General features: G+C 52.9%; 43 protein-coding genes and 5 pseudogenes. 30 read left to right on the forward strand and 18 right to left on the reverse strand.

Annotation, left to right across the window (positions count from 1 at the left end; translation table 11 throughout):
* Positions 1-25: 25 nt before the first annotated feature.
* Complete coding sequence (locus AWJ19_RS35745; protein ID WP_198536526.1) at positions 26-181, reverse strand: hypothetical protein; 156 nt, start codon at positions 179-181, stop codon at positions 26-28.
* Between the two features lie 207 nt (positions 182-388).
* Here AWJ19_RS35745 and AWJ19_RS08940 point away from each other — a divergent pair, with 207 nt between their 5' ends.
* The 6 genes from AWJ19_RS08940 (at position 389) to AWJ19_RS08965 (ending at position 8,589) form a co-directional block, all read left to right on the forward strand.
* A complete protein-coding gene (locus AWJ19_RS08940; protein ID WP_128083547.1) occupies positions 389-1,063 on the forward strand; it encodes a hypothetical protein in 675 nt (224 codons plus the stop codon).
* Between the two features lie 132 nt (positions 1,064-1,195).
* On the forward strand, positions 1,196-1,498 hold the full coding sequence (locus tag AWJ19_RS08945) for a hypothetical protein (RefSeq protein ID WP_068723045.1): 303 nt from the start codon (positions 1,196-1,198) through the stop codon (positions 1,496-1,498).
* A complete protein-coding gene (locus AWJ19_RS08950; RefSeq protein ID WP_068723047.1) occupies positions 1,498-3,264 on the forward strand; it encodes an ABC transporter ATP-binding protein in 1,767 nt (588 codons plus the stop codon). The genes AWJ19_RS08945 and AWJ19_RS08950 overlap by 1 nt, the downstream gene beginning before the upstream one ends.
* Positions 3,233-5,095 carry an ABC transporter ATP-binding protein gene (locus AWJ19_RS08955; RefSeq protein ID WP_068723049.1) on the forward strand — a complete coding sequence of 621 codons (1,863 nt, stop codon included), beginning with the start codon at positions 3,233-3,235 and terminating at the stop codon, positions 5,093-5,095. The genes AWJ19_RS08950 and AWJ19_RS08955 overlap by 32 nt, the downstream gene beginning before the upstream one ends.
* Before the next feature lie 237 nt (positions 5,096-5,332).
* Positions 5,333-6,847, forward strand: a complete 1,515-nt coding sequence (locus AWJ19_RS08960; protein WP_068723051.1) for a response regulator — start codon at positions 5,333-5,335, stop codon at positions 6,845-6,847.
* Positions 6,844-8,589 (forward strand): sensor histidine kinase, encoded by a 1,746-nt coding sequence (locus AWJ19_RS08965; RefSeq protein WP_068723053.1) that lies wholly within the window; start codon positions 6,844-6,846, stop codon positions 8,587-8,589. The genes AWJ19_RS08960 and AWJ19_RS08965 overlap by 4 nt, the downstream gene beginning before the upstream one ends.
* 110 nt (positions 8,590-8,699) lie before the next feature.
* Here AWJ19_RS08965 and AWJ19_RS08970 read toward each other — a convergent pair whose 3' ends face one another.
* From AWJ19_RS08970 to AWJ19_RS08990, 5 genes are all read right to left on the reverse strand, one after another.
* Complete coding sequence (locus AWJ19_RS08970; protein WP_068723055.1) at positions 8,700-9,464, reverse strand: SUMF1/EgtB/PvdO family nonheme iron enzyme; 765 nt, start codon at positions 9,462-9,464, stop codon at positions 8,700-8,702.
* A 44-nt stretch (positions 9,465-9,508) separates the two neighbouring features.
* Complete coding sequence (locus AWJ19_RS08975) at positions 9,509-9,865, reverse strand: hypothetical protein (protein WP_068723057.1); 357 nt, start codon at positions 9,863-9,865, stop codon at positions 9,509-9,511.
* Between the two features lie 232 nt (positions 9,866-10,097).
* Positions 10,098-10,337, reverse strand: a complete 240-nt coding sequence (locus AWJ19_RS08980; RefSeq protein WP_128083541.1) for a hypothetical protein — start codon at positions 10,335-10,337, stop codon at positions 10,098-10,100.
* A gap of 93 nt (positions 10,338-10,430) precedes the next feature.
* The gene (locus AWJ19_RS08985) at positions 10,431-10,760 is read right to left on the reverse strand and encodes an HIT domain-containing protein (RefSeq protein WP_068723062.1); all 330 of its coding nucleotides are present in this window, start codon (positions 10,758-10,760) and stop codon (positions 10,431-10,433) included.
* Positions 10,761-11,075: 315 nt separating this feature from the next.
* Positions 11,076-12,164, reverse strand: coding sequence for a low temperature requirement protein A (locus AWJ19_RS08990; RefSeq protein ID WP_068723064.1), 1,089 nt, complete (start codon positions 12,162-12,164; stop codon positions 11,076-11,078).
* A gap of 247 nt (positions 12,165-12,411) precedes the next feature.
* On the opposite strand from AWJ19_RS08990, the gene AWJ19_RS08995 reads away from it, so the two are divergent.
* The 9 genes and pseudogenes from AWJ19_RS08995 (at position 12,412) to AWJ19_RS09030 (ending at position 20,946) form a co-directional block, all read left to right on the forward strand.
* Entirely contained in the window at positions 12,412-13,389 is a 978-nt protein-coding gene (locus AWJ19_RS08995; RefSeq protein ID WP_082707786.1) for an ABC transporter permease subunit, read from the forward strand.
* 20 nt (positions 13,390-13,409) lie between these two features.
* Positions 13,410-14,327 carry a carbohydrate ABC transporter permease gene (locus AWJ19_RS09000; RefSeq protein ID WP_241781665.1) on the forward strand — a complete coding sequence of 306 codons (918 nt, stop codon included), beginning with the start codon at positions 13,410-13,412 and terminating at the stop codon, positions 14,325-14,327.
* A 106-nt stretch (positions 14,328-14,433) separates the two neighbouring features.
* Positions 14,434-16,014 carry a DUF3502 domain-containing protein gene (locus AWJ19_RS09005; protein ID WP_068723066.1) on the forward strand — a complete coding sequence of 527 codons (1,581 nt, stop codon included), beginning with the start codon at positions 14,434-14,436 and terminating at the stop codon, positions 16,012-16,014.
* 84 nt (positions 16,015-16,098) lie between these two features.
* Entirely contained in the window at positions 16,099-17,538 is a 1,440-nt protein-coding gene (locus tag AWJ19_RS09010; protein WP_068723068.1) for a glycosyl hydrolase family 28 protein, read from the forward strand.
* The gene (locus AWJ19_RS35165; protein ID WP_157889973.1) at positions 17,528-17,692 is read left to right on the forward strand and encodes a hypothetical protein; all 165 of its coding nucleotides are present in this window, start codon (positions 17,528-17,530) and stop codon (positions 17,690-17,692) included. Before AWJ19_RS09010 ends, AWJ19_RS35165 begins: the two co-directional genes overlap by 11 nt.
* A 260-nt stretch (positions 17,693-17,952) precedes the next feature.
* Positions 17,953-18,617: pseudogene (locus tag AWJ19_RS09015) on the forward strand (amino acid ABC transporter permease).
* Complete coding sequence (locus AWJ19_RS09020) at positions 18,598-19,275, forward strand: amino acid ABC transporter permease (RefSeq protein WP_068723069.1); 678 nt, start codon at positions 18,598-18,600, stop codon at positions 19,273-19,275. Before AWJ19_RS09015 ends, AWJ19_RS09020 begins: the two are co-directional and overlap by 20 nt.
* Before the next feature lie 20 nt (positions 19,276-19,295).
* A pseudogene (locus AWJ19_RS09025) lies at positions 19,296-20,049 on the forward strand (amino acid ABC transporter ATP-binding protein).
* A gap of 18 nt (positions 20,050-20,067) precedes the next feature.
* On the forward strand, positions 20,068-20,946 hold the full coding sequence (locus tag AWJ19_RS09030; RefSeq protein WP_068723071.1) for a cysteine ABC transporter substrate-binding protein: 879 nt from the start codon (positions 20,068-20,070) through the stop codon (positions 20,944-20,946).
* Positions 20,947-21,090: 144 nt separating this feature from the next.
* Here the strand turns inward: AWJ19_RS09030 and AWJ19_RS09035 are convergent, their stop codons facing one another.
* The 3 genes from AWJ19_RS09035 to AWJ19_RS09045 form a co-directional block, all read right to left on the reverse strand.
* The gene (locus tag AWJ19_RS09035) at positions 21,091-21,468 is read right to left on the reverse strand and encodes a LysR family transcriptional regulator substrate-binding protein (protein ID WP_068723073.1); all 378 of its coding nucleotides are present in this window, start codon (positions 21,466-21,468) and stop codon (positions 21,091-21,093) included.
* A gap of 335 nt (positions 21,469-21,803) precedes the next feature.
* Positions 21,804-23,453, reverse strand: coding sequence for a helix-turn-helix domain-containing protein (locus tag AWJ19_RS09040; protein ID WP_068723076.1), 1,650 nt, complete (start codon positions 23,451-23,453; stop codon positions 21,804-21,806).
* Between the two features lie 32 nt (positions 23,454-23,485).
* Positions 23,486-25,213: a histidine kinase gene (locus AWJ19_RS09045; protein ID WP_068723078.1), complete on the reverse strand. Its 1,728-nt coding sequence runs from the start codon at positions 25,211-25,213 to the stop codon at positions 23,486-23,488.
* A gap of 357 nt (positions 25,214-25,570) precedes the next feature.
* On the opposite strand from AWJ19_RS09045, the gene AWJ19_RS09050 reads away from it, so the two are divergent.
* The 5 genes and pseudogenes from AWJ19_RS09050 to AWJ19_RS37565 all read left to right on the forward strand — a co-directional run bounded on the left by AWJ19_RS09050 (position 25,571) and on the right by AWJ19_RS37565 (position 35,646).
* Positions 25,571-26,920: a sugar ABC transporter substrate-binding protein gene (locus AWJ19_RS09050; RefSeq protein ID WP_068723080.1), complete on the forward strand. Its 1,350-nt coding sequence runs from the start codon at positions 25,571-25,573 to the stop codon at positions 26,918-26,920.
* A gap of 69 nt (positions 26,921-26,989) precedes the next feature.
* The gene (locus AWJ19_RS09055; RefSeq protein WP_068723082.1) at positions 26,990-27,928 is read left to right on the forward strand and encodes a sugar ABC transporter permease; all 939 of its coding nucleotides are present in this window, start codon (positions 26,990-26,992) and stop codon (positions 27,926-27,928) included.
* 15 nt (positions 27,929-27,943) lie between these two features.
* Entirely contained in the window at positions 27,944-28,783 is an 840-nt protein-coding gene (locus AWJ19_RS09060) for a carbohydrate ABC transporter permease (protein WP_082707787.1), read from the forward strand.
* A 1,248-nt stretch (positions 28,784-30,031) separates the two neighbouring features.
* A pseudogene (locus AWJ19_RS37560) lies at positions 30,032-32,934 on the forward strand (Ig-like domain-containing protein); the annotation flags it as partial.
* A 414-nt stretch (positions 32,935-33,348) separates the two neighbouring features.
* Entirely contained in the window at positions 33,349-35,646 is a 2,298-nt protein-coding gene (locus AWJ19_RS37565; protein ID WP_347231096.1) for an S-layer homology domain-containing protein, read from the forward strand.
* An 839-nt stretch (positions 35,647-36,485) separates the two neighbouring features.
* Here AWJ19_RS37565 and AWJ19_RS09070 read toward each other — a convergent pair.
* Positions 36,486-37,238 (reverse strand): AraC family ligand binding domain-containing protein, encoded by a 753-nt coding sequence (locus tag AWJ19_RS09070; protein WP_068723083.1) that lies wholly within the window; start codon positions 37,236-37,238, stop codon positions 36,486-36,488.
* Positions 37,239-37,362: 124 nt separating this feature from the next.
* On the opposite strand from AWJ19_RS09070, the gene AWJ19_RS09075 reads away from it, so the two are divergent.
* From AWJ19_RS09075 to AWJ19_RS09090, 5 genes are read left to right on the forward strand one after another with little or no spacing between them, the layout of a single operon-like run.
* On the forward strand, positions 37,363-38,508 hold the full coding sequence (locus AWJ19_RS09075; RefSeq protein ID WP_068723085.1) for a DUF2264 domain-containing protein: 1,146 nt from the start codon (positions 37,363-37,365) through the stop codon (positions 38,506-38,508).
* Between the two features lie 45 nt (positions 38,509-38,553).
* On the forward strand, positions 38,554-39,957 hold the full coding sequence (locus AWJ19_RS09080) for a hypothetical protein (RefSeq protein WP_241781666.1): 1,404 nt from the start codon (positions 38,554-38,556) through the stop codon (positions 39,955-39,957).
* Positions 39,900-40,367 (forward strand): hypothetical protein, encoded by a 468-nt coding sequence (locus AWJ19_RS36415; RefSeq protein WP_241781667.1) that lies wholly within the window; start codon positions 39,900-39,902, stop codon positions 40,365-40,367. The genes AWJ19_RS09080 and AWJ19_RS36415 overlap by 58 nt, the downstream gene beginning before the upstream one ends.
* Before the next feature lie 38 nt (positions 40,368-40,405).
* Positions 40,406-41,542 carry a glycoside hydrolase family 88 protein gene (locus AWJ19_RS09085; RefSeq protein WP_068723087.1) on the forward strand — a complete coding sequence of 379 codons (1,137 nt, stop codon included), beginning with the start codon at positions 40,406-40,408 and terminating at the stop codon, positions 41,540-41,542.
* A gap of 11 nt (positions 41,543-41,553) precedes the next feature.
* Complete coding sequence (locus AWJ19_RS09090) at positions 41,554-43,431, forward strand: DUF2264 domain-containing protein (protein ID WP_068723089.1); 1,878 nt, start codon at positions 41,554-41,556, stop codon at positions 43,429-43,431.
* Positions 43,432-43,550: 119 nt separating this feature from the next.
* Here AWJ19_RS09090 and AWJ19_RS09095 read toward each other — a convergent pair whose 3' ends face one another.
* The 3 genes from AWJ19_RS09095 to AWJ19_RS09105 form a co-directional block, all read right to left on the reverse strand.
* Positions 43,551-44,411, reverse strand: a complete 861-nt coding sequence (locus tag AWJ19_RS09095; protein ID WP_068723091.1) for a hypothetical protein — start codon at positions 44,409-44,411, stop codon at positions 43,551-43,553.
* A gap of 356 nt (positions 44,412-44,767) precedes the next feature.
* Positions 44,768-45,136 carry a VOC family protein gene (locus AWJ19_RS09100; RefSeq protein ID WP_068723092.1) on the reverse strand — a complete coding sequence of 123 codons (369 nt, stop codon included), beginning with the start codon at positions 45,134-45,136 and terminating at the stop codon, positions 44,768-44,770.
* A gap of 88 nt (positions 45,137-45,224) precedes the next feature.
* Complete coding sequence (locus tag AWJ19_RS09105; RefSeq protein WP_068723095.1) at positions 45,225-46,175, reverse strand: YafY family protein; 951 nt, start codon at positions 46,173-46,175, stop codon at positions 45,225-45,227.
* Between the two features lie 271 nt (positions 46,176-46,446).
* On the opposite strand from AWJ19_RS09105, the gene AWJ19_RS35170 reads away from it, so the two are divergent.
* Both AWJ19_RS35170 and AWJ19_RS09110 read left to right on the forward strand, forming a co-directional pair.
* Positions 46,447-46,617: a hypothetical protein gene (locus AWJ19_RS35170; protein ID WP_157889974.1), complete on the forward strand. Its 171-nt coding sequence runs from the start codon at positions 46,447-46,449 to the stop codon at positions 46,615-46,617.
* Positions 46,618-47,051: 434 nt separating this feature from the next.
* A complete protein-coding gene (locus AWJ19_RS09110; protein WP_068723097.1) occupies positions 47,052-49,040 on the forward strand; it encodes a Na+/H+ antiporter in 1,989 nt (662 codons plus the stop codon).
* A gap of 131 nt (positions 49,041-49,171) precedes the next feature.
* On the opposite strand, the gene AWJ19_RS09115 is transcribed toward AWJ19_RS09110, so the two are convergent.
* Positions 49,172-50,494: a sugar phosphate nucleotidyltransferase gene (locus AWJ19_RS09115; protein WP_068723098.1), complete on the reverse strand. Its 1,323-nt coding sequence runs from the start codon at positions 50,492-50,494 to the stop codon at positions 49,172-49,174.
* 13 nt (positions 50,495-50,507) lie between these two features.
* Positions 50,508-51,323: a DUF6492 family protein gene (locus tag AWJ19_RS09120; RefSeq protein WP_068723099.1), complete on the reverse strand. Its 816-nt coding sequence runs from the start codon at positions 51,321-51,323 to the stop codon at positions 50,508-50,510.
* A 211-nt stretch (positions 51,324-51,534) separates the two neighbouring features.
* Between AWJ19_RS09120 and AWJ19_RS09125 the strand changes: the two are divergent.
* Positions 51,535-52,289: pseudogene (locus AWJ19_RS09125) on the forward strand (YheC/YheD family protein).
* A 57-nt stretch (positions 52,290-52,346) separates the two neighbouring features.
* Here AWJ19_RS09125 and AWJ19_RS09130 read toward each other — a convergent pair.
* Positions 52,347-53,875, reverse strand: a pseudogene (locus tag AWJ19_RS09130) (DHA2 family efflux MFS transporter permease subunit).
* A gap of 237 nt (positions 53,876-54,112) precedes the next feature.
* Between AWJ19_RS09130 and AWJ19_RS09135 the strand changes: the two are divergent.
* A complete protein-coding gene (locus AWJ19_RS09135) occupies positions 54,113-54,676 on the forward strand; it encodes a TetR/AcrR family transcriptional regulator (protein ID WP_068723100.1) in 564 nt (187 codons plus the stop codon).
* Positions 54,677-54,703: 27 nt separating this feature from the next.
* On the opposite strand, the gene AWJ19_RS09140 is transcribed toward AWJ19_RS09135, so the two are convergent.
* Complete coding sequence (locus AWJ19_RS09140; protein WP_068723101.1) at positions 54,704-55,672, reverse strand: bile acid:sodium symporter family protein; 969 nt, start codon at positions 55,670-55,672, stop codon at positions 54,704-54,706.
* Positions 55,673-55,823: 151 nt separating this feature from the next.
* On the opposite strand from AWJ19_RS09140, the gene AWJ19_RS09145 reads away from it, so the two are divergent.
* On the forward strand, positions 55,824-56,897 hold the full coding sequence (locus tag AWJ19_RS09145) for an LCP family protein (RefSeq protein WP_082707789.1): 1,074 nt from the start codon (positions 55,824-55,826) through the stop codon (positions 56,895-56,897).
* A gap of 100 nt (positions 56,898-56,997) precedes the next feature.
* On the opposite strand, the gene AWJ19_RS09150 is transcribed toward AWJ19_RS09145, so the two are convergent.
* Positions 56,998-57,549, reverse strand: a complete 552-nt coding sequence (locus AWJ19_RS09150) for a hypothetical protein (protein WP_068723102.1) — start codon at positions 57,547-57,549, stop codon at positions 56,998-57,000.
* Positions 57,550-57,671: the final 122 nt, after the last annotated feature.

The following is a 57,671-nucleotide window of genomic DNA, read 5'->3' on the forward strand; positions in this document are numbered from 1 at the left end:
ACGTTTTTCCAACTAAAAGACGTAACTATCGGAAAATGCCCAAACTAAATGGCAAAAATCCAACTAGTTGTATTGAACCAGCACCAGCACCAGCACCAGCAACCAGCACCAGCACCAGCACCCGCACCAGCACCAGCACCAGCACCAGCACCAGCATCAGAACCAGCATCAGCACCAGCACCAGAACGACACCGCCAGCACCAGAAAGCATCCAAGTAGTGACAGCAGCAGAGGGAAAGCATCTGCTCAATCTACATAGATACGTTGGAGGGGACTCATGAAGCCTATTAAATGGTTATTGATATCAGCGGCAGCTCTAGCTGCTCTAATGGTAACTTCCTGCAGCAGCGGATACTCCGAATCCGAAAAAAAGCAAAAGGCCTCCGAAATGAAAGAGTACCTGGAAGAGAAGTATTCTGAAGCTTTTATGATAGAAAATGTTGAGGAGCTGCGTTATCACCGGGTAGGCGCTCTTACAAGCGGAGAGGTTGCCGGAGTCCAGGCGGTCGCTTACCCTGCCGGGAATCCGGAGACGGAGTTCAGGGTGGAGTATTGGGAGAAAGAAAATGTCATTGAAGACGGCTATATCAATCTGATCATGTCCGATAAGCTCGCTGAGCTGGTCCAACAAAAAGTTCAGTCAATCTGGAAGGCGCCGGCCAAGCTGGATGTCGTCTATTTTGAAGGACCGTTCGGCTCGCTCCCGGACAGCAGCTATACACCCGGCTCGGAAGTGAAGGATTACCCGTATGCAGCAGGCATCAATGTATTCATGTCGCATGAAGGCGAACTGGATAAGCAAGTACAGGCCGCGCGGATCAAGCAGCTGAATCAGGAGCTGAAGGAATATGGCATAGCGGATTTCCTCAGCGCTGTCTTTTTTATGAACAACGGGGACTTTAGCAATATAGAGGCGACACTTCAGGATATAGACGAGAAGAAAGATAATGAGTATAACCTCTACAGCTTTTGCAGGCCTAAAGCGGATTGCTGGGTTTCCGGGGGGCAGGGGGACGAGACGGTAGAGGAACTGATCGGGGATTTTTCGCTTGGAAAAGAGTAATGTAGACGCGGCTGCTGTCTCCACCTGTGGAGGCGCAGCCTTTTTTGTCATCTTGATTGACAATTCACAGCAATGTGTATACATTTGTATACAATAGTGTTGTTAATGAATCGTAAAAGGAGTGGCCAAAGAATGAAAGAACAGTGGGAACACGGCGGGCATGGTGACCGGGGCTGTGAAGGCCGGCATAAAGGCAGGCATCATTACGGAGCCAAGACGTTCCGCCGCGGGCGGGCGCTGGAGTTTTTGAATGTGCTTGAGGTAAAAAGGGCAACGCTGAAGCAGCAGGTGGAAGCGCCGGAGTACCAGGAGATCAAGCCGGTGCTGCTCGGTGAGCTTAAGGCGGTCGAAATGGTGATTGACGAGTATACCCGGCATTTTGAGCTGCGCCGCAAGGAAGCGGATGAGCCTCAGACGCCAGAAGGGGATCAATGATGTGGGAATTGAGACGTTATTTGAAGCCGTATGTAAAATTTATGATTCTGGCTCCGCTGTTCATGATGATGGAGGTCTTTTTTGATCTGCTTCAGCCTACGCTGGCTGCACATATCGTTGATAACGGCATTGTGAGCCGCAACTTTAGCGTTATTGAGCAGACCGGTTTTCTGATGCTGGGCGTTGCTCTGCTGGGGCTGGCTACCGGCGTACTGTGCAACTTTTTTGCCAGCCGGGCCTCGCAGAATTTTGGCGCCGATATCCGTGAAGCGCTGTTCACGAAGGTGCAGACCTTTTCCTTTGAAAATGTCGATGCCTTCAAGTCCGGCTCGCTGATGACCCGGATGACCAGCGATGTCGTGCAGGTGCAGAATCTGGTGCAGATGGGCTTGCAGGGTCTCGTCCGCTCCCCCAGCCTGCTGATCGGCAGTGTGGTTATGGCGCTGATTATCAACCGTCAGCTCGGGCTTATTCTGCTGGGCACGCTGATTGTCCTGATTGCTGTAGTCGCGCTGCTGATCCGTTTTTCTACTCCGATCTTCTCGGCGGTGCAGGGGAAGCTGGATGCCGTTAATACACGGATTCAGGAAAATCTGGCGGGGATCCGGGTCGTCAAAGCTTTTGTACGCGCCGGCTATGAAACAGGGCGGTTCCGCGAGGTCAACGGAGAGTATACCCGGGTATCGATCCGGGCGGCCCGCTTTATTGCACTGAATTCGCCGATCGTCACGCTGATTATGAACGCCTGCCTTGTAACCGTGCTGCTATATGGCGGGAACCAGGTATCGTTCGGCTCGGTGAAGGCAGGCGATCTGGTCGCTTTTGTCAACTATGTAGTCCAGGTATTATCGTCCCTGCTCATGGTCAGCAGTCTGCTGATGAATGTATCACAGGCCAAGGTGTCCGCTGACCGGATCCAGGAGGTGCTTGCTGCGCAGCCGCATATCCGGGATGCTGAAGCAAAAAGCGGATTGTCTCTGCCGGGCCGCAAGGTCAAGCTGGAGAATGTATCGTTCTCCTATAACGGCTCTTCCGATCCGAAGGATCTGGTACTGCAAGGGATCAATATCGAAGCTGAGCGCGGCGAGACCGTGGCCATAATCGGGGCAACCGGCTCCGGCAAAACCACGCTCGTCCAGCTGATTCCCCGGCTGTATGACGTTACGTCAGGTTCCATTCAGCTGGACGGACAGGATATCCGTGAGCTTCCGCTGCTGGAGCTGCGTCGGCGGATCGGGATGATCCTGCAGGAATCCTTCCTGTTCACCGGCACGATCCGCGACAATATCGCCTTCGGCAAGCCCGGTGCAGCCCAGGCCGAAGTGGAAGCTGCGGCACGAATCGCCCAGGCGCATGATTTTATCAGCAGGCTGCCGGAAGGCTATGATACGAAGCTCGGACAGAAGGGGGTCAATCTGTCCGGCGGGCAAAAGCAGCGGCTGTCCATTGCCCGGGCGCTGCTCGTTAAGCCGCCGGTGCTGATCATGGATGACAGCATGAGCGCCCTGGATGCCCGGACGGAGCGGCAGCTGCGGGATGCGCTGAAGGATATTACGGCAGAGGCCGTGACCTTCCTGATCGCCCAGAAAATATCGTCCGTCACGGAAGCGGACACGATCATCGTACTCGATGACGGGGAGATCGCAGGCAGCGGCTCCCATGAGGAATTATTGCAGAACTGCAAGGTATATCAGGAGATTTACCGGTCGCAGTTCGGCTCAGAGGAGGTGCCTTATGTCAGCGAACCCGCCGTCCAGTCCGTCTAACCAGGGCAAAATACCGCAAAAATTCGACCAGATGGGCTTCCGCCAGGGTCCGGGACATATGCACGGAGGCGTACCCAAAATAAGATCTAAGGATACCTTAGGCACACTCCGGCGGATATGGGGCTACCTGAAGCAGGAGAGCCGGGCGCTCACCTGGGTTATTATGAGTACCGTACTGATTACTGCTCTTTCGCTTGCGGGTCCCTATCTGATCGGCAAGCTGTTCGATAACTATATCGTGCCCGGCCGGTTTGAAGGAATGTTCCGCATGGGCATGATCCTTCTGGGCGTATATGCCCTGAGCGCGTTCTTCACCTGGGTTCAGCAATATACGGCCTCGAGCCTGTCCCAGAACACGGTCCGCAATATGCGGCAGGATCTGTTCGAGCAGTATCAGCGGCTGCCGGTATCGTTCTTCGACCAGCGCACCCACGGCGAGCTGATGAGCCGGGCCGTCAACGATATTGCCAACGTCTCCAATACGCTGAATCAGACCGTTGTCCAGCTGATTGCCAGCGTGCTGATGCTGGCCGGCTGTCTGGTTATGATGCTCAGTCTGAGCGTGTGGATGACGCTGATTACCATTCTGACCGTCCCGCTTATTACGTTTATTGTTAAAAAAATCTCCGTCCATACCCGCCGCTACTTCTCGGAGCAGCAGCAGCATCTCGGAGAGGTGAACGGCTTCGTCCAGGAGAATATCTCCGGCCTGAAGGTCGTCAAGGTGTTCGGCCGTGAGGAGGAGGCGGTCCGCGAATTCCGGCAGATCAATGAACGGCTGCGGGCCGTCGGAGTGAAGGCGCAGACCCTCTCCGGCTCCATGGGCCCGATGATGAACGCTATGCGCAACCTGACCTTCCTTGTTATCGCGGTGTCGGGCGGTATTTTTGCTTACCATGAAATGATCACGATCGGTATTATTGTCAGCTTCCTCAATTATTCCAACCAGTTCAGCCAGCCGCTGAACCAGCTCGCCAACCAGTACAATCTGTTCCAGTCGGCGGTTGCCGGGGCAGAGCGCGTGTTTGAGGTGCTGGACCTGGAGCCGGAAATGGCCCGGGAGCAGGAAGACACAGCAACCCGGCGTATCAGGGGAGAGGTGGTATTCGAGCAGGTGGGCTTCAGTTACAAGCCTGAGGTACCGGTGCTGAAAAACCTTTCCCTGCACGCCGAGCCCGGCCAGATGCTGGCGCTGGTTGGCCCGACCGGAGCAGGCAAAACAACCATTATCAATCTGCTGACCCGCTTCTATAAAATCCAGTCCGGCCGGATTCTGATAGACGGTGAGAATATCAGTGATCTGGATAACCCAACCCTCCGGTCACAGATCGGTCTTGTGCTGCAGGATGCCTATGTCTTCTCGGGGACGATCCGGGACAACATCCGCTACGGCCGGATGGAAGCTACGGATCAGGAGGTAGAGGAAGCTGCCAGGCTCGCAAATGCCGATGTCTTCATCCGGAAGCTGCCCGCCGGCTACGATACGTATCTGAACGCCGAAGGCGGCAACCTGAGCCAGGGGCAGCGGCAGCTGCTGACCATTGCCCGTGCCGTGCTGTCCAATCCGTCCATCCTGATACTGGATGAGGCGACCAGCAACGTGGATACGCGCACAGAGCTGCATATCCAGGAGGCGATGCGGAAGCTGATGCAGGGCCGGACCAGCTTTGTCATTGCCCACCGGCTGAGCACGATCCGTGAGGCCGACGCCATTCTGGTGATCCAGGACGGACGGATCAGCGAGCGCGGAACCCATGAGGAGCTGATGGACCGCCGGGGCTTTTATTATGAGATGTACCAGAACCAGTTTGTGTCGGGGACGGCAAGCTAAAGACGGCTCTATAGTGAGCAGCCATTCTTCTTCAGGGAGGAGGGGCTGCTCTTTTTCTAAATAAAATCTTAGCTCAACCGGCATAGTAAAATAACAAGATTTCTGGTAATTTTGCAGGTCGTTACAGACCGCAGCTAATTAATGTGCTTATACATAAATAAATTGTAGTACACTAGAATTGCTATACAAGCGCTTACAAGATTCACTTGAAATTCTCGGGTTAAGGAGCACATTCCGATGCGGATGCTAATTGCAGATGATGATGATTATACAAGAGAAGGCCTGATGGATGCGGTGGAATGGAGCCAGTACGGCATTGAGGAGATTATCGAAGCCAGAGACGGGGCACAGGCGCTGCGGCTGGCTGCACAGCATAAGCCGGAAATCGTGCTGACGGATATCCGGATGCCGAAGCTGAACGGAATTGCTTTTGCCGAAAAGCTGGGGGAGCAGTGTCCGGATTGCAAGCTGCTGTTCATGAGCGGGTATCTGGATGTGGAATATCTGAAAAGCGCCATCCGGCTGGCCGCAGTCGATTATATAGAGAAGCCGGTCAAAATTCCTGACCTGAAGGAGGCCATCGCAAAAACAGTCGAGTCCGTGCAGAAGAGCAGGCGGCTGACCGATGAGCTTAGCATCAAAAAGAACCTGCAGCAGCAAAAGCTGGCACAGCTGCTGATTGAAGGGACAGCCGGCCGCGAAGCGGTTCAGAAGCAATGTGAGGAGGCCGGATTTCCGGTGAACGCCGGATATGTATGTGTGATTGTGTCTAGTGGCGGGCAGGCTGGCGGTGAGCCGGAGCTGCTGGAGGAGCTGCATGCCTTCTGGCACAGGCAGGGGGTGCAGGCCGTCGGTAATGTTACCGGCAGAGGAGAGCTTGGATTCGTGCTTCCGCTGAACCGGGTGAAGCTGGAGCGGGTCCATGCGCTGGCGAAGCAGCTGCTTGTAAGCCATAATAGCCTCCGTATTGCAACAGGCAGCAAGGTGCTGGATATGTTTGAGGTAAGCCAGAGCTATGTCGATGCCCATACAGCGCTGAACTGCTTTTTCTATGAGCCGGAGTCCCGTTTCAGTCTGTATTCGGAACCTGCGGTTATATCAGCCGGGATCAGCCCGCAGCTGTTTGTGGACTTCTATATGCTGATGAAAAGCCAGCCGCGCGAGCTGACCGGATGGATTGAAGCGCTATGTGACCGTCTGATGTCGGAGGACCGTCCTCCGCGTGAGCAGGTCTATTCGTTATTCTCCTCTATGGGGAAGGCGATGCTGCAGGAGAAAGGGGCGCTGCTTGCCGGGCTGGACGGGATCTATGAGATGAAGGATATTGACACCCGGTTATCTGCGTTCTATACGTTAATAGAGCTTAAGGAGTATATATTGACCATCTGTAGCAGCTATTGTGCCGAAAAAGCCAAGGAAGCCGAGTACTCGCATACGGTAATCAGCGTGATGGATTATGTAGCTGCCCATGTGAGCAAGGCGGAGCTGGATCTGCCGGAAATCGGACAGCATATGTTTATGTCCTCCGCTCATCTGAATGTGCTGTTCAAGCAGGAGACAGGGATGACGATTACCCAATATATCAGGGATTACCGGATTGAGCTGGCCAAGAAGCTGATCATGAATGAGCATTATAAAATGAACGCAATTTCCGAGCTGTGCGGCTTTGCCAGCCCGAGCTATTTTGCCAAGGTATTCAGGCTCTGTACCTCCGTCACGCCGGTTGAATACAGGAAGCTCAAGCTGCGATGAGGATCACTGTGCCGTTCCGCAATCTGTCCATCCGCAAAAAGCTGATCCTGCTGTTCATCATGGTCGGGATTATCCCGCTGATCATTACCTTTTTTGTATCCCAGCATGAAATCCGCAAATACGCGCTGGACCGGCAGAGCTATGCCAACAATCAGACGTATGAGCAGACCCTGTCCGTGCTGACCAGCCGGATGTCGCATATTGAAGAGATATCCTCCATGATTGTGATCAATAAAAAGATTACGTCCATCTTCTCGCTGAAGCCCGAGAGGCTTGAAATCTGGCAGCAGCTCTCGATGTTCGAGGAAATTACCTCCTATACACAAATTTTGGAGTCGGACTCGCAGTTCAGCAATATTATGTATTTTATCAACGACGGATTCGTAACCGCCGGCAAAACCTCGCTGTACCGGCCGCTCAACCAGGTTCAGGGACAAAAGTGGACCGAGTCCTTTCTGGCTGCGAAGGGAAAGTCTACTTGGCTGATCTTCGAGGACAAATTCAACTTTTTGACCCCGAAGAAGTACCTGACGCTGGGCCGGGCGTTGTGGAATGAGAATGATTATATGGAATCCGTCGGTTTCGTGATGATCAACATTGACCTGGAGGAGATCACCGGAGCACTGCGGCAGTCGGTTCCCGGGCAGCTGGTCTACGTGGAAACGGCAGACGGGGAGCTTGTTGCCAGCAGCGGGACTGAGGAAGAGCTCGCGAAGATGCGCCTGCCGGGCAAGCTGAACAGCGGCCCAAGCTATTCAGAGATTCATCTGGAGAGCGGGACTTACCTGGCCCGCGGCAACCAGATTGATTCGACCGGCCTGTACCTGATATCGGTGATTCCGTCCAGTGCCGCCATGTCGATTATCCAGAAGATCCGTGTCCAGATGCTGGGCATCTATGCCGTGATCGGGCTGCTGATCTTTGTGTTTATTTTCCCGATTACAAGGTCGATTACACAGCGTATCTTCCTGCTGATGAACAAGATGAGCCAGGTGCGGCAGGGGAGGCTGAACACGCTGGACCTGGAGCCGCGCACGGATGAGCTGGGCCATCTTATCTCCAGTTACAACTATATGATCAACAGTGTGCAGGAGCTGATGGAGGAGCAGTTCAGGCTGGGGCAGGAGAAGAAGGGGGCAGAGCTGAAGGCGCTGCAGTCCCAGATCAATCCGCATTTTCTGTATAACACGCTGGATATGGTGAACTGGATGGCCCAGAAGGATGAGGTGGACAATATCCAGCGGGTAATTCACGCCCTGTCGGATTATTACAAACTTGTGCTGAATAAAGGCAAGGATTTTGTGAGCGTGGGTGACGAGGTCAGGCTGTGCAGCATCTATATGGACATCCAGAAGAACCGGTACAAAGACAGGATTAAGCTTGAGATCAGTGTAGAGGACGACGCGCTAAGCTGCATGCTGCCCAAGATTACCCTGCAGCCGCTGGTGGAAAATGCGATTGTGCACGGCATTATGGAAACGGAGGAGCGCAGGGGGACGATCCGGATTACAGGGCGGATTGAACAGGACAGGCTGCGGATTACCGTTGAAGACGACGGGGCCGGCCTAAGCGAACGGGAGGAGCGGCATTCGGGCTACCAGGGAAGCGGGTACGGGGTTGAGAATATCAGCAAGCGCCTTAGCCTGTTTTTTGGCGGTGAAGCCCGGGAGATAACGTTCATAAGTGCAGCGGGCAAAGGGACCAGTGTAATAATTGACGTTCCCGTTATGCGAGCTCTGTGAAATAGAGTAGTAGAGTTATCAATTTAACGAAGCAGCGGCATCTCAAGACTCAGTGACAAAATCTTAGGCTGCCGCTGTTGTTGTTCAACTAACTCCTGTTAATCAGTTTCTCAAACGTGTGTAAGGGCAATTCTAAAGCCAAGATCATCGATCTTGAAATCGGGCATGCTTTTCCTTCTACTCGTAGAACCGCAGTTGTTCTGGGCTTCAGCCCAGCTGCCTCCCCGGAAGACTCTATAGTTCCCATATCGTTCCTTATCATATAAATCCCAACACCATTCCCATACGTTCCCGATCATATCAAAAAGCCCCCATGGGTTAGGAAGCAGCTGACCCACTGGATGAACCGATCCACCGGAGTTTTCTTGATACCATGCAATTTGCTCAATTCGTTCATACCGGTATCCTGCGGTTCCCGCTTTGCAGGCATACTGCCATTCTGCGTCTGATAGTAATCGGAAGCCATTCGCTGTCTTTTTAAAAATCGTATTCTCACTCTCATTGGTGATTGTATAACATTCGGTTCTGCCAAGCATTCTGGACAACTGATTACAAAAGGAAATGGAATCTATCCACGAAACCTCCGCCATTGGCAGGTTATTCATAATCGGCTCTGTTTCTTTTTCATGCATGACAAAATGATACAACTGCTGTGTTACCGGATACTTCATTACATGGAAAGGTTCGATTGTTGCAGTCCATGTTACAGCCTTTTTATTGCTTCCAGGGTTTGATAGCGTGTAATCAGAACTTAACCATTTATCCGTGTTAACATAATCACGTAATTCTATGGTTCCTCCCTGTACGGGTACCATCAATTTCATTAACTCTTTTTCAAAAGCTGTTCTGTCACTTCCATACTTTTGATTTGTCATGATAACCCACTCTCGATACAGTTGTAAAATTTAACATGTGGTACTTATCGTTTCACTCTTTCGGAAATATTTTTACTTATTTCTTCAGGATTTTCAACACCTATGATCAACTTTGATATTTTGAACTTACCAACTTTAAAGCTATTCAAATCTAAATGAAGAGTTTCAAGCTCATTTTCAAAAAAGTGAAGTTGATACCGACCATTGGATCTAAATAGCCCATTTCTCATTTCTCCTAATAAAGCACCATATAGTTTAAAAGCATTTGGTATCGGTCTACCTGTTGTTATTCCTGTGATTGAAGAGTATGGAATTTGCAACCCTTTATCTAATTTTAAAAAGGGTGAGTTTTCAAAGTCGATATTTACGTAGGATTCCATTAGTTGAATTTTACGTTCCATATTTTAATTCCCCCATATTCAAATAATCCATTTATTTCATAACAAATAATTACATATAACACCACAAATACCTCCTTTCTTCATAAAAAATCTAAACTGCCCGTTAGATGAACAAAAGCAACCGATCGAAGTGATAGTTGCTTTCGTAATTACATTGGGCTATCGTTTCACGTTAGCTTAATAAGCACGCCTTCTTTTATTACACAATATCTTCGTACTGCACATCAGCATGTCATCTTCTGCCATAAATTTTATTGTGGAGTTTCGTTATTTTCTTCCGATCTTCATCTGAAATCCAAGTGCCATCGGAAGCTTCATCCGCATTTACGTACATGCCCCAAATCATGCTGAACGCATCTTTATCGTCTTGTGTAACGGTAATTCTCCGTTGCTTTGGCCTATGTCGTGCAATGATTTCGGACGCAATTCTGGACGCTTCCTCAATTTCTTCATGAGTCATACGCTTCCCCACTGTCTCACCCTTTCTTACGTCATATGCGTCAAATGCGACACATATCTTGTTCAACTAAACTGCCCGTTAGTTTAGTAAGCAAGACAAATAAGATTAGCGTAATGCTTCACCGAAGGTTATATGGAAATGAAGATGTTTTGAGTCTTGGTACTTCCCCAAATTAGTTGACACCCTGCAAGCTCCATACGCAGACTGCACTTGAGATGAAACCTTTTTAATAACGTCCATCAACTCAATTAAGAGCTCATTGTCACTTTGTTCCAGTGTAAGAAGAGATGAGATATGCTTCTTCGGAATCGTAACAATGTGGACGGGATAAAAAGGGCGAGTATGATGATATGCAAGAACGTTATCAGTCTCAAAGACTTTTTGTACATCAGTACGACCACTTAATACCTCATCGCAATAAAAATCCTCAGTCAATACTATCCCTCCAAAAAATAGTTATCAAAAATTGGAATTCGTTATATTTTGTCAGTATCCTGCCCGTTACCAGAACAAAGCGTTAATTATGTTATTGATTTGTTTGAGTAAACAACGAATCCGGTTCTTTTAACCATTGAATGTATGTTGATTCTACTTTTACGCGGGTATTAATAAGGAGCATTCCTTACAACTCATTAATAGATGAAAATCTCTCTTTCACATATTCATTTCTTCAAAAATGCCAATAAACAGGCTGTGCCCGTAAGATCCTTCTTTCAGATCTCACGGGCACAGCCTGTTTCTTATGCGGTTTTAGGTCGTGATCTTGGCATAGACGGCGAAGAACAGCGCCATTTCGCCCATCATCACTACATTAGGAACGTGGAACACCAGATTAACAATGTAAAAGCCGATCAAAATCCCCAGCAGCAGGGACAGATGCGTAATACCCAGCCGGTGCTGCTTGTGCCTGTAGACATGGAAGACGAGTGTCGTCGAGGCAAAGTAGAGTACGGCAGACCCGAAGAACAAATTCAGCATCATCCCGTAATGCAGTTCATTTAGGAACAGAAGCTGAATCGAGGCGGCAATCATAGACAGAGAGAGGAAGATGAACAAATGGCCATAGATGATCGTCTGTCCGGCGGTCTGTACATGCTTATTCACTTTCTTCTCCAGATTGTCGTAATACTGCCACCACATCGCGATAATGAGCACAAAAGTCAATGCTGCAAAGGTCACCGACTGCGGGGTCCAGGAGCTGGAATTCAGTACGGCGAGTATGCTGACCACAGATTCGCCGAGCAGGATCAGCGCGAAGAGCGAGAAGCGCTCCAGCAGATGATGAGTGTTCGTCGGGGTCTTGAGCAGGATCTTTCTGCCGGTCAGCGGAAGGATAATATCAAGGGCAATTCCGGCGTACAGCACGGCATAGCGCACCCAGGAATCAAAGAACAGGGAACAGGCGGAGATGGCCAGTCCGATCCAAAAGCGGGTCCCGAAATAATGGGCAGTGGCCCGCAAATGTCCTTCCTCCCTGGCATGCGCATAATGGTATTGCACGGCAGTCATCGCCCGCAGTCCGATGTAGCCGATCAGGAAGGAAAGATAGGTGGAATCGAAGTCAACGTTCAGGCTGGCTGTCATAATCAGTACAAAAAATAACTGGATAATCAGAAAAATCCGGTGAGGAACGCTATCCTGCCCAAAGCGGTTAACAAATAAGGTCTGTCCCACCCAGGCCCACCAGATCGGGATGAAGATCAGTACAAATTTGCCCAGCGTCTCCAGGGAAAGGGTCTCGTCCTCTACGTGCAGCAGCACATGGCTGGCTTTAGCCACCGCGGCGACAAAGAGCAGATCATAGAACAGCTCCAGCCAGGTTACTTTCTTCTCGGTCATGTGCATTAGGCCTCCTTAGCCGTCCGGATGATTTCCGGCTTGCCGTTTGTTTTTCCCTATCATAATGGCTTTCTCTTGGTTACCGCAAGACTGGCTGACAACAAGCCTGGTAATCAGTGTGTTAGATGAACCAAGGGATGGACCGAGCGGCCAAACTGCATCCTTTTTTGCAAGGAATCTTGGTTATTTGCGATATTTCCCGTGCCGGCGCGGCGGTAGAATTAGGGATGAAGGGAGAAGTGATTGCATGAACCAGGTATCACCGGCTGCTTCGAAAGTGCTTAATAAGAAAGCGCTTAAACGCAAAGCTAAGCCATTCGCGGACTTTCGAGCGCACAAAACCTATTATTTTATGCTCATCCCGCTGTTCGCCTATTTTATAGCCTTTAACTACCTGCCGCTTGCCGGGCTGTACAATGCTTTTACCAATTATGATTTCAGCAAAGGCCTCCTGAGCCCGTTCGTCGGCCTGCAGAATTTCGAGTTTCTGTTCAAGGGCGGGGCGGACTCGACCATCTGGAAGCTGACGCGCAATACCATCCTCTACAACGTAGCTTTTATTATCCTGAGTAATGTGTGCCAGATCGGGATGGCTGTGCTGCTCAAGGAGATTGCGTTCAAACGGTTCGTCAAAACCTCGCAGACGCTGATGTTCATGCCTTATTTTGTCTCGATGGTTATTATCGGGTCTATCATCTATAACCTGTTCAATTTCAACTATGGCGTACTCAACAATATGTTCACTTCGCTGGGCATGGAAAAATTTGATTTTTACCGCACCCCCTGGGTCTGGCCGATCATCATTGTTGTCGTTGAGATCTGGAAGAGCCTGGGCTATGGAACGGTCATTTATCTGGCTTCCATTATGGGGATCGACGAGAGCATTTATGAAGCGGCTTATGTGGATGGAGCTTCCAAATGGCAGCGCATCCGCTATGTGACCCTTCCGCTGCTCAAGCCTACTGTCATTATTCTGCTGCTGTTCGCGGTCGGCGGAATCCTGAAGGGACAATTCGACCTTTTCTGGAATATCGTCGGCAATAACGGGCTGCTGCTGAACGCAACGGACATCATCGATACTTATGTATACCGTTCACTGACCGTTAACTTCAGCATTAATCTGGGAACGGCTGCGGGCCTGTATCAATCCGTATTCGGGCTGCTGCTGATCCTGACTGTCAATGCCATTGTCCGGAAGGTCGACCGGGAGAATTCTCTATTTTAAAGAAAGGGTTGTGATAAAACGTGAGTTCTGCGGCAATTGGTAAAACCGGCAGTAAAATCCGCAAGGATACCGGTACAAAATTATTTGACGTTATTGCCATCTTCGTAGTATCCATCGGCGCATTGCTCTGCGTGATACCGTTTATTATAATGCTCTCCGGCTCCTTGAGCACTGAGTCTGAGGTTGTACGGAGCGGTTATTCGATTATACCCAAAGGCTTCACGCTGGAGGCCTACCGGGTTGTCTTCACTTCACTGGGCAATACGATCGGCAGAGCCTATATGGTTACGATCTATGTAACGGCGGTTGGGACCTTTCTCGGCCTGCTCTGTACCTCTATGGGGGGATATGTGCTTTCCCGCCCGGATTTTAAGCACAGGGATAAGGTGTCATTCTTCGTCTACTTCACGACGCTGTTCAGCGGCGGGCTGATTCCTACCTATCTCGTTGTAGCCAATGTGCTGCAGCTGAATCACTCACTCTGGTCTGTTATTCTCGGCGGCCTGATGTCCGCGTTCAACGTATTCCTGTTCCGTAACTTCATCAAGGGGATTCCCGATGCGCTGATGGAATCAGCGAGAATTGACGGAGCCGGGGATTTCCGGATCTACTGGCAGATCATCATTCCGCTCACCAAGCCGGCCATGGCGACCATCGGGCTGTTCACCGCACTGGGCTACTGGAATAACTGGTTTACCTACAGCCTCTATCTGATCACGGATAAGGATAAATGGGGGCTGCAGTACCTGCTCTACCGGATGCTGTCCAGAGTAACGGATGCGGTCAAGGGCTCAGATGTCCTGATTATCCAGCAGCTGCCCAGTGAAACGATGAAGCTGGCTACGGCGATGCTGGTTACCGGCCCGGTTCTGCTGTTCTATCCGTTTGTGCAGCGCTATTTTGTCAGCGGCCTGGTAGTGGGAAGTGTGAAGGGGTAAAAAAGGGCGGTCTAATCGGCTGCCAGATCCGGTTTGAAGCGGAGAGGACGTATTTACTGTTTTCTCCGCTGAACATATACTTGTTCTAATAATGGAGGGGTTAAGCTTGAAAAAAAAGCAAATCACAAAGACAATGCTCGTCACATCCATGGCCTTATTGCTGGGCCTGTCTACAGCTTGCTCAAATTCGAATTCGGGCAGCGGCAACAGCGGAAGCGAGCCTGCCAAGACCGGTAACACGGCAGCAACGGATGCACCGAAGGAAATCGTCGAATTGAAAGCGATTACGATGGGGAACGAGCCGAAAAGCGGGCTGGATAACTTTTATAAAGAGCTGGACGCTCTGACGGAAAAGGATCTCGGTATCCGGGTCCGGTTCGACTATATCCCGTGGGGCGATGAGAAGAACCAGATCAGCCGGGCGATTGCAGCCAAGGAATATGATCTTTACGTCGGCGGTGCGTGGTCTGATTTTGCCAACTTTGCCACCAAGAATGCTTTCGCCGATCTGACGCCGCTTCTGGAAGAAACGCCCGATCTGGTGGAGCACTACAAGGGTTCGCTCGACCGCGTAAAAATCGACGGTAAGGTATTTGGTATTCCGCAATATAACAAGCCGGGCGGGGGCGGGGAAGGCATGCTGTACCGTGAGGATCTGCGCCAGAAATGGGGTCTTCCGGAGATCAAAAACCTGGAAACAGCTGAGCAATATCTCTACAAAGCTAAGGAGGAATATCCGTCTACCCCGATGCTGAACGATAAACGTTTTGGCACTAATATTTACTCCCAGCTGATTGCGAGCAAGTACTACACGGTTGCCGCCGATTATGCTGTAGCTTCCTATGAGGATCCTTACAAAATTATCAGCATCTACGATACGCCTGAATATAAAGAGGCCGTAGCCAAGGCCAAGCAATGGTATGACGACGGGATCGTCGATCACGACGTGCTTGCCGCACAGGGCAATGCCACTGCCGAAACACTTGAACTGATGAAGGTGGACCAGAAGCCGCTTGAATTCAATAACCACCTTGGTGCAGTCAGTAACAACTATATTAACCAGCTTAAAGATGCGCTCCCGGATTCAACCTATGGCTGGTATGACTTTTTAATGGATAATGATGCTCCGGCCTTCTTGCCAAGAATGTCGCCAAGCACCATTACGATGATTTCTGTAGGCGCCAATACCCAATATGCCCTGCAGGCACTCAAATTTATTGAAAAAGGGCATACCGACCAGACTTACTACAATTTACTGGCTTATGGTGTAGAGGGCGAAAATTACAAGGTTGATGCTGACGGCTATATCCTGTATGAGGGCATTCCAACCGATAATATCAAGCCTGCCTGGACGGGGCTGTATGACGGTTATCAGGCGCTTCAGGTCAATTATCCGGGAGAATGGAAGGCCATCTTCGATAACATTCAGGCCGAAGGCGCCAAGCGTGCAGAAGCCGGCGGGACCGATCCGTACGAAGGCTTCAGCTTTGACACCAGCTCGCTTGCAACGGAGCTGTCCAATCTGGAGACGGTAAAAACCCAATATATCCAGCCGCTCAGCGTAGGGATGTCCAACGACATCGACGGCGATCTGGCTAAAGTGCAGAAGCAGCTGAAGGATGCCGGCTTCGATACTTATCTGGCTGAATTGCAGAAGCAGGTGGATGCGTTCAAGGCATCCAAATAACAAGCAGCGCAAGCCGCCCGGCAGGGAATCTCTGCCGGGCGGCTTTGGAAATAGAATCTGAACGAAACGAAAGATGGTGTGAACATGGATAAACTTGTTGTCTATACTGCCCCGCCGGGTGTACCCGGCAAGGAGGATTTCGCAGTGTATGTGCGGACTCCCGGGGAAGCCTGGCAGCAGCTGTTTGTGTATGAGGTCAAGGTGGATATGCACAATGTGCGCTGTGCTTCAATGGCCTATTTTGATATGAGCGGGAAAGTGGAGGTAAGGGTAGAAAGCCTGAGTCAGCCGATCCATGAGGCGGTAATCCGTCCGCTGTCAACGGACCTCCCAATCGGGCATACCGATCGGGAATTGACCTTTATGCTGGACCGGCCGCAGAAGCTGTCGATCGAAATCAACGGGGAACGGTTCAGCAATCTGCACCTGTTCGCGAACCCCTGTGAGTCGGATGCACCGGACCCGCAGCAGAATAACGTTCTCCTGCTGCAGCCGGCCATCCACCGGACAGAGGATATCTTCCGTTTGATGGCGGAAGCTGAGGGAACAGACGGGCGGGTGCGGGATACGCTGTATTTTGCACCGGGCATGCATTATATCGAGGAGACGCTGTTAAGGATTCCATCCGGGATAACCGTCTATATTGCCGGCGGCGCCGTTGTGGCAGGCTCCTTCGTCTGCGATCACGTCCGCGATGTGTCCATACGCGGCAGAGGGATCATCCGGCTGTCTGACTTTCACCGCTTCTCGGCTTTTCGCGGCATCCGGATCAGGTTCTCGGAGCAAATCTCGGTTGAAGGCATTATTACGCTGGACCCGCCTCATTACAGCATTTATCTGGGCAGGTCGCGGCAGGTGTCCGTCCGTAATTTCAAATCCTTCAGCACCCGGGGCTGGTCGGACGGGATTGATATGATGGCCTGCTCGGATATTACGATCGAGGATGTTTTTCTGCGTACCTCGGATGACTGCATCGCGATCTACGGCTCACGCTGGGACTATTACGGGAACAGCAGCGGCATCCGGGTGCGTAATTCCATCCTCTGGGCGGATGTCGCCCATCCGCTGATGATCGGTACCCACGGTGACCATCACGGGGACGGAGACATTATTGAAGATATCGTGTTCGAGAACATCGATATTCTGGAGCATCATGAGCCGCAGACGAATTACATGGGGGCCATGGCCATCAATGCCGGTGACATGAATATCGTGCGTAATGTGACTTACCGGAACATCCGGGTTGAGCCCTTTGAGCTTGGCCGTCTGATCGACCTGAGAGTGATGTGGAACAAGGACTATAATCCTGCCCCCGGACGCCGGATTGAGCATATCCGTTTTGAGGATGTTTCGTATAACGGAAGTAATGCGCGCCCGATCCAGATCTTCGGCTATGATGATGAACGGACCGTCCAGGATGTGAGCTTCAAGAGCCTTAAGGTAAACGGGCGGGTGCTTCTGCAGCCGGAGCAGGGAGTTCTTGAAGTGAATGAGTATGCGCGGGGGATTTCGTTTGAGGAGTAAGCGGCGGCTGTGTTTTACCGGTACCATCGGGCTGCATGCAAATGTCGTCCTGCAGGGCGGTGAGGCAGCTACGAAAGCCGCCGCTCCTCGGTTCAGGCCGCCCGGCTGGATGGCTTTCGAGCCGGACAAGCTCAACTACGCCAGACTTATTTGACGGATGAGGAGTATGCGGAACGAATCGTGCTGCTGCAACAATATTTATAACTTCAACCAATTAACCGTCAGCACCTCTACCCTGAGGCAGCTGGCGTTATTTTTGCTGTAATCCTTAGTTAGTTACTTGGATTAGTGTGAAATTAATCATATCACCTTATGTCAGCTCCGATATAAAATCACCCTAGTAAACTGATAACATTGGTTGTCATTTAGCTGTTAGATTGAGGGCTTTATTTTGGCAGACGGAAGGTTGTGCAGATGAATTTAGACTGGGAGTTTATTATGGAAAGCCTGCCCTTGTACGGGGATGCCATGTGGCTGACGGTGAAGCTGGCGTTAATCGCGATTGCGCTGTCGCTGGTGCTCGGGCTTGTGTTTAGTCTGGTGCTGTTTTATAAGGTTAAAGGGCTTAGAAGCATTATTCTGGCTTACATCGAATTGTCGAGAAATACGCCGCTGCTGGTGCAGCTGTTCTTCCTGTATTACGGCTTGCCGAAGGTGGGCATTCACATGAGCGAGTTCCAGTGTGCGGTGGTCGGGATGACTTTTCTCGGAGGCAGTTACATGACAGAAGCGTTCAGAAGCGGGATCGAGGCGGTCGGCCGGACACAGCTGGAATCGGGTCTCAGCATCGGACTGAGCAAGGTGCAGCTGGCAAGATACGTGATACTTCCACAGGCGCTGGCCATCAGCATTCCTTCTTTGGGAGCGAACGCGATTTTTCTGCTGAAGGAAACGTCCATTGTCGGGGCGATCGCCTGATGGACCTGATGAATGTCGCCAAGGATCTGATTGGCATGCATTACAAAACCGCCGAATCCCTGCTGCTGCTGGTGCTGGCTTACCTGATTCTGGTGCTGCCGCTGTCGCTTCTGCTCAGTTGGGTGGAAAGGAAGGTGCGGCATGCCGAATTCGGGAATTGAGGTGCTGTTTGAAGGCTCGAACTTCGAGCGTCTGCTCGGGGGACTGCTGGTTACGATTGAAATTTCGTTTGTGTCGATTATCGCCGGGAGTGTGCTGGGGGTGTTGATGGGCCTGCTGCGGACGGTAAATTCCAGGCCTTTGCGGCTTGTTCTGAGGCTGTATCTGGAAGCCTTCCGGATTATTCCGATCCTGGTCTGGCTGTATGTGGTGCATTTCAGCTTTTCGCCTATGCTGCACATTGATATCAGCGGAGAGGCTACTGCGATCCTGGTCTTCAGTCTCTGGGGGGCGGCGGAAATCGGCGATATTGTGCGCGGCGCGCTGGAATCGATGCCTAAGCATCAGGTGGAATCGGGGCAGGCGCTGGGCTTAAGCAGAGGACAGCTGTACCGGCATATTCTGATTCCGCAGGCGGTGCGGCGGATGCTGCCTGGCTCAATCAATCTGGCTACCCGGATGGTGAAGACAACGTCGCTGGTTGTGCTGATCGGTGTTATCGAGGTGGTAAAGATCGGACAGCAAATTATTGAGCTGGGCGTAATCAAAGCGCCGAACGCCTCTTTCTGGGTGTACGGGTTCATCTTTATCCTGTATTTCCTTGTCTGTTACCCGCTGTCCAGACTATCCAGGAGGTTTGAGCACAAATGGCAAAATTAGCGGAGAAAGGAATGGCGGATATGACGAAGACAGGTGAGCTGCTGCTGGAGGTACAGGGTGTCCGTAAGACATTCGGCGACCGGCAGGTGCTAAGCGGTATAAATCTGCAGGTGGAGCGCGGGGAGGTCATTGTCATTCTCGGGCCTTCCGGCTGCGGCAAAAGCACCCTGCTGCGCTGCCTCAACGGCCTTGAGCCGGTGCAGGGCGGACATATTCTGTACCGCGGCCAGGATCTGGCCGGAGGGGATGTCAATTGGCGCGAGCTGCGTCAGCATATCGGGATGGTATTTCAGAATTATGAGCTGTTTCCGCATATGACGGTGATGGAGAATATTCTGCTCGGTCCGCTGAAGGTGCAGCGGAGAGAGCGTGCGGAAGCGCAGCAGCAGGCGCAGGAGCTACTGGGGCGTCGGCCTGGCCGACCGGGCGGGCGATTATCCCCGTCAGCTGTCGGGGGGACAGAAGCAGCGGATCGCAATTGTGCGGGCGCTGTGCATGAATCCGGACATTATTTTATTCGATGAGGTAACGGCTTCGCTTGATCCCGAGATGGTGCGCGAGGTGCTCGATGTTATCCTGGGCCTGGCCAGGCAGGGCATGACGATGATTATCGTGACGCATGAAATGGGGTTTGCCAAATCCGTTGGTGACCGCATTGTCTTTATGGATCAAGGCACCGTATGTGAGGTTGCTCCGCCGGAGCAGTTCTTCACCAGTCCTGCGACAGAACGTGCACAGCACTTTCTTAATATTTTTGAGTACAATAAACTATAGAAACAGGGGATGAGAGAGATGGGTAAAGGCAAAAAATTAATAACGGGTATGATCGCGGCGGGGATGCTGCTGGTGGGACTGACTGCTTGCAGTAATTCGGATAACAACGCCGGAGCAAACTCATCTTCTTCCAAGTTTGATTCGATTGAACAGCTGAAGAAGAACGACAAGATCAGGATCGGGGTATTTGCCGACAAGCCGCCGTTTGGTTATGTGGATTCCGAAGGAAAGAATCAGGGCTTTGACGTCTATATTGCCAAAAGATTTGCCAAGGATCTGCTCGGCGATGAATCGAAGGCAGAATTTGTTCTGGTGGATGCGGCCAGCCGTGTAGCCTACCTCGAATCCAATAAAGTGGACATCATTATGGCCAACTTTACGGTTACGGATGAGCGGAAGGAGAAGGTTGATTTTGCCAGCCCGTACATGAAGCTGTCCTTCGGGATCGTTTCCCCGGACAGTGCGCCGATTACCTCCATCGACCAGCTGAAGGAGAAAGGCCAGAAGCTGATCGTCGCCAAGGGGACTACGGCTGAAACCTACTTCACCAAAGAATATCCGGACATTGAGCTGCTGAAATTTGACCAGTATACCGAGATCTTCTCTGCACTTAAGGACGGGCGCGGCGCCGCGATTTCCAATGACAACACCGAGCTGATTGCCTGGGCGAAGTCCAACCCCGGCTTCACCGTAAGCATCCCGGCCTTCGGCGGCCAGGATACGATTGCCCCGGCAGTAGCCAAAGGCAACACCGAGCTGCTGAACTGGCTTAACACCGAGCTGGAGACGCTGGGCAAGGAGCAGTTCATCCATGAGGCTTATAAAGCGACGCTGAATGAGGTTTACGGAGAAGGCTATACCGAAGAGCTGGTGGTTGAGGGCGGAAAGATCGAGTAGCAGCAGATTGTAAAAGAATACAGTAGCCAAATAAAGCTGCGCTGTGCGGATCATCCGCATGGCGCAGCTTTTGTAATAGGCGGGGACGCGAAAATAACGGTAAAAGTCCCGTTGTTAGGCCGAAAATTAGGCGGTAAGAGCGAATCAGGAAGAAGTGCCGGCGCGGCGATCCCCCGGATATACTCGATAAAGTCCCCGATATGACGCATAGACCGGCTCGTCGCGGTAGACAAGGCAGATGTACCGTCGGTTGACATAGCCGTCTCCCGGCAGGGGGCGCCGGATCAGCTCGCCGGCTGCCGTTTCTTTAAGGACGCTGCGCAGCGGCAGCACTCCGATGCCGGAGTTGAATTTAAGCGTCTCCTTGATCGTTTCGATGGCTCCCAGCTCCATGACGGACTGGAACTGGACGCCGGCATAAGCTGCCCACTCCTCGGCCAGCTGCCGCTCACTGCTGAAAACAACCTTCAGGGATTTCCCCCGAAGGTTGTTTTGCGCCGAAGCAGATTGGACTTGAAGCATTAAGTAGAGGTAGAAGCAGCTGGGCCGAATTTAGCTATAAGTGTATTTTATACAATTAAAATACCGGTTTTTCTCCGCATCTGCTGTATAGCTGCACTCTGTGCAGTTAAAAAACGGGATAATGCAGATTTTAGCTGTTTCGGGCTGATTTAGTTGTACAAACTGCAGTTATACAGTACAAAAGCGGATATCAGCTGGTTTTAGTTGTATAAAGTGCAGCTATACGGATAAGCCCGCTACAGAACCTCATCAGAAGGGAAGCATCCGGAAGCGATGCATTATCTGGATTCACGCCGGGGAGCTATGTCCCTTTAGGAAGCCATGCGCCCGGAACTTCAACCTCGCCCATTCTCCTGCACGCCCCGCTCAGACGCTGAGCCCGCCTCCGCCTGCTGCATATACTCCCGCGGTGACATGCCGGTTACCTTTTTGAACACCTTGCTGAAATAGAAAGCGCTCTCATAACCGAGCTTCTGTGAAATTTCATAGATCCGGCCTTCACCGCGCAGCATCATCTCTTTGGCAGCCGTTATTTTGGTCTCGGTGATATATTCTACATAGTTGACCTTGGCTGTTTTGGAGAACAGGTGGCTCAGATAGTTGGGGCTGAAATTGAAGACATCTGCCACCTGGTTGAGTGAAAGCTTGGAGCCGAGGTTTCGTTTGATGTACTCCTGGACATTCTTGACAATCTGCTCCTTATAGCTTTGCCTGCGGGTGGACAGCATTTCCGAGACGCCGTCGCGGAAGCAGACCAGCCAGCCGGCAATCTCTTCAATGGTATGCATCTGGTAGATCGCCCGGTACCCTTCCGGCTCATGCTCGAAGATATGCTCCACGATCTCCTCACCGTCGGCCAGAAGGGAGGTCGCCATGTACAGAATGTTACAGGCGGCATCAGTGGCGGGAACGAGCAGGTCAGACCGCCCGTCGAAGATTTCGATCATTCGGGAGATGATCGCATACAGCGCCTGGGTATCCATCTCCTCAAAAGCCCGGCGGATCTCGGAGCGCGACTCCGAGAAATCAAACAGCGGAAAGTCCTGCTCCGGCGGCTTGCTCTCGGCAAAAAACACAAACGACTCCGCCTTCACCGCAGCCGGAAGCGCCTTACGGGCAGCAAGATAGCTCTCCCGCAGCAGGTAAGGGTCCTCGACAGCAAAGCCGATTGCCCCGATAATCGTCACATTGAAATAGTTGTGAAGCACAGAGGCCATATCGGCCAGCAGCTTCCGGGTATCCGGCATCCACAGCTGCGGATCTGTCCCGCAGACCGGCAGGGTAACGGCAAAGTTGCGCAGGTCGAGGCTCGTCACATGGCAGGGCCTGATAGACGTAAGCGTATCCTTGGCCATCTGCACCGTGCTTGAGCAGAGGGCGACCAGCTTATCCCCGCGCGGCGGAACGGTGTCCGGGCCGAGGATCCGGCAGGTGCAGACCACATAAGCAGATTCGCTGAGGTCAAGATCGAGGTCCTCTTGCTGCAGCAGATACTGGTTCTTGTTCTCGAACAGATTGTTGAACAGCCGGACGAAGAATTTATCGCGCTCCGCCTGAAGGTTGCCGCGGTGTACCAGCTTGGGGTAGCTCTCGATCGTCTGATATTCCCCGAGCAGGGTAATCGCCCGCTGGATGGAGGCGGCCAGCGTCTCCGGCGTCAGCTCCAGCTTCACCAGATAATCGGCAGCCTGTACTTCAATGGCGCTGCGCGCATATTCGAACTCCTCGTAGCTGGTCAGGATGATGAACAGGGGGACGCGGCCGTATTTTTTGCGGACAGAATCAGCTACCTGCAGGCCGGTTTTGATCGGCATTTTGATATCGCTGATGACAATGTCCGGGCGGAGGGTGTCGATCATTTCCTCCTCCTGGGCCCCGTTATGGGCAATGCCGACAATCTCTATATTATACTGCTCCCATTTCAGCATGGATTGCAGGCCGATGCAGACAAGTGCCTCATCATCGGCAATCAGCAGCTTGATCAAGATTATCACTTCCTTGCTTTTAGTAGTGCAGACTATTCCTTCAGCTGGAACGGGATAAGAAGCTTCATCTGCGTATATTGTCCCGGCTTGCTCTCAATCGACAGCCCGTAAGGCTCCCCGAACGCCAGCTGCAGCCGCTCATTGACGCTGCGCAGCCCGATATTCTCGAACAGCCCCTTGGACCCTTCCTCCTGCTTGGACAGGATATGCGAAATCTGCTCCTCCTCCATGCCGATTCCATTATCCTCGACTGTAATCAGAATGTCGGCGAAGCCGCTTTTGGTCACCGTAATCAGGATGTCGCCTCTGCCCTTGGGCTCAATCCCGTGAAAAATCGCATTCTCCACCAGCGGCTGCAGGGTAAAGCGCGGAATCAGCCCGCCCAGCAGCTCCTCGTCCGCAATGCTTTGCACCATCGTTACCGTGCTTCCGTAGCGGTATTTCTGGATCAGAAAATAATCTTCCAGCAGATTCAGCTCATCGCGCAGCGGCAGCAGGCGGCGGTTGTCTTTGGCAATGCTGCGCAGCAGCCTCGACAGGGAGGTGGTCATTTCCGCAATGCCGGTGGCGTTCTGGATCGTAGCCATCCATTTGATCGAGTTCAGCGTGTTATAGAGAAAATGGGGATTGATCTGGTTCTGCAGCATCCGGTACTCCAGCTCCTGCTTCTGCTTCTCATCGGCCAGCCTGCTGTCCATCAGGGCAATGATGTCCTGGGACAGGCGGTTGATCCCCCGGCCGACATCCCCAAGCTCGCTGTTCCACTCAATGTTGCGGTCAAGGAGGAAATTACCCTGGGCGATTTTGTCGATCCGCTTCTTCAATTTCTCGACCGGCAGGCTGATCGTCCGGGTCAGATATAAGGTAATAATACCGCTGAGCAGCAGAACAAGCAGGCAGACACCGAACATAATCGGTATCCATACATTTGCTTTGGGCGCGAACTGGTTGCCGGCAATCGTCTGGGTCAGCTCAACGCCGTTTCTGACCACGTAGGAGACGGCAAGCGTGCGTTCTTCTCCTTCGAGGCTGATTTCGGACAGCCTGGTCATCGGGCCGACAGGCTCATCCTGCGTATAGGCGACCGGGTGGTATGGAGTTGTAACGGGCTGCATCTTGTCACCGATAATCTGATAATGATTGGTGCCGAGCGTCAGCAGCAGACGTGAATCCTCCGGCAGGGTGTAGCCCTTCAGCTTGTCGGTAATGACCGAGGTGTTGACCAGCAGGTAGACGGTTCCGATCCGGGAGGCGTGGTCGCCGTAAATCGGCAGAATAAACGGAATACCATAGGCGGTGGAGAGCGGGTCCTTGATCACCTGGTCATATTCCTCTGAAGCCTCGTTGTTCAGTCCGGTAATCTGGCCGATATTGTGAATCGTAAGCGGAGTGGATATACTGACTGAATTGTCGAGCTGCAGGAACTTTCCCTTATTGTCGGTTACGATCAGCCGGCGGACATAATTGTAGGAGCGGTTAATCTGGAAATCCTCCTGCATCGAGCTGAAAACATCCAGCGCATCCCTGGCTTTGGCATCCGGTGATTCGAAATAATCCGCCAGCAGCGTATTGGTTGGAGAATTAGTACTGCTCGTCATGGCCAGAACGGACAGGTTAAGCAGGTCTTGTTCTATAATATGGGATACAAGCTGCAGGTTGAACTCGGTTGCCTGGATTGTCGTTTTGCGCTGATAATAGGAAATGAGCTCATAGCTGAAAAAGGACAGCAGGGTGGCGATCAGCAGGGCAAACACAATCATGATCAGGATGATGCGGCTTTTAATAGTAGATCTTCTTATCGTGGTGACTCTCTCCTTTGGTACATAAAAAATGTAATGAAGCGGTTACAAGAGTTCCGGATGCTGCTGCAAAAAGTGTTATAACCACCATAGCATATTCCGGTATTGCAAAATAGAGGGGGAGGCAGGAAGCAGGAATTTTACAGGTTTTGAATAGAAAATTACAGGTCTTAAGCAATGAAAGCGGAAACAGAACACAAAAGTGAAGGAACTGCGCAGGAAAATGCATCCCACTTTTACGCTGAACCCGTTAATATTTGAGATAGCTTCAGAAGATGATCACTGGTCAACAAAACGAGAAGAAAAGGGGATAATTCAATGAATTACAAAAGATTGTATGGCATGACCTTCACTGCGGTGCTCTCCGTGGGCCTCTTGGCAGGCTGCTCCGGCAACAACAATAATACACAGAACAATGCCGCTGCAACAAACGCTCCTGCCGCCGGCACCAATGCAAGCGCTTCCTCCGAACCGAGCCAAGAGCCTGTTACGTTAAAATGGGCGCTGTGGGACTGGGAAGCAACCGCTTACTATAAACCGCTGATCGAGGCTTACCAGAAAGAGCATCCGAACGTGACCATCGAGTACGTTGACCTTGGTTCCACCGACTATATGACCATGCTCAGCACGCAGCTGTCCGGCGGTGCCGATCTCGATATCCTGACCATCAAGGACATTCCGGGCTACTCCAACCTGGTGAAGCAGAACCATCTTGAGCCGTTAAAAGGATTCATGAGCTCTAACAGCATTGATCCTGCGCTATATGGTGGTACTGTTGAGCAGATCGAAGTGAACGATGAGGTTTATGCGCTTCCTTTCCGCAGCGACTTCTGGATCGTGTACTACAACAAAGACCTGTTCGATAAAGCAGGGGTTGAATATCCGAGCAATGACATGACCTTCGAGCAGTACGATGAGCTGGCCAGAAAAATGACCTCCGGCAGCGGCGCAGAAAAGGTATACGGTGCACACTACCATACTTGGCGCAGTGCGGTTCAGCTGTTCGGCATCCTGGACGGCAAGAACACGGTGGTAGACGGAAACTATGACTTCCTGAAGCCTACCTATGAGCGCATCCTGAAAGAGCAGGAAGACGGCATTGTAATGGATTATGCGACACTGAAAACCTCCAGCACGCACTATTCCGGCGTATTCTACAACAACTCCGTTGCCATGATGAATATGGGCAGCTGGTTCATCGCCACCCAGATTGAAAAGGTGAAGAGCGGCGAGTCCCAGGCAAAGAACTGGGGTATCGTGAAATATCCGCATCCGGACGGCGTTGAAGCAGGAACTACACTGGGTACGATCACTTCCCTGGCTGTTAACCAGAAGTCAGAGCACAAGGAAGCCGCACTTGATTTCATGAAATTCGTGACCGGTGAAGAAGGCGCTTCTGTCATTGCTTCCACTGGTACCATTCCGGCGATCAAAAACGATGAGGTTATCAGCTCGATCACTTCCATCGAAGGCTTCCCTGCTGATGAGAACAGCAAGGCTGCCCTGACTACTGTGCAGACTTACCTGGAAATGCCTATGCATGAAAAGAGTGCCGACATCGAAGTGATCCTGAATGAAGCGCATGACAACATCATGACCAAAAATGCGTCGATTGACGAAGGCCTGAAGGATATGAACACCCGTGTGCAGGCACTTTTGAACAACTAAGCAGTGATTCTCAGGGGGCGGGCCATGCCCGCCCTTTGCATAGAAGGTAGAAGGTTTGGAGGAGAACGAATGCAAAATGAAACCGTACTTAGACCAAAAAAAGCCCCAAAAAGCATACTGTCCAAGGGCGTCCGGGATCATCTGGTAGCATACAGCTTTATCGCACCGAATTTTATCGGCTTCGCCATCTTTACGCTTGTCCCTATGTTCTTTGCCTTTGTCCTGGCATTTGTTAAATGGGACGGGGCCAATCCGATGGAATTCATCGGCCTTGATAACTTTACCCGGCTGATCAAGGATACCACCTTCCATAAAGCGCTGTGGAATACCATTGTCTATACCATCGGCGTTGTGCCGTTCACGATGGCTGTTGCCCTCGCGCTGGCGATTCTGCTGAACCAGAAGATTATTGCCCGCAACTTTATGCGTACTGTCTTTTTCTTCCCTTACGTTGCTTCACTTGTAGCGGTGGCGGCAGTGTGGAACTTTATTTTCAGCCCGACTATGGGCCCTGTCAACAACATCCTGCACCTGATCTCCGGCGTGCCGATTGAGGATCTTCCCCGCTGGGCGGCGGATAAGCAATGGGCGATGTTCACGGTTATCCTGTTTACTGTGTGGAAAAATATGGGCTACTACATGGTTATCTACCTTGCAGGCCTCCAGGGGATCAACCCGGAATTATATGAAGCCGCTGAGCTCGACGGCGCTAACGCCTGGAGCCGGTTCCGCAATGTGACGGTTCCGCAGCTGGCACCAACGACGTTCTTTGTCCTGATGATTCTGGTCATTAATTCGTTCAAGGTCTACGATATCTTCATCAACCTGTTTGCCGGCGCCGACAATCAGCTGAACGACTCAACAAGAGTAATGGTCTATCAAATCTACAACACGGCGTTCCGTTCGCTTGATTACGGCTATGCCAGCGCCATGGCTATTGTGCTGTTCCTGCTGGTGCTTGGTATTACCATCGTCCAGTTCCGCGGCGAGAAGAAGTACGGACAATAGGAGGATAAGAACGATATGGTAGGTTCAAATAAAATCATCAGAGTCAGCGTTAAAGTGTTGGTGTATGCTTTGCTCGCTGCAGCAGTCTTCTGTATGCTGATCCCTTATGTATGGATGCTGTCCTCATCACTCAAGATGAACAAGGATGTCTTTTCCTTCCCGATGCAGTGGATCCCGGATGTGCCGCGCTGGCAAAATTTCGTGGACATCTGGACCCGGATTCCGCTCGGTAAGTTCATTTACAATACGGCAAAGCTGTCCGTTGTCGTTACGATTCTGCAGCTGCTGACCTCAAGCTTTGCAGCCTATGCATTTTCCAAGCTGCAGTTCAAGGGCAAAAATATCCTGTTCCTGGGTTATATCGCTACCATCGCTATTCCTTGGCAGGCTTACATGGTGCCGCAGTTCATCATGATGCGTTCGCTCGGGCTGAACAATACCCATCTGGCGATTATCCTGCTGCAGGCCTTCTCCGCTTTCGGGGTGTTCCTGATGCGCCAGTTCTATCAGGGTGTACCGGATGAGCTGTGTGAGGCGGCGCGGATCGATGGCCTCAGCGAATACGGAATCTGGGCCAGAATTATGCTTCCGCTATCCAAGCCGGCCCTGTCCACACTGACGATCTTCACCTTCGTCAACACCTGGAACGACTTCCTCGGGCCAATGATCTACCTGACCAAAACCGAGCTGAAGACGATTCAAATCGGACTTCGCATGTTCATATCCCAGTATTCCGCTGAGTACGGGCTGATTATGGCAGCCAGCGTAGTCTCTATTATTCCGGTTGTTATTGTCTTCCTCGCACTGCAGAAGTATTTCGTGCAGGGGGTTGCAGCATCGGGGATTAAAGGGTAGTGAGAACAACGTTTTAGCAGTTAAGCCTGGCAATTGCCTTACCCGCAAGCTGCCAGGTTTGTTTGTCTATGCCTTAAACAGCTGTTCGAAGCCTTCTCAGGTTACACAACTTGTGCGGTAGCTGTCCAAGGCATGCTTTTTACAGTGGTATGTATACGCTTTCTTTTGGTTTTGGTTTGCCCACTTTACATTTTGAAGGAGGACAAGTGAATGATCAGAAAGCCAGCATCCGGCAAAAAGCTTATATCCATCCTGACGACCGCCATGCTCGTGCTCGGGATGTTCCCGGGACCCGGCCAGCCGTCCGCATCTGCTGCAGCTGCGGATAATGTATACGCTGCTGCCTATATGGGGGCGAAAACTGCGGCGGAAACGAATTTGCCGTCCAGCATCAATATCGGAGGCAGCAGTACAGCTGTCAGCTGGAAGATCGGGGAAGACACCTTTGCTGTACCGTATGAAACAGTAACCGTGAGCGGAACAACAGCCAGCGGTCCGGTTACTGCGAGCGTTGAAGTTATTCCCGCTGCGGATTATCCGCTGGCCTATTTTGTGGACAGCGGCCGGGGCGGAGACTCGGTGGGGAACGGGCCTACGGCCTCCCCGCTGTATGAAGCGGTCAAAGCGCTCAGCGGTGGGAGCCTGATCAATCAGGCGCCGGACCAGCGCTATGTCAGCGGAACGACTGACTGGGGCTTCGACGATTCCGTGCAGAAGCTCAAAAATTCCAAGGACGGGGGACACACCGATCCGGCTACAGATCCATCTGTGTGGGTAGTCGGTGTACGCGCTGCTAACGATAATATCGTCTATCAGCTGAAGGCGCTGGAAGCCGGAACGTATACGCTGAGCAGCGGCTTCCACGACTGGTACGGCAGCCGTTCGCGGGTCATTCAGCCGCGCATTGAGTATCAGGATACCAGCGGCGGCAAGCATACGTTGTCACTGAGCCAGTTCAATGTCAATGCGTCCAAAATCAACTCCGGCGAATTTACAGTTCCCGCCGATGCGGACACCAGCGTTCCTATGACATTGACATATGCTTATATCTCCGGTGAAAAGCCGATTCTCAGCTGGTTCGGAATCGCTGAAGGCGGCATCAAATCCCTTCTTGACGATGCCCGCCAGAATGCAGCCTCCATGGTGCAGGTGCTGCTGAACGGCAACGACATTCAGGCGGACAATGAGAATGGCCTTACATTCAAGGGCTTCGGCGTGCTGAGCGCCAACAGCACCAGTGCGCTGCTGATGGATTACAAGGCGGAGCATCCGGATAAATATGCAGAGATGCTGCAGATCCTGTTCGGCGGAGAGTATCCGCTCATGAACCATGTCAAAATTGAGATGGGTAATGACCGCAACAACTCCACCGGACCTGATCCGGCTACGATGCGCACAGCGGATGAGAAGGTCAATGTCAAACGCCATCCGGGCTTCCAGCTGGCAGCGGATGCGAAGGCCGTTAATCCGGACCTGAAGGTCAGTATCCTGCGCTGGAGCGCTCGGCCTGGGCGGATAATAACGACAAAATCTATACCTGGTACAAAAATACGATTCTGGAGGCTTACCGCCAGTACGGCTACATGACCAACTACGTTAACCCGTACATTAACGAGCATGCTCCGGATATCGAGTGGACCAAGCAGTATGCGGAAAAGATAAAGACCGATAATGAGGGTTTTGCCAGTGCAGAGGAGCAGGCACTGTATAACCGGATTCAGGTGGTCATCTCGGATGAGGTAGGCATCGGCTCCTTCGGCAGTGCCATGGTAAGCGATGAATCGCTGCGTAATGCCGTGCCGGTTGCCGGATACCATTACAACACCGATGACGATGCTGCAGGCAATTTCAAAAAGCTTGCCGAGCAGTATGACATTGAAATCTGGAATAGTGAGGCACAGGCTACTTTCAGTAATTCGGCGTTCCGTCCCAATAACAATGTGAAGGACCCGACAGTTGCCGGAACGGGAATCGGCGGGGTAGGCGGTCCGCTGGAAATGAGTAATACGATCATTAAGGGATTTGTGAATTCGCGCCGTACACATTTTATATACCAGCCGGCGATCGGCTCCTTCTATGAAGGCGGACAGTATTCCTTCAAGGAGCTGGTCAGCGCACGCGACCCTTGGTCGGGCTGGATTCACTATGACGCAGGCCTGGTGATTTTGCAGCATTACAGCCGGTTCGCAGAGCTGGGCTGGGAAAATGATGACAACACAGCCGGCATTTGGAGAGCCGTTCCCAAGGCAAGCTCCACCGGTGCTACAGGAACAAATCCGGTCAACGGGCGCAACGGAACACCAAGCTATATTACGCTTGCAGCCCCTGACAAAACCGATTTCTCGACCGTCATTGTAAATGACAGCGAGTACACCAAAACCTACAAGCTGCAGGCCGTCAATATGGCTTACACCGGTAATCCTTCCCTGGAGGTATGGGAGACCCGTGCGGCTGAAGCCGGAGAAGTGTTCAACAGCAATTACATGCAGTATCTCGGCGATGTGGCCGCAGACGGCGGCGGTGTGTACACCGTTAAAGTGAAGCCGTATTCAACGGTAACGGTAACCACGCTGGATACCAAGGACAAAGCCGAATATAATACCCCGCTGCCTGTGGAAGGCGAACGGACGGTGCTGAATACGGATGCAACAGGAGCGGTGCAGGATACCGGAGACAAGTTCCTGTATGCCGATGATTTTGATTATTCGGACCGGACAGTCATTAAAATCGGGGCAGACGGAAAAGCAGCAGGCACCGAGAGTTATATCGACTCCCGTGGCGGATCAAAAGGCGCCATTCCGCGTTATACCCATGACCGCAACGGAGCATTTGAAGCTTACCTGCCGGACGGATCGGATAATTATGTTCTCCGCCAGCAGCTTGACCGCAGCATTATGGGCCTTGGCGGCACCTGGAACGGCGGCGATCCGGTGACTGCGATCGGTGACAACCGCTGGACGAACTACAAAGCCAGCGTGGACGTTTCGTTTGAGCATAACAGTACTGAGGGAAGCGGCAATTACGCGGCAATCGGCGCCCGCTATCAGGGCGGCGGCAGCTCGCATAGCATTGGCGGTACCCCATATGTGCTGAAATTCTGGTTCGACGGCGGCTGGCAGCTGCTGGTGAACGGCGGGGCCGTGGCCAGCGGAAATGCGGCTACAGGTACCGGCGGTGTGAAGATCGAAGGCTTTAACACAGCTTATGATGCCTGGCATAACATTGCTATACAGGTTGCCGGAGCCACCGTTACCGCCTATCTGGACGGGGTGAAGCTGGCTGCCCATACCGATCCGGTTCCTGAATTGTCCGGCCGGGTTGATCTGGCCAGCGGCTACTATCATGTCCGGTTCGATAACCTGAAGGTAGAGACGGTGGACGGCTATACACCTTACTATTCCGAGCTGCTGGATAACCTGGAAATGTTCGATCTGGCTGCCGTTCCAAATCCCAAGCTGTCCTACAGCGGGAACTGGAATCATGCCAACGGTGCCGGCATGTTCATCTATCAGCGCTCCACTTCCACCAGCCAGGGGGCAGGTGCAGCGCTTGCCTATACGTTTGAAGGAACCGGGCTGGATATTCTGGGGCCGAATGACGGATCAGCGAAGCTTGAAGTAACAGTGGACGGTAAGACTGCTGTGCAGTCGGCGGAAACCATGGCCTCAAAAGAGCTGTATCAGACCTATGCGCTGCGTGGGCTGAAATACGGCCAGCATACGGTGCAGATTAAAGTATTGAGCGGCACGCTGGTTGTAGATGCCGTGGCGGTTGTTTCCGGGGAAGTACAGGGACTTCCAGATACGGCAGCACTTGTTGAAGTGGTAGGTGCAGCGAAAGAAATCGTAAAGCTGGACGAATATGCCGAGGCAGACTGGCAGCTGTTTACGGCTGCACTGGACAGTGCCGAGGCTGCGCTGGCTGATACTGCCGCTTACCGGCTGGATCAGGAAGGTGCGGCACAGCTGGCTGCGCGTCTAACCTCTGCGCAGAATCAGCTGACCACAGGCGATCTACGAGAGCTGGCTGTTCTGCCGGATATGGCAACTTATGCCGGTCAGCTGCCTGTTCTGCCGCAGCAGGTGGAGGCGACCCGGGCAGACGGCAGCAAGCTGCCTGTCACCGTGAAATGGAATACGGCAGAAGTAAGCTTTGATACGCCGTATGACAGGGTGGCGGTTACCGGTACTTACGGCAACCTCAAGACGGTTGTTTATGTAGAGGTAGTGCCGCAGGGTCTGGTTTATTTTGTAGATCCGGGTGTAGCAGCGGAAGGTGTTACTCCGCCGTATAACGTCATTAAGAATTTTGTAGGTGCCAGTCTGCTGAATGAGCAGGCAGATCAGCTATCAACGGGAGACGCGGTATGGGGACACACCAATACCGGAGCAAATTACGGGATGAAAGGGCTCGGAGGTGCGGTGGTTACCACGGATAAGTCGCAGACCGGGGTTTACGGCTCCAACACCAGAAACAATCCGCTCGTGTACCTGTTCCCGCTGGAGGCCGGTAAATATACCATTACTTCCTTCCATAGAGACTGGTGGAGCAATGCAAACCGTACGATGGATATTACCGTCAGTTATAACGATCCTGAGGGCAAGCCTGTAACGGAGACTGTCCGGACAGGAGTGGTTGCGGGACCAAACGGCGTCATGCTTAACCATGATTTCACGCTGCCGGTGAGCGGAACCGTGAAGTTTACGATCAACAATACGTATTCGGGCAATCAGGCTGCGCTGGTCAGCTACGTGGCTATAGCCAAAGATAAGACCAGTGTTGCCAATGAATTGGCCGTGAATGAGGCCAAGAGTATTATTGAGGGAGCGGCCTTTAATGTGAAGAAGGCGGTTGCCAACAGTGAAGAGGCTGTGCAGGTCTGGCTGCAGCAAACGATTTCCGGGCTGGAAGGCTTGAGTGAAACAGATGTAACGATTGGCGAGGTAACCTTCACTGCCTTCCAGGAAGCAACTGATGATGCCGCAGGCAGCTTTAGCTTTACTGTAGCGTTAAGCAAAGGTGAGGCGCTCGCTACGGGTACGGCCAGCGGTACGATTACACTGCCGGAGCCGGATGTAACGCCGCCGGTTATTACACTTAACGGTGATCGGGTGGTTAATGTTAAGCTCGGCTCTGACTATACAGATGCCGGAGCGACAGCTTCCGATGAGGTGGACGGCGATCTGACTGACCGGATTGTCACCACGGTCAGCAGTGAAGTCTATGGGCTGACTGAGATCGATACAGCTAGAGCGGATGTGTACACCTTCCACTACAACGTCAGTGATGTCGCAGGAAACAAGGCGCTGGAAGTAACGAGAAAAGTAGTTGTGGCCGAAGATCCGGATACGGTCAAACCGGTCATTACCCTGCTTGGTGAGCCAACTGTAGAGCTGGCGAACGGAGCAGCCTATACGGATGCCGGCGCGACAGCGGCGGATGACCGGGATGGGGATCTTACCGGTCAGATTATAGCGACCATTACGAAGGGCGGCCAGCCGTTAGCTGCGCTTGATACCACGCAAGCCGGCACTTATCTCTATCATTATAATGTGAGTGATGCGGCCGGTAATGCGGCGGTTGAAGTTATCCGAACCGTAATTGTTGCTGAGAAAGAGCCGCCGGTAACGGAGCCGACGCCAACTCCGACTCAGACGCCTTCGCCTACACCTGCACCGACGGATGCGCCTGTGCAGACTGCACCACCGGTGGCGGCTACGCCAACACCAACTCCAGCAGTGCAGACTGTGCGGACCCTGGAGCAGAAGGACATTCCTGCGGCAACAGACGGAGCCGTTACAGTTCAGCTGGCTGAAGGTACGGAATCTGTTGTGCTTCCGGCAGGTATTCAGGGATTGACGGGCAGCAATACACTGCGCCTTGCCTGGGGTAATGCTGCTGTGGAATTCACTCCTGATGCGCTGAAGAGCATTGTTGAGAAGGCCGCAGCAGGGCAGGCACAGGCCGATCAGGTGCGCATCAGACTGACCGGTCTGAAGATGCCGGCGGCTGCAGCGGAGCAGCTGATCAACAATCAGGCTGCGGACAGCTCGCTCCGCTTGTCTGCGGCAGGTGAGGTAATCAGCTTCAGTCTGGAGACAGTTGCTGCAGACGGCACCGCAACAAAGGTAACGGCGTTTGAGGTGCCGCTGATTTTGACCTTTAACGTTAATCCGTCTGCCAATCCTGATCTGCTGGGCGTCTACTATATTGCCGGGGACGGAAGCCTGGAGTATGTTGGCGGCACCCTCAAGGACGGGAAAATGACAGCAGCGGTCAGTCACTTCAGCCAGTATGCGGTACTGCAGTACGACAAGAGCTTCGCGGATGTCAGCAGCAGCATGTGGGCTAACAGCGTAATCAAGTCGCTGGCCGCCAGACATATTATTGAAGGCATTTCCGCTGCGGAGTTTGCGCCGCAGGGGCAAGTGACAAGAGCGCAGTTCGCGGCGATGATCGCCAGGGCGCTCGGCCTGGAGGCTGCGGATGGAAGCACTCCGGTATTCCGGGATGTTAAGGCTGGAGCCTGGTATGCGGACAGCATTGCAGCCGTTAATCAGGCAGGCATTGTGCTTGGACGCACGGCAGATACCTTCGTTCCAGACAGCAGCATTACCCGTGAGGAAATGGCTGTGATGGTCGTGCGGGCATACGAGTATCTGCAGGGAGACAAAGCGCAGGCAGCTTCTGACGGAGCCTTCAGTGATCAGCCGCAAATCAGCGGCTGGGCAGAGGAGGCAGTCAGCATCGCTGTAGAGGCAGGACTTCTGCAGGGACGCGGCAGCAAGCAATTTGCTCCGCAGGCACTGATGACCCGTGCCGAAAGCGCACAGGTGATCTACAACCTGCTGAAGCAGCTGTAAGAAGGTATTAAAGAACCCGTGAGCCTGCAATAGCGCAGGCTCACGGGTTTATTTTAACGCCGCTGTTTACTTGGGCTAATGGAGCAAAGTGCAGGAGTGTATCTCTGCTATAGGATGAAAATGTCGGAGGACTGTCTTGGCTGAGCTGCTGGGATGGTGAGTTGGTGATTTGGTGAGTTATTGAGTTGGAGAGTTGATGAGTCGGTGAGTTGGAGAGTTTGAGTTATTGAGTTGGAGAGTTTGAGCTATTGAGTTGGTGAGTTGCTGGGTTGTTGAGCTGATGATTTGCTAATTTGCTGACTATTCCGACTGATGGGCTTATTACGACCATTAACTGCACTTTGTACAACTAAAACAGCCTTTTTTCCTCCGAAACTTGGTTTAACTGTAGTTTGTACACTTAAAAGAGCGAAAAAATGAGGAAATTGCCCTGCAGGCCAGTTTTAGTTGCACGAACTACACCTAAAGTGTGTATGAGCGGAATTTCGGCGGTTTTAGTTGCACGAAATACAGTTAAGCTGCCGGACGTGGCAACGTTGGGTGTAAGCAAACAAACGCTGGGTGTAAGTCAACGTCGGGTGTAAGCAAATGCCAGGTGTAAATGAACACTGGAAGTAAGTCAATGCAGATGTAAATAAACGCCTGTGTAAGTAAACGCCCGGTCCAAGTAAACACAGATTATAAGTAAACACCGATTATAAGTAAACTGCACGCCAGAGCACTGAACCTTCTATCTTTCTCTCAGTCAGCCCGTTCCGACAGCTTGCCGTATTTGCCCGGCGGGATGCCGGTGATGTTCTTGAAGGTGCGGATAAAGTTGGCATAATCGTTGAAGCCGGTCAGATAGCAGGTGTCAGAGACAGAGGTGCCGGCGGACAGAAGCTGCTTGGCCAGGGTGATTTTTTGAGCAGGACATAGCGGTAGAGGGTTCCTCCGGTCTGCTGCTTGAACATGTGGCTGAGATAATATTTATCCAGACCGAGCTCGCCGGCAATCTGCTCAAGTGTCAAATTCAGCTGCAGATGGCCGTCAATATAGCTCATGGCTGCCTGGATATGCGGTGAGATGACGCTGGTAACAACAGCAGAGCGGGTGCGGGTGTATAGCTCATTCACAAGCACGAGCAGCTGGATCAGATAAGTCAGCGCGAGCACCTCGCTGCCGTATTTCGGCTTCTCCACCGTTTCAATCAGGTGCATGGACAGCTCCAGATACTCGCTAAGCAGCGTCTCCTCCATATGCGCAAGATTATGCTCACCGGTCTGGCGGTTCTGGAAGCAGGCAAGCAGGTTGGTTGCCGGAGTGCAGAAGGGATAGATCTGCGGAGCCCGGAAATGGATCGTTAACCGTTCATACGGCTCCTGGGTCAGATTAATGATTTTATGGATTTCATGGTTGTTAAAAATCAGCACATCGCCGCGCTGCAACGGGTAGCTGTACTGCTCCACGAATCCGTTCACCCTGCCGCCCAGAAACAGAAAAATCTCATAGTGGTCATGGATATGAAAATCCCTTGTCGGGGAGATCGGCGAATTGCCGATTCCGGCCAGAATATCCCCCTGAAACGGCTGATAGTACTCCGAATGCTTCATTCCTGCTGCCCCTTCCGATTCATCACAATAAACGCAATAAAACCTCATTAATCGCAAAGACATTGCAATAACTCAACAGTAAACTATAAAGAGAGATTGTGCAAATGAAAGGAAGAGCGCTTACATGAATACTACGGAGCAGCGTAAATATTGGCTGGATACCTTACTGCTGATCGGCCATCCGGTACTCGATGCCTTGAGCCGCAGACGTTTGAAAGAAGAGCTTCCTACGGAATTTCACGCTGACCGGAGCACGTTTGCTCACCTGGAGGCTTTTGCCCGGCTGGCCTGCGGGATGGCTCCATGGCTGGAGCTTGAGGGACTGGAAGGTGAGGAGGAACAGCTTAGAGCCCGCTATGCCGGCCTGATGCTGGAAGCGATAGATGCCGGTACCGATCCGGCTTCCCCGGATTATATGAATTTCAAGACAGAAGGCCAGCCGCTGGTAGATGCCGCTTTTCTGGCCCATGCGCTGGTACGGGCACCCAAACAGCTCGCCGGACGGCTCGACGTCCGGGTCAAAGCTAATGTAATTACCGCGTTAAAAGAAACCCGGCGCACCGCGCCCAGCGGCAGCAACTGGATTCTGTTCAGCGCCATGGTAGAAGCGGCCCTGTACATTCTGGGTGATCCCGAATATGACCGGATGCGTGTAGGCTATGCCGTGCACATGTTCATGGAATGGTACAAGGGCGACGGTGTCTATGGTGACGGCAAGGACTTCCACTGGGATTACTATAACAGCTTTGTCATTCAGCCGATGCTGGCGGATGTAGTTGCGGTATTTGAGCAGGACTCCGCACAGTATGCGGCGCTGAAGCCGGTTATTATGGAGCGGGCCCGGAGGTATGCCACCGTGCTGGAGCGGATGATTGCCCCGGACGGAACCTATCCGTTCACCGGGCGGTCGATTGTGTACCGCTTCGGCGCTTTTCAGCTGCTGTCGCAGGCGGCGCTGCAGCATTTCCTGGAGGATGCGCTGCCGCCGCAGCAGGTACGCTGCGCGCTGACGGCTGTTATCAGACGGACAATGGATTTCCCGGGAAATTTGGACGAAAAAGGCTGGCTGCGGCCGGGTGTGTACGGCTATCAGCCGGATCTTGCCGAAAGCTACATTAATACAGGCAGCCTCTACCTGTGCGCCTCTGTATTTCTGCCGCTCGGCCTGCTGCCCTCCGATCCTTTCTGGGCGGAGGAAGATATGAAATGGACCTCGGCGCGGATTGCCGCCGGTGAGAATGTATTGAGGGATCAGGCAATCGGCAAATAAGACATCCCGGCGTATAGTGTTACGTTTGCGATAGGAGAATGGAAGATGACGGAGCAAACTTTTTGGAAAAGTGTACAGGAACTGCAGCCTGTTAGTGCAAGTCTGTATATTCCCGATGGCAATCCGGACGCCTTCTGGAGATCGGCGGCATCGGCCGGGTATCTTCAGCAGGACATAGCCGAGATCCGGGCGGAGGGAGAAAGGCTGGCAGGGCAGCCGGTTCCGGAGCTGACCCCGGAGCTGTTCTCGGTCTTTGCGCGTACCGGCTCCCGCCTTGAATATGAACGGGTGTATTTTGAACGGAGAAGAAGGCTTAACACTTTTGTATTCCTGGCACTGCTGGAGCCGGACAATGCACAGCATCTGCAGTATGCGGAAGAAATGCTTCTGGCCGTGTGCGGAGAATATACGTGGTGCCTGCCGGCCCATGTTCCCGCCGGGCATGAAGCCGCAGAGGTTAACCGCTATATTGACCTCTTCTCGGCCGAGACCGGCTTTACGCTGAGTGAAATTTCGCTGCTGCTGGGGGAACGGCTTCAGCTCCCGCTCCGGCTGCGGATCAGACAGGAAACGGAAGACAGGCTGTTCCGGCCTTTTCTGGAACAGGGACCCTATGAATGGGAGACTGCCCGGCACAACTGGGCAGCAGTCTGCGCCGGCTCCATCGGTGCCGCCGCCCTGCTCTCTGTGGAAGATCCACAGGCTCTGGCGGATATTCTGCAGAAGACAGAAAGGAGCATGCACTTTTATCTGGAAGGCTTCGGGGATGACGGTGCCTGTCTTGAGGGGCTGGGCTACTGGAATTACGGGTTCGGCTATTTCACTTACTACAGTGATCTGCTCCGATCCCGCAGCGCAGGAAGCCTTGACTGGTTCAAGGTACCTAAGGTGCAGCGGATCGCCCGCTTCCAGCAGCAGTGCTTCATTGACGGCAGCCTTACCGCCAATTTTTCCGATTCACTGCCCCGGGTGCGTGTGCACATGGGGTTGTCCCATTACCTCGCCGGAGTATATCCCGGAGATGTTGAATGCCCTCCGGCAGAGCTGCGGGCTCCGTATACCGAGGATCATTGCAGCCGGTTCGCTCCGGCGCTGCGCAATCTGATCTGGAAGCAGTCCGGCACCGGGCAGCAGGACTGGCCGGCAGCCAGTGCCTACCTTCCCGATGCGGCCTGGCTGCTGTCGCGGCATGTCTCGCCGGCCGGGACCTTTGGCTTCGCGGCCAAAGGCGGCCATAATGACGAGCCGCACAACCATAACGACCTGGGCCAGTTCATTCTGACCGGCTGCGGGGAGGTGTACGCTGCCGATCTGGGCAGCGGGGAATATACGGCCGGCTATTTCGGCGCCGGCGTTACGGGTATGACTGCAACGGCTCCCAGGGTCACTCGGTGCCGGTCATTAACGGCCGGTATCAGCAGGCCGGCCGGGCGTTCAGTGCCGCTGTAGTGCACGCGGCAACGGACGAGACTGCGGATAAGCTGACGCTGGACCTGACAGCCGCGTATGAGGCAGAGGGGCTGCAGTCACTCACCCGCACGCTTGTCTGGCATAAGGAGCAGCTGCCCCGCCTGGAGCTGAAGGATGAATACCGTTATGAAGGTGTACCGGAGAGCTGGACAGAACGCTTCATTACATGGAGAAAGCCGGAGGCGTTATCCTCCGGTGCGGTGCTGCTGCCGGGACACGAAAGCGGCGGAGTAAAGGTAACGTATGATCCGGCTGTGGTTAAGCCGCAGATTAATGAGCATGTATACCGCGATCATTTCGGGCAGGAGAAGGTGTGGCACAGTCTGGATTTTCAGTCTGTCCGGCCGGGCAGCGAAGGCAGCTATGCTTTTAGCTTTCAATTTATATAGAAGAAACACAACCATTCAAGCGAAGGCGGGAACTTAAAATGAACATGACAGCACAGCATACATGGGTGGAAGAGGCCTGGACCAAGGCACTGGAGAAGACCGTTATCAACAGCCGGAGCATCGGCTCTGAATTTCCTCATGCCAGCCACGGCGGAAAATACGATCTGGCGGCACCGCACTGGTGGACAGCCGGCTTCTGGCCGGGCATGCTCTGGCAGCTCTATGCCGGGGGCGGAGACGAGAGCCTCAAGGCGGTTGCTGTGGAATGTGAGCAGCGGCTGGATGAGGTGCTTGACGGCTACCTTAGACTGGATCATGATCTGGGCTTCATGTGGATATTGACCAGTGTAGCGAACTTCAAGCTGACCGGGTCGGAAGACTCTCGCATCCGGGCTTTGAAGGCGGCCAATTACCTGGCGGCACGCTTCAATCTGAAAGGCCGCTACATCCGGGCCTGGAACCCGTGGCGTGAAGGCGAAGACAACAGCGGGGTAGCCATCATCGACTGCTGCATGAACATGAGCCTGCTGTTCTGGGCATCCGAGACGACCGGTGATCCGCGCTACAGACATATCGCAGAAGCGCATATGGATACAGTGCTTGAGCATTTTATCCGGCCGGACGGCTCGGTCTATCATATTGTTGACTTTAACCCTCACACAGGTGAGGTTACGGAAAAACGCGGCGGCCAGGGCTATGCGCCGGAATCGGCCTGGTCGCGCGGCACAGCCTGGGCGATCTATGGCCTGGCGCTGGCTTATCACCATACCGGCTATGAGCGTTATCTGCATGCAGCCCAGCAGGTGGCGAATTTCTTCATTACCCGGCTGCCGGAGGATCATGTGCCTCACTGGGATTTCCGGGCTGCAGGTGTAGCCGGAGACCTCCGCGATACCTCAGCCGGTTCGTGTGCAGCGAGCGGGATGCTGCTGCTGGCCGGGCAGGTAACGGCTGCAGAATCACATGTGTACCGGAATGCCGCAATGAAAATACTGGAGTCCCTTTACAGCAACTACGGCACCTGGGATAATCCGGAGGAGCAGGGACTGCTGCTGCATGGCACAGGCAACTACCCGGAGAACGGGAACATCGATGTCCCGCTCATTTACGGTGACTTCTTCTACGTAGAGGCGCTGGCCAGGGTGAGGGAAGCCGGACCATTCTACTGGGAATAGGAGAGAACAGGATGAATAGCGAGCAAAGAGCTGCAATTCAGGACAATCCGCTTGTAACCCGCCAGAATCTGGCGCTGGCCCTTGAGCAGCTTACCGCTCCTCTCGGCCCGTTGTACAGTCCGGGCGGAGCACGGCTCAGAGCCGGAAAGACAGGGGCCAGCTATCCGTCAGCCGTAGCGGAGATGGAGGGCTTTTCCCGCGTATTGTGGGGCCTGGTGCCGCTCCTGATGGGCGGCGGAAGCAGCCCGCTTCTGGATACCGTGCTGGATGGAATCCGGCATGGCACCGATCCTGCACATGACGAATACTGGGGCGATGTGGCTGATTACGACCAGCGGCTGGTAGAGATGGCTGTCTTCGGCTTCGCTCTGGCAGCGGTACCGGAGCAGATCTGGACACCGCTTGCTCCGCAGGAGCAAAGCCGCCTGTACAGCTGGCTCAATCAGATTAACGCCCATCCCTGCTATGACTGCAACTGGCTGTTCTTCAATGTGCTGGTCAATGCCGGCTTCAAAAAGCTCGGGCTTGCCTATGACGCAGGGCAGCTGGAGACGAACCTGCAGCGGATGGACGCGTTCTATCTGGGCGAAGGCTGGTACAGTGACGGGGTCAACGGGCACAGCGATTATTACGTGCCGTTTGCCATCCATTATTATGGGCTGCTGTATGCGAAGCTGATGGAGCAGGAGGACCCGGAGCGTTCAGCGCTGTTCAAGGAAAGAGCAAGACTGTTCGCACCGGAATTTATCAGCTGGTTCGCCCCAGACGGCTCCGCGCTGCCATACGGCCGCAGTCTGGCATACCGTTTTGCCCAATCGGCCTTCTGGAGCGCATATGCGTATGCAGATATAGAGGGAGGCTACCCGGCAGGGATGGTTAAAGGGCTGGTGCTGCGCAATTTGCGCTGGTGGTTCAGCCAGGAGATTTTTGACCGGGACGGCGTGCTGACGATCGGCTACACCTATCCTAACCTGGTAATGGCGGAGAATTACAATGCGCCCGGATCACCGTACTGGGCGCTGAAGACCTTCCTGCCGCTGGCCTTCAGCGACGAGCATCCATTCTGGAAGGCGGACGAGCTTCCGTTGCCGGAGCTTCCGGCGGTGTCAGTCCAGCAGCCGGCGCATCTCGTAATGGTGCGTGATGCCGGACATGTGGCCGCCTTCAACAGCGGGCATTTGTACACCAATGAGCATACCCATACCTCGGCCAAGTACGAGAAATTCGTGTACTCGACCGGCTTCGGCTTCAGTGTGCCCCGTGCGGAATGGGGATTGTCCCAGGGAGCTTTTGATTCCATGCTTGCCCTGAGCGAGGGAGGGGATAACCTGTACCGGGTGAGAAGGCGGAACCTGAAATCGGAGATCACGGACAATGTGCTTCATTCCGTATGGATGCCGTGGTCTGATGTTGAAGTCCGCACCTGGATTATTGCCGGACTTCCGTGGCACATCCGGGTGCACCGGATTGAAACCGGGCGGGCATTGGATGCCGCGGAGGGCGGGTTTGCCCTCGGTCAGGAAGTAGAGCGCGGGCAGTTTATCAGCCCCGCAGGCGCAGCTGCATGTACAGCCTGGGGAGCTGCGGCAATCAAGGGACTGCTCGGATACGGCAAGGCAGAGCTGATCATGCCGAATGCCAACACGAACCTGCTCCGGCCGCGGACGGTGCTGCCTACCCTGACGGCATCTCTTGAGCCGGGGGTGCACTGGCTGGTATCTGCGGTCTACGGGGATCCGGCCGGGAATCCGGCTAAGGATAGCTGGAGCCGCCGGGCAGCAGGTATTCTGGAGCAGCAGCCGGAGCAGCTGCTTCATGTAGTCATTGGACAGCAGTCGGTTAAAGTGCTTACGTCCGGCGGCGGTGAGGTTAACATTTCAATGGATTAGGAACGGAATCCCCCGTTCCTGAGTCCCCAAAAACAAAGCCCCTATGTCACTTCAATGACATAAGGGGCTTTGTGCTTTTCATCCGCCGGAAAACGTCAACCTGCTGCCCGTGCTCCGACCTAGTCTGTCTTTTTAAAATGCTGTTTCAGAATCCCCGCAATTACCTGCCTATAACCCTCGCTGTCAAAAGCGGAATTATCCACCTTATACTTGGCGATGGTCAGGGAGTTGTAAATCTCATCCTCCAGTTCCTTGCGTGCCTCCAGCACCTGCAAGGCTCCTTCTATGCCCGAGTATTGCCGCTGCTCGCCGTATCCCTGGTTCGTGTAATACTCGATGAATCCCTGAGACCATTCCAGCGGACGTTCACGGACGGCCTTTTTAAAAGAGTGGTCGAGATCTTTCTGTGTGATGTAGATCAGCAGCGGATTGAGGGGCTCTATAGCGGCAGCGAGTTCAGATACGTAGCTTTTAACGGTCATTCTGTCAGCGCCATATTTAACCATTCCCACCGTTACGGGATTTTGGATGAAGGAGCAGTCAAAAATGAATGTGTCCTGTCCATCCGCAGCATCCGCTGTGAACTTTCTCCACTTTTCAGTGATAAGCTTTCTGTTGTCCTCCAGCGGCAGCTCGTAAATATCTTTTTGGCTAATAGCATGCAGCAGCTCATCCGGGAATTCCGGCCCATATTTTTGTTGCAGTTTGCGGTATTCCAAAAAGCAGCGGTTATCCTGCTGTATAACGTGTTCGTTTAACAAGTCTCTATGTCGATCGAAGCTGCCCAGCAGCTCTGCAAATTCATGCTCCTCAAAACAGGCAACCCCGTCGTAATCTGCGGGATGCTCCAGATTCCCTTCGGTGTACAGCCGGGCGTCAGTGTTCATTGTCGCAAGCAGCTCATGAACAAGTCCGGCAGCGGTTGTTTTCCCTGACCCGGGCAGCCCTTCAATCAGAATCAGCTTTGGTGTGGTTGTCATATTTGTTCCTCCATTCGGGATTAGAGGATATGCTTATCGGGGGAGTGCCTGAGATGCTGTTTTCCGCAACAATAAAGCGGATACCGTCAGGTATCCGCAGAAGGGATCAGAAGCGTACCTTCCTGTGCATATCCTGTAAGATTTAGATGCGGGCAAGCCGAATAGAACAGCGTAGACACTGTTTTCGGGCAAGCTTGTGCATAGTAATCGTTACAGAGTAATCCACATGATCGGCGAAGGCTCCTTTGTATGCATCTCTGGATTTCAGCTTACCATCTGGCCAGGCTGAATACAATCAGCAAATGAAGAGGGAGGCCTGTCTGACATTTAGTTATGCAGCCAGATCCGTTTGCGCATCAGGCTTTACTGTGAAGGGTAATCAGATAACCGTCCGGGTCGGCAAATGTAAAGGTCCGCCCGAAGGGTCCGTCAATGGGGGCGGATGTAATCTTTACACCTGCTGCCATAAGCTTGTCGTGGATTTCCTGCGTATCAGGAGCATGGAGCCACAGAGCGACACCCAGTCCAGGCTGGGTACCGGAAGCGAGTTCTGTTCCCGGCAACAGGTCACGCAGGGCAAATGCGATAGGCTTGGTTTCAAAAACCACAGCATGAGGGGGGCCCGCCTGTGACCGGACCAGTCCGAGATAGTTTTGATAGAATTCTGCAGAGCCTTCGAGATTGCTTACCTGAAGTGAAATGAAGTCGGGTCCAATTGCTGACATAATAATATTCTCCTTTGTATGTGGGGTTGTTAACCTACTTTTATTCGGTATGTCTTAATTATATAAGCCCCCTGTTGCCAACAGTATGTCAGTAGCGTTCTTTCATTTTTTCGATTTCTGCTTTTATCCGGTTTTTGAAGGATTCGGGCTCTGTGACTACCACATCTGCACCCCACCCAAGGATCCAACTCAGCAGCTCTTCCGGTTGACGGACCCGAAAAGTGACATGGTAACCGTCCTCTTTAGCTTCGGCAGTCTCCATATAATAGTTGTTCGCTTCTTCAACTTTATCGGCGATTTCCGGATTGAAAATTGCGCAGACCCGTATACTGCGGGTATCCTTCGGCCGATAGGATTGAAGGTTGAAGTTAGCGGGAAGCTGAAAGGTTTCATCGGTCACGGTAAGGTCATCCATTCGGGAAACCCGAAAATGGCGGATATCCTCCCGCAGGTCGCAGGAAGCAAGCAACAGCCAGCCATTCTGCTCATCATGTGCCAATCCGAATGGCGATACCGTTCGCTCAGTTACCCTGCTCCCATCGGCTTCAGCAACCCGTTTGTGATAGGTGAAATGAATTTTCCTGCCATCCAGCATGGCTTGACGAATGATTCCCAAGTTTACTTTTTCCCGGATCATGATGTCCATTTCATCTTTTTGGAGCAGACGGATGCTCCCCTGGATCCGGTTTGTCTCCTCGCGGATGGGCCCTGAAAGAATGGCTTCTATTTTTCTGCGGGAAGAACGGGCACTATTGCGAAAAGCGGGATCAAAACGCTTTTCTATGAATTCAGCGCCAAGTAGAAGGGACACTGCCTCTTCTACTGTGAAACTGACGGGGGGAAGAAAATAGCCTTCCATTAAAGAATATCCCGACCCTGTCTCACCAACGACAGGAACACCTGCTTCACTCAAAGCCTGCATATCCCGGTAAATCGTTCTTGCGCTGACCCCCAGAACCTCCGCTAATTCATCAGCTGTCAGCAATCTGCTTCGCTGTAATTCCATCACAATCGCTAAAAGACGCTCTGTTTTATTCAATTGAAGCAGCACTCCCTTGTTAGAATTCACCACACAATGGTTTAGTTAATATCAGCTTAGGTATTCTTATACTTAAATTATAATAGAACACTGCTGACAACTGAATGTCAGTAGCCCCATGTGTATGTTAGAGAAGCGCTGGAGCCAGGTCCGGTCGGGTCAGATTACTCCGGAGTAACGGCTTGTTGCCCTGCTGCTCTTGCCGGGATGCCGTTTGAAAATAGCCGTGCCGGGTATTAAGGGGTATCAGGAAGGAAGGAGGTGTGAAGCCATGTATAAGGATTTGCCGCCCGAGCTTCCCCCCAATGTTGTTCCCGAGGTCGACTCTGAGCGCATACCGGAGCCGAAGCCGGCTGATATTCCGCCTGAGGTTATCCCGCGTGAGCAGCCGGAGATTCCGCCGCCGGTCCCGCCGGAGGTTCCGCCTAAGCAGCCGCTGTAACAGCAGTCAGGTTCCATCAGCCTACCGCAATTTTGCAGAAAAGACCAGTTGCAGTACCGCATACGGACTCCTCATCAGTATTTGTCTGGCGACCAATGCTGGAGAGGAGTTATTCTTTGATTTAGGACAGTTTTGTCACAAAATCTAATTGGATTTTTGACACTTAAATCGAATAAATTTGCCGCCTCGCAGGATTTAGTTGGAAAAATGCAGCTTATTTCTGCTAATATAGCTCACCAAGGAGGAAAATGGTGTTTTTAAGTGTGCTTTTTCCAACTAATCTAGTATTAAGTGGGTATGATTAAGAATTAGATGGCAAAAATCCACTTAGTTTAAAGGAAGCAGCGCCGATAAAAAATATAAGGCAAGTTTACATTCCGTTTTCATTGTTTGTTTACACTAAGCCTGACTAAAGAGACGGAGGTAGAAAGCTTTTGGAATTGTTTGAATACATACTGCTGATGCTGGCGGCGCTTGCCGTATCCAATCTGGTGAACCGGTTTATACCGTCGGTCTCGGTGCCGATTATACAGATTGCGCTGGGGGTGGCGATTACGCTGCTGCCCCTGCATTTTGAATTAACGCTTAATCCGGAGCTGTTCCTGCTGCTGTTTATCGCACCGCTGCTGTTCAATGACGGGCGGCATGCCGATAAGGAGGCGCTTTGGAGCCTGCGGAAGCCGATCCTTCTGCTGGCGCTGGGACTTGTCTTTGTAACGGTTGGCATCGTCGGTTATTTCGTGAACTGGCTGCTGCCGGTCATTCCGCTGGCGGCGTCTTTTGCCCTGGCGGCGGCCTTGGCCCCGACTGATGCGATTGCGGTGGGCGCTCTGGAGCAGAAAGTGAAGATTCCCCACCGCACGATGCAGCTACTGGAGGGAGAATCCCTGATCAATGATGCCTCCGGTCTGGTCTCCTTCCAGTTTGCGGCAGCCGCAATGGCCACGGGGATGTTCTCGTTCAGATCCGCCGGCCTCAGCTTTCTGGGCATTTCGCTCGGCGGAATTGTTCTTGGTCTGCTGCTTACCCTGATCAAATACGGTATCGTCAAATGGCTGCGCAGACTGGGGATGGAGAACGTTACCCTGCACATGCTGATTGAGATTTTGACGCCTTTTCTGATCTTTATGGCGGCCGAGGAGCTGGGGGTAAACGGCATTCTGGCTGTAGTCGCGGCCGGGATCGCCCATTCCTTCAATTATAAAAAGATGAATCCCGAAGTCGCCAAGCTGCGGGTAGTCTCCAAAAGCACCTGGTCGGTAATCATCTTTGTGCTGAACGGCCTGGTTTTCCTGCTGCTCGGCACTCAGCTGCCGGAGATCATTCAGACGATCTGGAACAGCCCGGAGATCGGCAATGTGCGGGTAATCCTGTACACGCTGCTGCTTACATTAGCAGTCCTTGGCCTGCGGCTGATCTGGGTGCTGCTGATGAAGGTGCCGGGAGACGGCGAAACACACCCCAGCCCGCGCAAAAGCAGATTCAGAACCGCACTGATCCTTTCGCTGTCCGGCGTACGGGGCACAATTACACTTGCAAGTACATTGTCGCTGCCTCTTTTCCTGGATGACGGTACCGTCTTTCCGTCCAGGGATCTGATTATCTTCCTGGCCTCCGGCGTCATCTTGTGGACACTGCTGGCCTCTAATTATCTGCTGCCGCTATTGCTCGGGGCGGAGGCAGTATCAGTACAGGATGAGGAGGAGACTCAGGCCAAAATCGAGATTCTGCGCAATGTGGTCGCCGGGTTAAACGACCTGTCCACAGAGCAGAACCGGATGGCTTCGGCCCGGATCATCAGTACGTACACTTCAAGAATCCGGATGCTCCGCAAGGATGACAGCCGGGATGAGCTGCAGCGCTCCCTGGGCCTGTCGGTGCTGAAATGGGAGCGGGAGAGCACACTGCTGGCGCTGGAGCGCAGAGAGGTTGATCCCTATACCGGTTACAGATATCTCAACCGGATTAACCGGATGCTGTTCATGCATACCCGCGATCCCCTGTATAAACGGGAGTTGTTCCCGGTCAAGCATTGGGATGAGGTGGTAGGCATTCTGCAGCAGGCACGGCTCAGCAGGCGTGAAAGACGCGCCGAACGGGTCCGGCTGAGAATTCAGAATTGCACTTATGTACTGGAACAGCTGAATGCGCTGCTGGCGCAGGGCGGACCCGATCTCGAACCGGTCACCATGTTTCTCCTGCAGTATGAACGGGTGCTGCTGCGGTTAAACAGGAGCGGAGATGCCGGCTCCCGGGAGGAGTACGAGCAGTCCATGCGGGAGCTGGGCCGGATTGGTATTCAGCTGGAACGCGACAACCTGCAGGTTATGTTCGAGAGCGGCAGGATATCCCGCCAGGGAATGAAGGAGATGAAGCGGGACATTCTGTTTATGGAGCATGATCTGCGCGAAGAAACGGTCTGATAGCAGTCCAAGATAGCGGGCCAATCTGTATCATTTTTCCGGGCCCAAGCAGTCCAAGACACGCACTTCAAGAACTGAAAAGTATACGCAGGCGATATTGGACGGCAAGGGCATCAATGACAAAACGGCTATTACGTGTAGATTGACTCCGCATCACCTTCACAAAGCATCCGGATCTCAATCAGCTCCATCGCGGTATGGGCTCTGATTCCGTGCTGCTCCTCCCGGCTGATGGTGAAAGAATCGCCGGTGCGCGCCGCGGTGTACAACCCGTTCCGCAGGATTTCTCCATGCCCGGATATAACGAGCCAATGCTTGCGGGTATGCAGGGAGGCCGTCTCGGATAGCTCATGATCCGGCAGGATGGACAATTTAATGGTTAGAATCCGCTCCGGACCGCTTGCCGTCCGGTCCAGAATAGTGTAACTCCCCCAGCTGCTTTCTCCGTATCCCGGTCCGGCCGCGTTCTGCTGTACAATCTCTTTGACCGCATTTGCTTCATGCTTGCTAGCAACCAGAATGCCCTCGGGGCTTGCTGCGGCGACGATGCCGGGCACTCCAATCACATGCAGCGGAATGTTCAACTCGTTGATGATTACGGAATCCGGGGATGCTCCCCAGATTCCGCCTGCGCCGGTTACCGGCTGCTGCAGCTCCGCGCTCAGGGCCGCCCAGCTTCCAAGATCGCGCCACTCCCCCTCATGGCGGAGTACAACTGCCTTGCTGCTGCGTTCAGCAATTTCTTTGTCAAAGCTGAGCACCGGCAGGCCGGGATAGCTGTCTGTAAAAGCTGCCAAGTCGGCAGGCAGTCCCATGCGCTCCAGTTGGGACAGCATGAAGCTGAGCCGGAAGGCGAACACCCCGCAGTTCCAGAGCGCAGATGCCTGCAGCAGCTCTTCCGCCCGGCCGCGTCCGGGCTTTTCTTCAAAGGAAATAACCGGAGCGAAGCCGCCGGATACTTGCTCACCGGGGACTATATAGCCGTACTGGTCGGAAGGGTGGTCAGGCCTTGTCCCGAGTAAGGCAAGCTCGGCCCCTGAGGCTGCCAGGACCTCAGTGAACCGGTGGAATAATTGAAAAAATGCATCATCAGCGAACATATCAGCCGGAGCCACGCATATCGTGTCCTCCGGCTTTGCTGTTCCTGCCGTATACAAATGAAGCACTCCCAGGGCAGCGGCAGTAAAGGTGCCGCGTTTATGCGGCTCCCCGATGACCGGATAGCGATTCCCGGTGTAGCGCCGGACAAGGGCGGTCTGATCCTTATGCGTTACAAATAAGGCAGCTTCACCAAGTCCCGCCCGGCCGAGCTGGCGGCATACCCGGCCGATCATGGATTCGGTCCCGCCATCCGGTGCGGGGAGCAGACTCAGGAACATTTTGGATCGGATAACGCCGGACAGCGGCCACAGCCGCTGCCCGGAACCGCCGCAGAGCAGGATGGTATGATGCATGGGGTAAGCCTCCTTAATGCCTTCCGGGAATGGAATATCCTTTGCGCTGATGAAAAGACAGGGAGCGGTAGGTACGGGCCAGCTTGCGGATCTGTTTATCATTCAGACTGGCTGCCGGACTGTGCAGGGATTTGTTGTTTGCGTTTCTCAGCAGCACGGAGTTGCGGCTCCGGCTGTATACATAGTTGGCATACGTTTCATATTCGGAGAAGCCAAACTGTCTTTTCTTGTTGATGCTGCGGATAATTGCCGTATGCCAGGGCAAGCTGTGGCGCGCTTCAATCGTTCTTTTCAAGGCGGCCAGCTTCTTTTTTTCAAACAGCATATAGTGGGTCACAAAGGACTTGGGCGAAGGCGCAGCAGTCCCCAGCAGCTTCCGGTAGGTCCGGAAATATTCCGGCTGGCTCCAGTTCCGGCAATAAAATACGGTCTTCCCTGATGTGCGGAACCGGTGAGGGCGGATCAGCACCGTGTCTGCATCAATAACGAGAAAAAAGGGCTCGCGGCAGATCTGATCACCGTTCATTTTCAGCAGCTGCTGATACAGCCAGCCGGACCGGTTCCAGCGGGAGGAGGAGTAATGGATATCTTGTTTGGTGAACGGCAGAACAGTGGTTTCATCGACGAAGATACAGCTTTTGCGTGTGCACAGCTCTCTGATTCTGCTGCTGGCCGGCGAGACAATAAAAATATGGCTGATCGGATGGCGCACATGGCGGCGGAGGCTGTCGATCACAAAAGGTAAGGTTGCCAGATCCTTGTCAATGGCCGGGATCAGGACGTCGATAGCGGGACCGCTAACAGCGCTCCTTGCGGAAATTTCTGACATTCGGTTCATCTCAGTACATGAATTGACATCTTAGCGTCTGCACTAGATTATTCCTTGCAGGCAGAATATGACCGGGCCAAATTTACTGTAAAGATATTCTCCCAGCCACGGGACAGATGGTTTATTCAGCTGCCGGTACTGCGGCATAGGATGCACTGTGATGTAATTTAGGGGGAGGTTAACCGCCTCGCCCGGACAGGAGAGTGCAGATGTGAAGGCAATCAAGGCTGATCACCTACAGAGTAAATGGGTTAAGACCAAACTGCTGCTTCAGAGCGGTTCTGTCAGACGCTACATTCCGGACACCCGGAAATTCACCAGACGCAATCTGGAGCAGATGATTTACAGCTATGGAATGATTTACGTCAAGCCGGAGAGGGGAACCTACGGGAACGGGGTGATCCGCGCTGAACGGGGAGAACGGGGGGCTTTACCTACCAGTATGAGGAGACAGTCCGCCGGTTTGATACGTTTGAAGCTTTTTATACAAGTCTGGCGAAGAAAACAGGCCGCAAAAGATACCTGATTCAAAAAGGGATTCATCTGCTCAAGCACAACAGCCGCCGCTTTGACATCCGGGTGATGGTGCAGGTAAGCCCCAAAGGAGCCTGGGAAGCTACCGGCATCATCGGCCGGCTGGGACACCCGCGCAAAATTGTGACGAACTACCACAGCGGCGGCAAGCCGACGGCAATTGAAACGCTGCTCCAGAGCCATTTGTCCCCGCACCGGCTGGCACAGCTGACTGAGGAGCTGAACACGCTTGGTGTGCGCATAGCAGCCCACATGCAAAAGACGTATCCCAAAATTCAGCAGATCGGCGTAGATGTCGGGCTGGACCGGTCGCTGACTCCGTGGATTATTGAAGTGAACATGCGGCCTGACCCATATATATTTAATCAGCTCAAGGACAAGACGATGTATAAAAAAGTAATGCGGTACCGCCGGTTCCAGATGAAAAAATAATAATCGGATGGCAAAAGAGCTCAGCGGGATTTCTCCGCTGAGCTCTTTTGAATGTCACTATGCGCCGGGTTGAGGCAGCGCCATAATCACGGCCTCAGGCATTCTCGGTAACAGCCTGCTTGATCGGCTGGCCGGCTTCTTTGCCTGCGGCCGCCCGACCTTCTTGATAAAGAAGGAGAGCAGCAGGCCGAGGACACCGATGCCGACAATGACCAGATAGGCATCGTTGATTCCCTGGATGGAGGCTTCCATAATCATGTGCTCCTTCGTGCCGCCTTGGGCACGCCTGCAGCCATCATCTCTTTCATGTGTGCGGTTGTACGGCTGGTCATTACCGTAACCAGCAGAGAGGTTCCGACAGCGCCGGCCACCTGTCTGGTGGTATTGGAGATAGCCGTTCCGTGCGCATTCAGCTTCGACGGCAGCTGATTCAGGCCCAGGGTCTGAATCGGCATCAGGAGAAGCGCCATCCCGATCCGCCGGCCTGTGGACATCAGGACCAGGTAAGTGAAGCTGGTCGAATCGGTCAGGTTCACGAAGCCGAGTGTCGTGACGATCATGATCAGCAGGCCGGTGACAGCCAGCCATTTTGCGCCGAACCGGTCGAACAGCTTGCCGGTAACCGGCATGAGCAGTCCCATGATCAGTGCACCGGGCAACAGCAGGAGGCCGGACTCCAGCGCCGTGTAGCCGCGGGCGTTCTGCAGATACAGCGGCAGGAGCATCATATCCGCATACATTACGATTGTAACTGCAACGCTGATCAGTGTAGTCAGGCTGAACATGTTGTATTTGAAGGCATGCAGATCAAGCAGGGGATTCTGCGAAGCAAGCTGCCGCCATACAAACAGACCCAGGGCGACAATTCCCGTACCCAGTGTCAGCAGAACCTCCATACTTGACCATCCGCTGCTGGCAGCCTGGCTGAAGCCGTACAGCAGCATGCCGAACCCGATGGTGGACAGGACCACGCTGATCAGGTCAATTTTGGGATAGGTACGCTCTGATACATTGCGCAGATAAATAAATCCGCAGACGATGACAATGAGCGTCAAAGGAATCATACCGTAGAACATTGTCTCCCAGCTGTAATGCTCGAGAATATATCCGGCCAGTGTCGGCCCGATCGCCGGCGCAAAAATAATCGCCAGCCCGACCATCCCCATGGCCGCCCCGCGCTTTTCCCGGGGGAACAGGGCCAGAATAACGTTGGTAAGCAGCGGCATAATAATGCCTGCCCCGGCTGCCTGAATCATCCGTCCGGTTAGCAGCACAGGGAAGCTGGCGGCAAGCGCCGACACGACCGTCCCTGCCAGAAATACAAACATGGACGTCTGGAACAGCTCACGGGTAGTGAAGCGCTGCATCAGGAAGGCTGTAATCGGGATCAGCACCCCGTTAACCAGCATATAACCGGTGGTCAGCCATTGGGCAGTTGCCGCCGCAATGCCGAAATCCTTCATCAGTCCCGGCACAGCAACGCTCATCACCGTCTGGTTCAGTGTTGCCAGAAAGGCACCCAGAATCATGATGAACAAGATGGGGCCCTTTTTTATGGAATTGTCTGTTACTGTTGCTGTACTCATATCACTCCATCCTTTCCGCTCGTCAATGTTACATGGACTTAATTTACAATGTGTTGTATAGTTTACAAGGCATAAAACAAATTATAGTTGAAAATTTCATGTAATCAAGCAACGTTTTCAGAAAAAGTGTAAAGTAATTGACGGTCTGCAGCGGACTGTAGCCTAACTTGATCATAAGAGACATTTTAACGAAAATTGTAGTATACCTTTTTAAGCTGAAGGAGTGGAGAGAACGGGATGGATAATGAAACGCAGCGGACAGACCCGCGGGTAGTGCGTACGCGCCAGCTGTTGAAGAATGCGCTGATTGAGCTGCTTGAGGAAATGGATATCGAAAAAATCTCGGTGAACCGGATTGCAGAACGGGCGGGGATCAACCGGGTAACCTTTTATCTGCATTACCGGGACCTGCCCGATATGCTGGAAAGAATGGCTGATGAGATGGTGGAGGATATTCATAAGGTGGTCAGCAGTCATCCCGAGCAGGCTATCGGGGAGGAGTGGCCGCTGCTGGAGAGTCTCTTAAAGCATATTGAGGCAAATGCGCGGCTGTACAAGGTAACGCTGACGTTCAGGCATAGCACGATTTTTACGGACAGGCTGGTAAAATTAATTGAGGATATGATTACGTCACGGCTTGCGCGTCAAGGGGGGAATCCGGAGTCTGAGGTACAGCGGGATATTGCGCTCTGGTACGGCTCTGCGGCGCTGATCGGTACGATTGTCAAGTGGCTCCGCAGGGACATGCCATATACCCCTGCGTATATGGCCAGACAAATTACGCTGCTGCGTTCACGATGAATGTGGCAGACCGGACCAGGGGGCGGCTCAGGCCGCCGAGGTCCGGTCTGCCGGATGGCTGACTCTGGAACGCCGGCCGAGGATAAATCCGGCGAGTGAAGCAAGCAGCTGCTGGAATACCATGCCAAGGACAACGGGGACAGCAACCGGAGCAGGGAAATAAGATACGGCAAGCACGGCACCGGCGCTGATGTTACGCATCCCGCCGTTAAAGATCAGTGCAACCTCATCCGCCTCATTCCAGCGCAGAATCTTTGCGGTCAGGAAGCAGAGAACATAGCCGGTGGAGGCCATGAACACGATTACGGCCGCCAGACCAACCAGCTTGAGGTCAATGTTGGCCAGGTACGGCGAAATGACCGAACCGTTAATCATAATGACAACAGCCATGAACACCTTGGAGAAGGGATTCAGCCGCGGGCTCCAGACCGGCGCGACCGCTCCCTTGCTCCATTCATTAAGCATCATTCCAAGCAGTGAAGGGACGACAATCATCCAGAACAGGCTGCTCATCATCGCCCATGTATCCAGCTCCACATTCGTTCCGATCAGCACGGACAACACTCCCGGGACGACAAAAGGCGCCAGGAGGGTATCAATCAGAATGATAGACAGCGTAAGGGCGGTATTGCCCTTATAGATGCTCACCCATATAAAGCTGCTGACCCCGGTCGGGATGACTGCCGCCAGCACCAGGCCGGTAATGGTGAACTGATCGGTATAATACAGCAGATTTCCTAGTCCGAAAGCGACCAGCGGCATCGCAATGTGAAGGATAAACAGACAGACGAACAAGGGCAGCGGTTTTTTGATAACATTCACAAAATCCCTGACGCCAAGGCTAATGCTCCCGGCAAACGTCATAAAGGCAAACAGCCAGGGGGACAAGTAAGTATAAGGGGTAAGCGCACTGCCGCAGAGCACGCCGGTAAGCACACTCAGCGGGGTAATCAGCGGCATCATCCGGTTAAGCACACGGTTCAGCTTGAGAAGCATGTCATGACATCCTTTTTCAGTAGGTTCCCCCTATTATACACCTTTTGCCGGATGATGCATGTGACACTATGCTTTTGAGGACCTCTGCCGGCCTATGGTATACTAGTTTACAACTTATAACAGTTAATACATAGCAAGCAGGAGGAAGGGAATGGAGCAACGGAGCAAGAGAAGGAAAGCGCAGCTCGGCAAAGCCCGCAAACGCAATGCGCTGATCACCACGACTGCAATACTGGGCACATGCCTGATTGCCGGTGCTGTATATGCCGGAACACTGTATTTCAAGGCAGAGCGGGCATTGGACTGGATTTCCGCTTCGGGCACAGCCCCGGTTGAAACGGCCGGTCCGGCATCACCTGCTCCGGAGGCTTCGGCTGCTGCAGATGCAGCTGCCGAGGAAGAGAAGAACAAGCCGCTTACGTTCCTGCTGGCAGGGGTCGATAACAGAAGCGGCAGCGGCGGGACGTTGAATACGGATGTCATTATGCCGGTTGTCTATGAGCCTGCTACCAGACGTCTGTCCATCTTATCTATTCCCCGGGATATGAAGCTTGCCAGCAGCGAGCTTGGTACGCATAAGGCGAACTATTACTATGCCTATTATTATGCCCACAACAAGGGCGAGGATTTGCAGAAGACGAGAGAGTTCTACGGCAACCTGCTGCAGATGGACATTGATCATATGATCCTGGTTAATTTTGCGGCCTTCAGCAGTATTGTTGATGAGCTGGGCGGGCTGGATATTGATGTACCGATGGATATGCGGTATGTGGATAATGCGGACGGCACCAATATCAATCTCAAAAAAGGGATGCAGCATCTAAACGGCAAGGAAGTGCTTGATTTCGTCCGCTACCGCAAATCGAACCGCGGTACGGCAGAGTCCTCCGATTTCTCCCGCAATGAACGGCAGCAGGAGGTGCTTAACCTGATCCTGGACAAGCTGGATTCGGTAAGCGGCATTACCAAGTGGGGCGAGATCATTGATATTCTGGGCGATAATATCCGCACGGATATTGATAAGGACCAGCTGGTCAGCTGGATTATGAACTACAAGACGATGAAGCCTGCAACCAGTGAGCTGATCACGCTCGAATCGGAATGGAAGAGCCCGTATGTTTACGCGAATGAAGAGGATCTGCTGGAGAAGCTGGAGAAGCTGCGCAGCCCGCTCGGTCTGCCTGCACTGGATAACAGCCGGCTGCTTCATGATTTTGGGCTTTAATAATAGTGGTTTTTCATGAGGAAATACAAGATAAGGGAGCTATTCTCCATTAAGCGGAGAGTAGCTCCCTCATTTTAAAATACAGATTTAAATGCGCAGGTTAACCCCTTTTCCGGTGGTACCTGACAATGGTTGCAGCTGTTACTATCCCGATTACCACTAAGCCTCCGATGGTCCAGGCATCAATAGGGGTATTGTCTGCCAAAGAGCTGTTATCATCTGCGGGCTGCTGCGGGGCAGGCAGCAGTGCAATTTCCTTATTCTGCAAATACTCCGGCCCGGCAGAATTATTGCTGATTACGGCAGAAGGTGAACATAACGGATTTTCCCACTCACCGTCCGTCTGCTTAAGATAGAACAGGTAGTCTTTGCCCGTCTCGCTCGGGCCGTTAAGCGCACCCCAGGTGATGTTTTCCTTCAGGATGAGCGAATGCTCCGTTATTGTTTTGAAGCTTCGCTTAACCGTGATATGGAGCTCGTTTGAGGAACCGTCATCGCTTGGAGACACCTTATCGACATGTCCGATGACGATGCCGTCGTAATGATCATACGCTTGTTCAACCGTCGGCAATTCGGCGCAGGATAAGGCAAAGGAGCTGCCGGCAGGCAGAAGGAGCATTATTAAAAGAGCAAGCAGGGCTGCTCTGAGCATATATATTCACCTCCGTGATACATATCTGACGGTTGCTGGATGAGAAAGGTTGCAGCGGGGAAAGACTGTTTGAAGCAGGCGTAACAGCGCATACGCCGTGGACAACGTGAACACATCAATCC

The organism is Paenibacillus sp. DMB5 (genome assembly GCF_001517085.1).
Classification (GTDB): Bacteria; Bacillota; Bacilli; order Paenibacillales; family Paenibacillaceae; genus Paenibacillus_AQ.

Bases quoted from the DNA above. Each gene is read 5' to 3' on its own strand.
- AWJ19_RS37565 (WP_347231096.1), top strand. From the start codon at position 33,349: ATGGATATTACCGTCAGTTATAACGATCCTGAGGGCAAGCCTGTAACG.
- AWJ19_RS09035 (WP_068723073.1), bottom strand. From the start codon at position 21,468: ATGCTTCAAGTCCAATCTGCTTCGGCGCAAAACAACCTTCGGGGGAAA.
- AWJ19_RS09100 (WP_068723092.1), bottom strand. From the start codon at position 45,136: ATGTCAGCAATTGGACCCGACTTCATTTCACTTCAGGTAAGCAATCTC.
- AWJ19_RS08940 (WP_128083547.1), top strand. From the start codon at position 389: ATGAAAGAGTACCTGGAAGAGAAGTATTCTGAAGCTTTTATGATAGAA.
- AWJ19_RS09150 (WP_068723102.1), bottom strand. From the start codon at position 57,549: ATGCTCAGAGCAGCCCTGCTTGCTCTTTTAATAATGCTCCTTCTGCCT.
- AWJ19_RS09075 (WP_068723085.1), top strand. From the start codon at position 37,363: ATGAATACTACGGAGCAGCGTAAATATTGGCTGGATACCTTACTGCTG.
- AWJ19_RS35170 (WP_157889974.1), top strand. From the start codon at position 46,447: ATGTATAAGGATTTGCCGCCCGAGCTTCCCCCCAATGTTGTTCCCGAG.
- AWJ19_RS09045 (WP_068723078.1), bottom strand. From the start codon at position 25,213: ATGATTGTGTTTGCCCTGCTGATCGCCACCCTGCTGTCCTTTTTCAGC.
- AWJ19_RS09060 (WP_082707787.1), top strand. From the start codon at position 27,944: ATGGTAGGTTCAAATAAAATCATCAGAGTCAGCGTTAAAGTGTTGGTG.
- AWJ19_RS09095 (WP_068723091.1), bottom strand. From the start codon at position 44,411: ATGACAACCACACCAAAGCTGATTCTGATTGAAGGGCTGCCCGGGTCA.
- AWJ19_RS09135 (WP_068723100.1), top strand. From the start codon at position 54,113: ATGGATAATGAAACGCAGCGGACAGACCCGCGGGTAGTGCGTACGCGC.
- AWJ19_RS08960 (WP_068723051.1), top strand. From the start codon at position 5,333: ATGCGGATGCTAATTGCAGATGATGATGATTATACAAGAGAAGGCCTG.
- AWJ19_RS09010 (WP_068723068.1), top strand. From the start codon at position 16,099: ATGGATAAACTTGTTGTCTATACTGCCCCGCCGGGTGTACCCGGCAAG.
- AWJ19_RS08945 (WP_068723045.1), top strand. From the start codon at position 1,196: ATGAAAGAACAGTGGGAACACGGCGGGCATGGTGACCGGGGCTGTGAA.
- AWJ19_RS08955 (WP_068723049.1), top strand. From the start codon at position 3,233: ATGTCAGCGAACCCGCCGTCCAGTCCGTCTAACCAGGGCAAAATACCG.
- AWJ19_RS09115 (WP_068723098.1), bottom strand. From the start codon at position 50,494: ATGCATCATACCATCCTGCTCTGCGGCGGTTCCGGGCAGCGGCTGTGG.
- AWJ19_RS09050 (WP_068723080.1), top strand. From the start codon at position 25,571: ATGAATTACAAAAGATTGTATGGCATGACCTTCACTGCGGTGCTCTCC.
- AWJ19_RS09140 (WP_068723101.1), bottom strand. From the start codon at position 55,672: ATGCTTCTCAAGCTGAACCGTGTGCTTAACCGGATGATGCCGCTGATT.
- AWJ19_RS09120 (WP_068723099.1), bottom strand. From the start codon at position 51,323: ATGTCAGAAATTTCCGCAAGGAGCGCTGTTAGCGGTCCCGCTATCGAC.
- AWJ19_RS09070 (WP_068723083.1), bottom strand. From the start codon at position 37,238: ATGAAGCATTCGGAGTACTATCAGCCGTTTCAGGGGGATATTCTGGCC.
- AWJ19_RS09020 (WP_068723069.1), top strand. From the start codon at position 18,598: ATGCCGAATTCGGGAATTGAGGTGCTGTTTGAAGGCTCGAACTTCGAG.
- AWJ19_RS08970 (WP_068723055.1), bottom strand. From the start codon at position 9,464: ATGACAAATCAAAAGTATGGAAGTGACAGAACAGCTTTTGAAAAAGAG.
- AWJ19_RS09145 (WP_082707789.1), top strand. From the start codon at position 55,824: ATGGAGCAACGGAGCAAGAGAAGGAAAGCGCAGCTCGGCAAAGCCCGC.
- AWJ19_RS08950 (WP_068723047.1), top strand. From the start codon at position 1,498: ATGTGGGAATTGAGACGTTATTTGAAGCCGTATGTAAAATTTATGATT.
- AWJ19_RS09090 (WP_068723089.1), top strand. From the start codon at position 41,554: ATGAATAGCGAGCAAAGAGCTGCAATTCAGGACAATCCGCTTGTAACC.
- AWJ19_RS09080 (WP_241781666.1), top strand. From the start codon at position 38,554: ATGACGGAGCAAACTTTTTGGAAAAGTGTACAGGAACTGCAGCCTGTT.
- AWJ19_RS09085 (WP_068723087.1), top strand. From the start codon at position 40,406: ATGAACATGACAGCACAGCATACATGGGTGGAAGAGGCCTGGACCAAG.
- AWJ19_RS08975 (WP_068723057.1), bottom strand. From the start codon at position 9,865: ATGGAACGTAAAATTCAACTAATGGAATCCTACGTAAATATCGACTTT.
- AWJ19_RS08965 (WP_068723053.1), top strand. From the start codon at position 6,844: ATGAGGATCACTGTGCCGTTCCGCAATCTGTCCATCCGCAAAAAGCTG.
- AWJ19_RS09055 (WP_068723082.1), top strand. From the start codon at position 26,990: ATGCAAAATGAAACCGTACTTAGACCAAAAAAAGCCCCAAAAAGCATA.
- AWJ19_RS09030 (WP_068723071.1), top strand. From the start codon at position 20,068: ATGGGTAAAGGCAAAAAATTAATAACGGGTATGATCGCGGCGGGGATG.
- AWJ19_RS08995 (WP_082707786.1), top strand. From the start codon at position 12,412: ATGAACCAGGTATCACCGGCTGCTTCGAAAGTGCTTAATAAGAAAGCG.
- AWJ19_RS08990 (WP_068723064.1), bottom strand. From the start codon at position 12,164: ATGACCGAGAAGAAAGTAACCTGGCTGGAGCTGTTCTATGATCTGCTC.